The following is a 57671-nucleotide window of genomic DNA, read 5'->3' as shown; positions in this document are numbered from 1 at the left end:
CCCACCGGTCGACGGCGACCTCGTGGAGCGCATCGAGAAGGTGGACGGCGTCCGGGACGTCACCCCCGACCTCGCGTTCTCCGCGCAGGTGGTGGCGGACGGCGGGCGTCCGGTCACCCCCGAGCTCGGCGAGCGTTCGCTCGGGCACGCGTGGGAGAGCGCGCGCCTGACGCCCTACCGGTTGCGGGAGGGATCGCCGCCGAAGGACCCGCGCGACGTGGTGGTGGACGCCGCGGCGGCCGCGCGTGGCCGGATCCATGTCGGCGACCGGGTGCAGGTGTTCACGGCGGTGGAGGGGCACGGGACGTACCGCGTGAGCGGCATCGCGGGGCCGCCGGGCACCGGTCTGACCAAGGATCAGGTCGCGCTGTTCTTCACCGGCGCGACCGCGGCGCAGCTCGCCCCGCCGGGCGGTGACGTGCACGCCATCGCCGTGACCACCGCCCCCGGGGAGGACTTGGAGGCGGTGGCTTCGCGTGTCGGGGACACCGTCGGCCGCGGTCCCGGGGTGCGGGTCCTCACCGACACGGCGCGTGCGGAGGTCTCCGCGAGCGACGTGCTGTTCCTGGACACGCTGGTGTTCGTGGTGAGCATGGGCTCCCTGGCGGTGTTCGTGGCGCTGTTCGTGATGGCGAGCGGCTTCGCCTTCGCCGTGCTCCAGCGGCACCGGGAGATCGCGCTCCTCCGGGTGATCGGGGCGACGCCCCGGCAGGTGAAGCGGATGCTGGGCTGGGAGACGCTGTTCGTGGCGGTGCTCGGGGCGGCCGTCGCCGTACCGGTCGGCGCGGCCCTCGCGCGGCCGCTGGCCCGCGGTCTCGTCGACCTCGGCATCGCGCCCGACGAGCTGACGGTGCGGATCACCTGGCCGCCGCTCGCGGGGGCCGCGGCGGTCGGCGTCCTCATCACCAGGATCGCGGTGGTCTCCGCGGCGCGCCGGGCGGCCCGGGTGCGTCCGGACGAGGCGCTGCGCGAGGCCGAACTCGCCGACGGCGGGCTGCCGTTGTCGCGGCTGCTCACGGGGCTCGCGTTCCTGGTCTTCACCGGCTGCTTCCTGTTCTTCGGCATCGCGATGGGCGGGGTGCAGGGCGCCGGGCTCGCCTTCGGCGGTGTGCTGACGCTGCTGATCGCGGCGGCCGTCCTCGGGCCCGCCCTGGTGCGTCCCCTCGTGCCGCTCGCGGGCGCGCTGCTGCGTCTCGTGTTCCGGCGTACGGGACACCTCGCCCTCGCCAACAGCGCGACGGCGCCGCGCCGGGTGGCGGCCGCCGCCGTGCCGCTGATCCTGATGATCGGCTTTCCGGTGTCCGCGCTCTTCATGCAGACGTCGCAGCAGTCGACGGCCAAGGAGTGGGCGGCCGAACGGCTGGTCGCCGACCACGTCCTGGTGCCGAAGGACGCGACCGGGCTGCCGCCCGCCGTGGCGAAGGACGCCGCCCGGCTGCCCGGCGTCGCGTCCGTGTCGGCGACCAGCAGCGCCTGGGTGCGGATCTCGGTGCGCACGGACGAGGCGGAGAGCGTCAACGCCCGTGCGCTCGCGGCCGATCCGAAGCTGCCCGACGCGCTGAGACTGCACGTGCGCGAGGGCGGGCTCAAGGGCCTCCTGTCCGGGACCGCCGTCGCGGTGAGCCAGGAACAGGCCAAGGAGTACGGCTGGCGGGTGGGCGACCGGGTGCGGCTCCGGCTGCCCGACGGCACGCGCACGACGCTGCGGGTCGGTGCCCGCTACGACCGCTCGCTCGGCTTCGCCGACCTGATCGTGCCGAGCCGGGTGCTGCGCGCCCACACGCCGGACCCGCTGCTCGACGCGGTGTACGTGAAGCGCACGCCCGGCACGCGGCAGGCGGCGCTCGACAAGGAGTTGGCCGCTCTCACGCGCACCTGGCCGATGGCGGGCAGCGCCGACCGTGACGCGGTGCGGGACGCGGGCACCGAGGACGCGGCGTCGCAGACGTGGCCCGCGTACGTGTTCAGCGCGCTGATCGCCGTGTTCACGGCGCTCGCCCTGGCGAACACCCTGGTGATGGCGACGCTGGTGCGCACCGGCGAGTTCGCGGTGCTCCGGCTCGCGGGCGCGACGCGCAGGGACGTGCTCGCGCTCGTCGCCGGGGAGAGCTCGGTGGTGGCGGCCTGCGGGCTGCTGCTCGGCGGCGGCGTCGCGGCCGTCGTGCTCGCCGCGACGAGCGTGGCCCTGAGCGGCGGCGTGGACCTCGCCGGACCCCCGCTGTTCCTGGCGGGCGCCGGGGCGGGCGCCGTTCTCCTTACCCTGCTCGCCGCGCTGATACCGGCCTCGCGGCTGCTTCGTGACCGTACCCCGTGACCGTACCGACACCGGAGGAAAACCCCATGACCCTGCCCGATCAGGAGGCACGCCGGTCCGCGCCGCTGACGCGCTCCGCCCTGCGCCTGAACAACGTGACGCGGACCTACGGCCACGGCAACGGCGCGGTGCACGCGCTGCGCGCGGTGTCCGTGGCGCTGCCGGCCGGGTCCTTCACCTCGGTGATGGGCCCCTCCGGCTCCGGCAAGAGCACGCTCCTGCGGTGCGCGGCCGGACTCGACAGGCCGAGCTCCGGCGAGGTGTTCCTCGGGGATACCGACATCAGCAAGATGCGGGAGCGCAAGCTGACGATCCTGCGCAGGGAGCGGATCGGGTTCGTCTTCCAGTCCTTCAACCTGGTGCCCTCGCTGACCGCGCGGGAGAACATCCTGCTGCCGTTCCGGCTCGCGGGGCGGCGGCCCGACCGCGACTGGATGCGGGACGTGATCACGCGCACCGGCCTGACCGACCGGTTACGGCACCGGCCCGCCGAGCTCTCCGGCGGCCAGCAGCAGCGCGTCGCGGTGGCCCGCGCCCTGGTCACGAGGCCCGAGGTGATCTTCGCCGACGAGCCGACGGGGGCGCTCGACCTGAGCTCGGGGCAGGACGTCCTCCGCCTGCTGCGCGAGGTCGTCGACACGACGGGGCAGACCCTGGTGATGGTCACGCACGACCCGGGGGCGGCGTCCTACGCGGACCAGGTGCTCTTCCTCGCCGACGGCGTGATCGTCGACGCCATGGACCGGCCGAGCGCGCAGCGGGTCTCCGAGCGCATGTCCCGGCTGGGGGCCTGAGGTGCTCAGGCTCGCGGTGACGGGCATCCGCCAGCACCGGTACGGATTCGTCGGCGCGCTCTGTGCCGCCGCGATGGCCGCGATGCTCATCGCGGCCTGCGGGATCCTCGTCGAGTCGGGGCTGCGGGCGGTGCCGTCGGCGGACCGGTTCGGCGCCACCACCGCGGTGGTGCGGCTCGACCCCGACGTGGTGATCCGCACGGGCTCGGGGCAGAACGTCGACAACGAGAGCTATCCGCTCGACCAGCCGCCCCGGCTGACCGCCGCGCAGGTCGCCACGTTGCGCCAAGTCCCCGGCGTGGCACGGGTGGTGACGGACACGCCGTTCTACGCGCAGGCCATCGCGGCGGACGGCACCGCGCAGGCCGCCCCCGACGACGGCGTGACCGAGGGGCACGCGTGGCGGGCGGCCGCCCTGACACCGTTCGCGCTGGCGTCGGGCAAGGCGCCGGGGGCCGCCGACGAGGTGGTGCTCGACGCGGGCACGGCGGCGCGCGGGCACCACAAGGTCGGCGGGCAGGTGCGGGTGGTGACCGCCGGGGGCGCGGCCACCTACCGCGTCTCGGGCATCGCCAGGCCGGACGGCCGTGCCGAACTCCCCGACCAGTCCTCGCTGTTCTTCTCCTCAGCCACCGCCGAGCGGCTCTCGGGGGCCAAGGGCGCGGCCGCCTTCGCCGGTGTGTTCAGCAAGGGCGACGGCGCCGACGCGGTGGGGCAACGAGTGCGCGAGGCACTCGACGTACCGCATCTGGACGTCCTGAGCGGCGACGAGCGCGCCAAGGCCGGGGCGCCGGGAACCACCGAGCAACTCGCCTCGACGACGCTGCTGTTCGGCCCGATGGCGGGCATCGGCGGCTTCCTCGCGGTGTTCGTGCTCGGCGGCACCATCGCGCTCGGCGTGCTCCAGCGCACCCAGGAGATCGCCCTGCTCAGGGCGGTCGGCGCGACATCCTGGCAGGTCAGGCGGATGGTCGCGGCCGAGACGCTGCTCGCGTCCGCCGCCGGTCTGCTGCCCGGGTTCCTGCTCTCCGTGCCGCTGTCCGGGCTGATCCTGGACCGGCTGCGCGACCGGGGCACGGCACCCGACGCCTACGAACTGGTCCTCGGGCCGCTGCCGTTCCTCCTCGCCGGGGGCGCGACGCTGCTGCTCGCCCTGCTCGCCGCGCTCGCGGCGGCGGGCCGGATCTCCCGCATCAGGCCGGCCGACGCGCTCCAGGAAGCGGTGTCGCCGCGCCGTCCCGTGACCGTCACGCGGGTGCTGCTCGCGCTGCTTCCGCTGGGCGGCGGCATCGCGCTGTTCTTCGCCACGCAGCACATCGGCGGCGAGGTCGGGGTGGCCTTCCAGTATCTGATCGTGCTGCTCCTGATGGGGGCGGCCGCGCTCCTGGGACCGCTGCTCGCCCGGGTGCTCGAACCGCCGCTCGGCGCGCTCGTCTCGGCGGTCGGCGGCGTCACGGGCTGGCTGGCGCACGCCAACTCCCGCTTCTCGGTACGCCGGGTGGCGTCGATGGCGTCGGCCCTGATGCTGACCGTGGCGATGGCCTGCACGGTGCTGCTCGTCACCGGTTCGCTCAACCGCATCACCGCGGAGCAGACCGACCGGCGCACCCAGGCCGATCTGGTCCTGCTCCCGCAGGACTCGCCGGGGCTGCCCGCCGACGTCGCCGAGGCGGCGCGCGGTCTCGACGGGGTCGCGGCCGTCGCGGCGACCCGGTCCACCACGGTCATCTCGGACGTCCTCGGCACGCCCGACGTGCTCGGCGCGCAGGCGCTCGACCCCGCGGCGGCGGGCAAGGTGATGGATCTCGGGCTGCGCGAGGGCTCGTTGAAGAGCCTGGAGCGCGACGGCACCGCGGCCGTCAGCCGTACGTACGCCAAGCAGCGCGGCTTCGACGTCGGCGACCGGTTCGCGGCCTGGCTCGGCGACGGCACACAGGTGAAGCTGACCGTGGGCGCCGTCTTCGACCGGCCGCTCGGCCTCGGCGACATCCTGCTGTCCGAGCGCTATCTGGGCCCGCACCTGCACGAGAAGCTCAACGACTCGGTGCTCGTGCGCGCCGCGCCGGGCCAGGACGAGAAGCTGCGGGCCGCCGCGGCCGCGCTGGTGAAGGACCATCCCACGGTCGAGGTGACCGACGTCGACGCGTACGCGCACGGCCTGCGCACCTCGCTGGCGCAGAACACCACGGGCACCTATCTCGTGCTCTCCGTCCTGGTGCTCTTCACCGCGGTCTCGATGATCAACGGTCTGCTGATGGGCACGGCCGAACGGGCCAAGGAGGTATCGCTGTTGCGGCTGCTCGGCGCGGGTCGCAGGCACATCACAGGAATGCTCTATCTGGAGACGCTCATCGCGGTACTGATCGGGGCCGCGACGGGCACGGCCATCGCCGTCACGGGGCTCGCGGGGGCGAACGGCGCGTTGACCGGTTCCACCGATTTCAGCATTCCACCGCTCGGCTACTCGCTCATCATCGCGGGAGTTGCCGCATTGGCGCTGATTTCGACCGCTCTGCCTGCCGCGCTCGCGCTGCGCAATCGTCCCGACGGGGTGCTTCCTTCCGTCTGAATAGGGTGGTTGGGAACCGGTAGAACCGGTTCTCAACCAACTTCAAAGACGAACGTAAGTACGGGACTTCATACTCGAACCAGTTCCCCACGGAAGCGCAGGAACCAAAGCGCGGGAACGGAAGCCGCAGAACATGTCTACGGAGGGGGATTCCGGTGCACCTCATGGAGATCTTGCGATATCGCCCGGTGCCCGCGGCAGCGGTGTTCTTCGGGATCACCCGCAGGTGCCCTCTCCACTGCAAGCACTGCTCGACCAGTTCCCTGCTTGACAGCGAGGAGTATCCCGAGCAGCTCTTCCGGGGATTCGCCGAGACCTTCACCGCGGAGAACCGGCCTGAATTCGTCCTCATGTCGGGCGGCGAGGCGCTTCTGCGGCCGCGTCTCGTCCAGGACATCGCGGAACTCTCGCGCTCCGTCGGCGCCCGCACCCACGTCCTGTCGGGGCTCTACTTCGCGCAGCACGGCGGGCGCATTCCCCCGGCGGTCAAGCGGGCGATCGACGCCGTGGACCACTTCTCCGCGAGCCTGGACGTCTTCCACGAGGAGGAGGTCCCCCGGGCGGCCGTCTTCCGTGTCCTGAAAGAACTCATGGCCGAGGGCAAGAACGTCAGTCTCCAGCTGACGGGCACGGGCCCCGGCGACCCCTATCTGGCCGATCTGACCGCCGAGGTCCGCAGGGTCTTCGACGACCAGGTCCCCATGCTGGTGGCCCCGGTCAGCCCGCACGGCCGCGCGGACGCCTGGCTCAAGCAGGCACCGCTGCCGCAGGGCGAGATCTCCCCGGCACCCTGTGCCGTCTCCGCCTGGCCGGTCATCGGCTTCAACGGCCAGGTGACCGCGTGCGGCAACCAGGACGTGATGGACGGCAAGGTGCCGCTGCCCGCCCACCTCTACCTCGGCCACATCGCCAAGGACGACTGGCCCACCATCAGGGAGCGCGCGATCGGCAGCCCGATGGTGCGCGCCATCCGCGCCACCGGGCCCGAGTACCTCATGGAGCGGCACGGCTCGGCCGGCGGCTGCGGCACCGAGGGCTACTGCCAGACCTGCTGGGTGCTCTCCAAGGACCCGGCCGTGCCCGCGGGCGTACGCCGCCTCTCCGTCGAACCCACCACGCGCCTGGTGGAGGAGCGCACCGAGGAGCTGCTCGTCGAGGCGGGCGCGGTCTCCTTCGCCCAGCAGTACGGGATCACCGAGTACGCCGAGCTGATCACGCTCGGGCTCAGCGGAACCGAACCCGCGGGCGTCGGCAGCCGGTGGGGCGCGGGTGGCACGGCGCGGAGCGCCGTGGGAACCGCGGGAAGCACTGCGGGGAGCACGCCATGAAAGCGGCGGCCACGCACCAGGAGATCCTCGACATCCGCCGCGAACGCGGCTCCTCCGTCCTGCTGTTCCTCACCGACCGCTGTCCCGTGGGCTGCGCGCACTGCTCGGTGGACTCGCGCCCCGACAGCCCGCGCATCACCGACTTCGACCTCCTGGAGTCCCTGGTCGACCGGCTCGCCGCGATGCCGGAGCTCGCCATGGTGGGCATCTCCGGGGGCGAGCCGTTCGTGGAGCGGCGCGGACTGACGCTCGCCGTGCGGCGCCTGGCCGCCGCGGGCAAACAGGTGGTCATCTACACCAGCGGCTTCTGGGCGGCATCGCCGCGCGCCCCCGAGTGGATCGACCGGCTGCTGCCGCTGACCACCGCGATCTATCTGAGCACCGACGCCCACCACGTGGACGGGCAGGGCCCGGAGCGGTTCGTGAACGCGGCGCGGGTCGTCGCGGGGCACTCCGTGCCGATCGTCGTGCAGTGCGTCGACGAGGGGGACAGCCTGGCCGCCACCCGCGCCTCGCTCACCGAGGCGCTGGGACCCGACTGGCCCCGGCGGGCCGAGCTGATCCCCACCCACGGCCTGCCGCACGGCAGGGGCGCCGCGCTCTACGCCTGGCAACAGCGCACTCCCGGGCGTGACTTCGGCCCCTGCGACGTCGTGGACGCCACCGTCGTCCGCTACGACGGCCGGGTCACCGCCTGCTGCAACGAATCCGTGATCATGGGTGCGGGCCCCGCGGCGCTGCGCCGCGACGCCACCGACGGCGCGCAGGTCGAGGCGGCCGTCAGGGGATTCCACGACGACGACTTCCTCCGTGCCCTCGGCGCGGTCGGTCCCGGCGTCCTGACGGGACTCCCGCAGTACCGCGACCTGGCAGACCGTGAGTTCTCGTCCATCTGCGGCCTGTGCTGGACGATGACGAAGCGGCGCTCCGGCGGGGGCGACGCGGCCCAGCACGACGCGCTGCTCGCCGCCCTGGCCGGACTCACCGACTGAACCGGTTATCCCGCGCCCCGGAATTCCGCCCGGGACACTCCGTCCGGGCCGTTCCGTACGGACTCCGCGCACCGCGAGACAGGAGATCCCTCATGACCACCCGGCACAGCCGTGTGCTTCTCGCCAAAATCGATTTGTTGCTGCCGCGCCTTGCCGAAACGTCGCAGGAACTGTGGAATTCACAGCGGCTCCGCGAGCTCTATCCCGAGTATCTCTGCATGTTGCACACCGCGATCCGTTCGACGGTACCCCTCATGGAATGCGCGTTGGAGGAGGCGGAGAACCGCGCGGCGGACGATCCCGCCGCCGAGGTTCTCGTCACCTATCTCACCCGACACATTCGCGAGGAACAGGGCCACGACGAATGGCTGAGGCAGGACCTCGAAGCCCTTGGACACGATCCTCAGGAACCGCTGCGCCGGGTTCCCGCCGCATCCGTTGCCAATCTGGTCGGCGCGCAGTACTACTGGATCCGGCATTACCACCCGGCCTGTCTGCTCGGGCACATCGCGGTCCTCGAAGGAAATCCGCCGTCGCCGCATCTCGTCGACGAACTGATGCGCCGCACCGGATTTCCGCGCAGCGGATTCCGCACCCTCGAGCGCCATGCCGCGCTCGACGTCAAACACCGTGACGAAATCCTGCGCACCATCGACGGAATGCCGCTGACCCACGACCTGGCGACCGCCGTCGGGCTCAGCGCGCTGCACTCCGTGGATGCCGCCGACACCGCCCTGCGCGCGGTGCTGGCCTCTCGCCGGGCCCCTGCCCTGGCGACCACCCAAGCGTGAGGGGGCGCCCATCCCCCTCGCTCCGGTGATCCGCCGACCGACGGATCACCAGCCAACCAAGGAGAGAAACCATGTCGTACGACGCGCTCAAGGAACTCGCCGCCGCCGGTCACAACTTCAAGGGCGCCAACCCGCAGCAGCTCGACGCCATCTCCTCCCTCAGCCAGGAAGAGGTCGCGCTGCTCAACTCCATCAAGTCGCGCCTCGACGCGGCCGAGGACGTCGTCTCGCACAGCAACAGCCCGCTCAGCGGCGCGTTCGTCTGGTAGTGGCGCGCACCCCGCACCATCGGCCGCACGCCGGCTGATCACCACGAGGGCCCAGGTGATGTTCCGCCTGGGCCCTGCGGCGCGACCACGAGAGGCACCCACGGGGAAGGATTCGACGGTGTTGCAGTTCAACGTGCTCGGGCCGCTCGCAGCGGTCACGGAGTCCGATCAGCTCGCCCTGGGACCGTTCAAACAGCAGGTGCTCCTCGCGGTCCTGCTGTGCAGGCCGGACTCGGTGGTCCCGGTGGACCGCCTGGTCGACGCGCTGTGGAGCGAGGACCCGCCGCGCAGCGCGGGCAAGAACCTCCAGGTGTACGTCCACCACCTGCGCCGCGCCCTGGCGTTCGACGAGGCAGGTGCGGGCGCGCAGGTCCTGCACCAGCGGCCCGGCTACCGGCTCGCCGTCAATCCGCAGGCGATCGACATGGTCCGCTTCGAGCAGGGCATCGACCTGGCGAGGCGGGCCGCCGCGCAGAGCGACGCGCCCCGGGTGGACCGGCTGATCCGCGAGGCCATGTCGCTCTGGCGCGGCAGGCCCTTCGTCGGTCTCGAAGGCGTCGCGCCGCTGGACGCGGAGGCGGCGCGCCTCGAGGAGCGGCGGCTCTCGGGCCTCGAGGCGTGGTTCACCGCCCGGCTCCAGCTCGGCCAGCACCACGAGGTGCTCGACGAGGTGGAGCCGCTGGTCGTCGAGCACCCCTTCCGCGAGGTGTTCCGGGCCCAGCACATGCGGGCCCTGTGCGGGGTGGGGCGGCAGAACGACGCACTGATCGCCTATGACGAGACGCGCCGCCAGTTCTCCCAGGAGCTGGGCCTCGAACCGGGCGCCGTGCTGCGGCAGTTGCAGCAGGAGATCCTGGCGGGCGGGCCCGCGGCCGGGCCCCGCGTCCCGGCGCCGAGCGCGGCCGAGCCGCCCGCGCGGGTCGCCGGAGCGACACCGGCGTGCGATCCCGGGCCGGTCACCCGCACCGTACAACTGCCGCCGGGGCTCACCGACTTCACCGGCCGCGAGCAGGAGATGGACGCCCTGTTCCCCGAGGTGGTGGCGCACGGACAGGCCGCGCCCCAGTGGCGGGTCACGGTGGTGACGGGGCCGCCGGGGGTCGGCAAGTCCACCCTGGCCGTCGCGGCGGCCCACGCGGCGGCCGAGGACTATCCGGGCGGGGTCTTCCACGTCGACCTCAGCGACGCGCGGGGGCTGCCGAGACCCCCGGCCCGCGCCCTGGCCGAACTCCTGCAACAGCTCGGGGAGTCGCCCGCGACGCTGCCCGATGACCTGCCGGGCCTGGTGATGCGCTACCGGGCCCGGTTCACGCCACGGGTGCCCGCGCTCCTGGTCCTGGACAACGCCGCCCACGAGACGCAGGTGCGGCCGCTGCTGCCCAGCGCCCCGCCGGTCACCACGGTGGTCACCAGCTGCTCGCGCCTCGCGGGCCTGGACGGCTCGGACGCGCTCGAACTGCGGCCGCTGGACGACGACGCGGCGCTGCGGCTGCTCCGCCGCGTCGCCGGGCCCGAGGCCGTCGACGCCGAGCCCGACGCGGCGCGGCGCATCGCGCGGTGCTGCGGCGGCCTGCCGCTCGCGCTGCGCATCGCGGGGGCCAGGATCGCGCCGCGCAGGATCTGGCCGCTGGCCAAGTTCGCCGACCACGTGGAGTCGTCCGCGGGCCTCGACTGGTTCACGGTCGGCGACGTGGACCTGCGCAGGAGCCTGCGCCGCGGCTACCGCGTCCTCACCGACGCGGACTGGCGGCAGATCCACCTCCTGGACTTCGGCGCCGACTTCACCTTCATGGACGCCTGGCTGCGCCTCGGCGGTGAGCCCATGGACACCGCGCAGGCCCTCAACCGGCTGTGCGACACGCACGCGCTGACCGATGTGCCGTTGACCGACCCGGACGGCCCCGGCCTGTTCCGGCTCGGGGCCTTCGTGCACGACCTGGCCCGCGAGCACGCGCCGGCGCGCCTGTCGGTGCCGCCCGCGCACGGCGGCGACGACCGCGCGGTCAGTCCCGCCTGCGCAGCACCTCGGCCAGGTCGCTGACGATTCGCCGTGCGGCGGCCCCGCGGCCGTCGTCCAGCGCGCCGATCTCCTCGGCGAGCGCGCGGACGGCGGCCGCGTCGCCGTGCTCGACCGCCGGTCCCCCGGTGAGCCGCTCGCGTCTGCCGCGCTGCACCAGGGCCAGGGCCACCGACGCCTGGTCGGCGAAGAGCGCGAGCAGTTCCATCGCGGCGAGCGGGGCCCGCAACTCCTGGCTGCGGTCGAGGACTTCGAGGACGCCGAGCGGCTCGTCCCCGGCGAAGAGGGGCGCCGCCATCAGGGCCTTGGGCACGTAGTCGGTGGACTCCGCGATGTCGCGCGCGAAGTGCGCGTCGCGGTCGACGTCCTGGACCTCGACGGGCTGGCGCGATTGCAGGACCCAGCCCGCGATGCCGCGTTCGGCGGGGAAGCGGCGGCCCACCAGGCCGTCCTCGCCCTTGCCCGCCACCGCCTCGAAGACGAGCTCCCCGTCGGCCTGGTCGAGCAGCGCGATGGAGCTGGCCTGCGCGTCGAAGATCGCCACGGCGGTGCGCACCACGGAGCGCAGCAGCCTGCGGTGGTCGTCCTCCGCCGTACCGCCGTGTCCCGTCTGTGGCCCGGTGTCCTTCATCTAGTGGCTCCTCACGTTGGCCGAGGCGAGAAACAGCGCCTGTTTGACCTGGAACGCCGTCATGCCGCGGTGCTTGCCCACGATCCGCGCGCACAGGCCCGCCACGTGCGGCGTCGCGAAGCTGTTGCCCGTGCACCGCCGGGTCGCGCCGCCCGGCCAGGCCGCGGGCACCCGCACCCCGCGCGCGAAGAACTCCACCGGCGGGCTCGGGTTGTACAGGAGCAGCCCCGGGTCGTCCTCGTCGTGGCTGCCCACCGAGATCACCGAGGAGAACCGCCAGGGGTAGCTCTCCACCGGCATGTTGTGCGCCGAGGCGACCAGCAGGGTGCGTCCGAAGTACGCCTGGTCGGCCAGCTCGTGCAGGACGGGGGCGAACTGTCTGCGGGTGGTGGACAGGCTCATGTTGATGACGTCGTAGCCCCGCTCGACCGCCCAGCGCACGCCCGCGATCAGCGCGTCGCCCGAGCCCCGGAAGCCCGAGCCGAGCACCTGCACGCTGTCCACGTCGCACTGCGGCGCGAGCCCCCTGATGATCGAGGCGCAGGCGGTCCCGTGCCCCGACGAGTCGCCCCCTGAGACCCGCACCACCTCCCACCCGGCGGTCCCGCCGCGCCCTTCGCTCCCTTCGCTCCCTTCGCTCCCGCTGTCCTCCCCTGCCGCTTCCCTGACGAGGTACGAGGCGTTGACCGGCCCCACGAGGGGGTGCTCGGTGTCCACGCCGCTGTCGATCACGCAGACCCGGACACCGCGCCCCGTCGCGCCGCCCCACGCCCAGTCGGCGCCGTCCTGGGCGCCGTCGCCCGAGCCCGCGCCCGCCCAGTCGGTGCGGACCTCGATGGCGGCGCGGTCGCGGCCCAGGAGGTGCCAGGTGAGTCCTTCGGGCGCCGTGGTCATCGCCCACCGTCCCGTACCGCCTCGGCCCTGCGCACTCCCACGAGGTGTCCTTTCGCCAGGAAGAGCCGCGCCGCCTCCGCCGCCGCTTCCCCGGCCTCCGTGGTGCGGCCGAGGGCGCGGGCCACGTGCGCGCGGTCGAGTTCGGCCCCGGCCAGGCAGGCGGGCGAGTCCGTGCCCGCGGCCGCGCGCAGGGCGGTGGCGATGTGTGCGGCGGCGGCCTCGCGGTCGCCGTCGGCGGCGGCGATGCGGGCCCGCATGCCGTGCACCTCGCAGGCCGCGGCGGGCATCGCGGCCACGCCGTCGGCGATGAGCCGGTCGAGCAGCGCGCGCACCTCGTCGTGCGGGTCGCCTCGGGAGAGCAGGACGCGGGCCAGCTCGCGCAGGGCGGTGGAGTGCAACTGGCCGTCGCCGAGGCGTTCCATGGCGTCCGCGGCGCCGCGCAGCAGGAGTTCGGCGGCGTCCCAGCGGTCCGCGAGCTGTTCCACGGTCGCCGTGAACAGGTGCACGGCGGGCACCGCGAAGTGGTGGCCGAGGTCGGTCAGGGTGCGCAGCGCGTCGTCGAGGAGGCCGCGTGCCTCCTCGAACTCGCCGCGCATGGCGAGCAGGACGGCCATCGGGCAGGCGACGGTGGCCCGTCCGACCAGGCGCCCCGCCAGGTGGTCGCCGCGGAACCCGCGGCAACTACGCAGCGCGGAGCCGACCGGTTCGGGACCCAGCCAGAGCGAGACGGCGAGGGCTCCGAGGATGCCCGCGCGCTCCAGTTCGGCACCGGCCCGCACCGATTCGTGCAGGGCGCGCTCCAGGTGGGCCGCGGCCTCCCGGTGGCGGCTGCGGCTCTGGCTCTCCTGGCCCATGGCGAGGAAGGCGCGGGCGAGGCCGAGCGCGTCGTCGGCCTCGGTGAAGACAGGGACGGCGTCGCGCGCGGCGTCGCGGAGCGTCCCGAAACCGTCCTCCCCCGGTTCCAGGTAGCCCAGTTGGAGCCGGACCCTGGCCCCGGTGCGCGCGTCACCGGCGTCGGCCGCGTCGCCGAGCAGTCTGCGCATCTCGGCGACGGCCTCCTCCGCGTCCCCCGCGGCGAGCCTGGCCTCGGCGAGCGCGGTGCGCAGCGCGAGGGCGTCCCGCGAGCGGTCCCCGGTCAGCGCGAGGGCGCGGCGCAGGAGGCCGACCGCCCAGTTGATGTCGCCGTGCGCCAGCGCGTCGGTGCCCGCTCTGCCGAGGTGGTCGGCGGCCGCGCGGGCGGTGCGGCGCACCTCGGGGTCGCCGGGGTCGAGTTCGGCGCGCAGGCGCGAGGACTGTTCGAGGTGGGTGCCGATGGTGTGGTGGTCGTCGGGGCCCGCGCGGCGCACGTGCTCGGCGTAGCTCTCGTGGCCGCGGGCGCGCAGGAGTTTGGACATGCCGGTGTAGACCTCGTCGCGGATGAGCTGGCTGACCAGGCGCCAGCGGGGTTCGCCCGCCGTGCCGGGGTCGGCGGCCTCCAGGAAGCGGCGCCTGGCCAGGTCGCGTACGACGGGGTCGGCGGCGGGGTCGTCGGGTTCGGCGAGCGCCGCGAGGTCGGCCGAGGCGAATTCGGCGCCGATCACGGACGCCCTTTCCAGGACGGCCCGTTCCTCGGGGGCGAGGCGGTCGAGGCGGGCCGCGACGATGGCGCGCACCGACAGGGGTACGTCGTCGGGGTCGGCGCCCTCGGCGACCATCTCCATGATCTGCTCGACGAAGAGGGGATTGCCCTCGGAGCGGCTGATGAGTCGCCCCACGGCGCGCTCGGGCAGCGGCGAAGGCGCAGGTGAAGGCGGTGACGACGGCGACGGCGCGAAGTGCGCGACCACGTCCGCCTGTTCGGCCGCCGTGGGCCCGGTGCTCGCGCCGCTGAGCCGCATGACCAGTTCCCGGCAGTCGTCCCCGCCGAGCGGCGGCACCACGAGCGCGGTCGCGTTGAGCTTCCCGCTGCCCCAACTGCCGTGCTGTTCCAGGAGTTCCGGCCTGGCGAGACAGAGGACGAGCAGGGGCGCGCCCTGCACCCAGTCGGCGATGTGGTCGAGCGCGCCGAGCAGGTCCTCGTGCGCCCACTGGAGGTCGTCGATGACCAGGACCAGCGGCCGCTCGGCCGCCAGCGCGGTGCACAGCCGCTGCAGCGCCCAGCACGTCTCGTCGAAGGAGGTCCCCGAGCGGCCCGAACCCGCCAGGCGCGCCAGGGCGGTGGCGGCCGCCGCCGCGGGGCCCGTGGTGCCGAGGAGCTCGGCGAGGCGCTCGCGCGGCGCGTCGCCGAGCAGGCGCTTCAGGAGCTGGGCGAGCGGCGCGAGGGAGCCCTCGCTGCCGTAGGGCGGGCAGGCGGCGCAGGACACGGTGGCGCCCGCCTCGGCGGCGACGGCGGCGAAGGTCCTCGCCAGCCTGCTCTTGCCGACGCCCGGATCGCCGTACAGCGTGACCAGATGGCAGGTGCGGTCCCTGCCGACGCGGCCGAACGCCAGCTCCAGCTGGGCGAGTTCGTCCTGCCGGTCGACGAGGGCGACGCCCCTGCCGCGGGCGGCTCCGTGCCGGGGCGAGCCGACCGAGACGAGCCGCCAGGCGGGCACCGGGTCCCGTTTGCCCTTGACGGTCAGCGGCGGCACGGGGACGGTTTCGGCTGCCGGGGCGATCAGGCGGTGGGTGTCGGCGCCGACGAGGATCTGCCCGGTGGGCGCGTGCTGTTCCAGGCGCGCCGCCACGTTGACGACCTCGCCGGAGACGAGGGCGTGCCCGGCGTCCGAGTCGCCCGACGTGACCACCTCGCCGGTGTGGACGCCGATGCGTACGGCCACCGGCACGCCGTGGGCGCCGAGCGCGTCCTTCGCGAACGTCCGCACGGCGGCGAGGATGTCGAGGGCCGCGCGCGCGGCGCGCAGCGCGTCGTCCTCGCGGACCACGGGGATGCCGAACACGGCCATCACGGCGTCGCCGATGTACTTCTCCACGGTCCCGCCGTGCCGTTCCAGACAGTCGCTGAGTACGGCGTAGTAGCGCAGCATGACGTGGCGCAGCGCCTCGGCGTCCAGGCGTTCGCTGAGCGCGGTCGAACCGACCATGTCGCAGAAGACGATGGTGACGGTCTTGCGGCTCTGGGCGGTACGGTCGCGTGCCATGCGGCACCCCCTCGGACGGTCTCAGGACTCTTCGGCACCCCCTGTCCCGCTGCTCAGAACAGCACGCCGCCGATGATCGGCTCCATGCTGTGCGCCTCCACCTCGGGGGCGCGCGCCTGGATCCGGGACTGCACGTCGATCAGGGTCGCCACCTCCTCGTCGCTGAGGCAGGACAGTGCCTCGCGCTGTCCGTCGGGCAGTTGGTCGACGGGGAAGCCCGCGCCGCGCAGCAGGTCCAGGTTCCGTCCGCCCCGGTCGCTCTCCCCTCCCCGCTCGTGCCCCGGCTCCCCGGTGCTCCCGGCGTCGCCGTGCGCCCCTTCGAGGTCCTTGCTCACGTCACCGGCCACCTTCTCGCCCCTCCCGTAGATCCACACCACCACGCCGACGGCGCAGAGCACCGCTCCCGCCGTCCGGAAGACGAAGCCGACGCTGAACCATCCCGCGAGCAGCGCGCCCAGCGGCGGCGCCGCGAGCTGGAGCAGCACGGGGAAGGCGTTCGCGGTCGACGTCACGCGGCCGATGAGCTCCTGCGGCGTCTCCCTGTGCAGCACGTAGGGGAAGACGACCATGATCCCGGCCGCGGCGAAGCCCACGCCGAACGCGACGGCCGTCCAGAGCAGCGCGTGTCCGCCCGCCCCCACCGCGAGACCGATCCCGATGACTCCGACGAGCGCGCCGACCACGAGCTGCGCCGCCCCGAGCAGGACGAAGGGCCGCACCCGCGTGCCCCACTGGCTGATGGCCAGCGTGCCGAGCACGGCGCCGAGTCCGACGGCCGCCACCACGTACCCCAGGTCCTGTTCGCCCACGGCGAGTTCACGCATGGCGAGCGGCGACAGCGTGTCGAAGGCGAGGACCAGGAAGAGGGTGGCCGCCATGCTGCCGATCACGGCGATCAGCGCGGGCGTGCGCGCGATGAAGGCGACGCCCTCGACGGTCTCGGCCCACAGCTTGCCCCTGGCCGCGGGGGCCTCCGCCTCGTGCCCGGCGCCCGGCTCGCCGTCCGCCGCCGCTTCCTCGCGTGCGGAGCGCTTGGGCAGGCGTACCGCGCAGAGCAGCAGTCCGGACACCACGAAGGTCGCCGCGTCGGCCACGAACGCGGCGCGTACGCCCCACAGGGCGACGACGAGTCCGCTGAGCGCGGGGCCCGCGACCTTCGCCGCCTGGTTGGCGAAGACGGTCAGGGACATCGCGGAGAGCATGTCCCGCTCGGGCACCACCGAGCGCAGCGTGCTCTGGTACGCCGGGTTGAACAGGGCCGAGAAGGAGACCTTGAGCACCACGAGGGCGAGCAGCACGGGCAGCCCCGGCGCGGCGAGGAAGCCGAGCACGAGGGCGGCGCGCGCCACGTCGCAGCCGATCAGGACGGCCTTGCGGTCCCGCGTGCGGTCGGCGACCGCGCCCGCGACGGGGGCGAGCAGCACCAGCGGCACCGCGGTGGCCACGCTGACCGCGGCGAGCGCGCCCGCGCCCTGGTCCCAGACGTAGGTGACGAGCACGATCAGCGCGAGGTAGTCCAGCCAGTCGCCGACGCTGGAGACCACCTGGCTGGCGAAGAGCACGCGGAAGCGCCGGTGCCGCAGCGCCGCCGCCATCGCGGGCGGCCCGGTCACCACGGGGCTCCTTCGCTGCGGGTGTTCATCACCGGGCTCCTTCGCTGCCGAGGGGCGTCGCGGGGGCGTACGGCTGGACGAGCTCCTCGAAGACGCGCACCACCGACCTCACCGTGTGCAGCGCGGAGCGGACCACGGCCGTCGAGAGGCGCTCCCCCAGGGGGAGTTCGTCGAGGAGGCCGAGCAGTTCGGCGCCGTGCCCGACGTCGGCCGCCGCGTGCCGTGCCAGGGTGCGGAAGGCCGCGCGCGGGTGGCCCGTGCGGGCGCCGAGCACCTCGGCGACGTCGGGCCGTGGCGGGCTGCCCTCCAGGACCGCCTGGTAGCCGAGGAGGCAGACGGGGTGCTGCCGTCCGATCCAGAGGTAGGGGACCCCGCAGAGCCTGGCCACCGCGCCGGACGGGATCCGCCGCCAGACCCGGCCCGGGTCGTGGCCGAGGGCGGCGAGGTCCTCGCACACCCAGGTGTCGTGGCCCCTCTCCTCGGCGATGTGGTGCTCCCAGTAGGGGATCAGCGCCTCGGCCACCGGGTCGGCCCCGTGCCGGGCGAGCTCGGCGCAGCGGGCCCGCGCGACGGTCATCAGCGGGACGGAGGCGCGGATGATGTGGTGGGTCGTGACGAGGAACTCCGGGTAGATCCGATCGGGTTCGGGCACCTCCCAGACCCGGTCGAGGGTGGCGTGCAGTGACGGCATGAGCAGCCCGAGCGCGGCGTCGACCCGGGCGCCCGCGCCGCTCACGCGCGACCTGCCGGGGCGCCCAGGACGGCGAGGTCCCGGTAGGCGGCGACCGCGTGCCGGGCGAGGAAGCCGTCGGCGCCGCGTTCCTGGACGAGCCGGTTGATCTCACCCTCCAGCACGCGGGTGCCCGCGCGCGCCATGAAGGCGTCGGCGGCGGCCGAAGCGCCCGGCGCGGCCAGGGCGGACACGCACGTTCCGCAGTAACCGGCGCACCCGCGGCCGGAGTCGGCGCCGGGTGCGAGCGCGTCGGCGAGGTACTGCGGGCCGAACGCCCTGATGCCGCGCAGCAGCGGACGCTCGACGAGCGCCCGGCGCACCGCGGGCCAGCCGTCGTCGGCGACGTGCCCGAGACGGAGGTGGCCGGGGAAGCCGCCCGTGCCGCCCTGGGCGCTTCCCGCCCGGCCGTCGACGACGTTCTGGTTGCAGCAGGCGACCACGGTCCCGTCGAAGGCGACCACGGGCCAGGCGGCCATCGCGCACGGTGCGGCGGCGATTCGTCCCCGCCCCGCCGCCGGGGGCGCGTCGGCGACGCGGCTCGCGGACAGCCACTGCGCGGCCCGGCCCGCCGCCCGCACCCCGGCCACCAGGACCGGCACCCGGTCGTCGAAGGTACGGCGGACGTCGTCGGTGACGTCGGCGAGATACGGGTCGTCCGGGCCGAGGCCGGTGACCTGCACGCTCACGTCCTTGCCCGCGTCGAGCAGGTCGCGCAGCACGCCGAGGATCCGGGCGCGCGGCACCTGGGCCTCGTGGAAGACGTCGAGGCTCGCCGCCACGTGGTCGACGGCGGCGAGAGCGGCCGCGATGCCGGGCGCGATGCCACCGCGCCGGGCATCGCGGGCGAAGAACATGCCGGTCAGGAGCTGGGTGCGGGTGCCCGCGGCGCGGGCCAGGCGCGCGAGGTCCTGGACCAGGCGCGGCCTGAGCAGCGGCTCGCCGCCGGTCAGGAGCAGGAAGTCCGGCCGGTCATCGGGGGTGAAGGTCGCGGCGAAGCCGGTGAGGAGCGCCGCGTCGAGCTGTTCGGCGTCCGCCGTGGACGCGGTGGAGCAGTGCGCGCAGGAGAGCGGGCACCGCCGGGTGAGCGTCATCAGGAGGGCGGCCGCGGGCCTAGACCGCGCCGCGAGCAGCTCGACCAGATGCATGGGACCGCCTCCTCGCAGCGCCGGGGCCGTCCGCTCCGCGAACCGGCCGGACCTGACGTCCTGGCTCCCGAGCCTCGCCGAGTCGGCTTGTCCGCCGGTATGTACGTGGTTGTGGAACCCTTGTTCCGAGGCGTGTCAGAGCACCCCATCGGCATCGATAAGGGGACCAATTCGGGCAGCGGTACGAGGCGTTGACAGGTACGCACCCGTGCGCCGCGGGGAACCGCGCGGCGCGTTGAGGCACTCTTCTCCGTGTGTCGTACGCATCATCGCTTCCCCCACAGCGCCAGCCGTCCCCCGCCACCGGTCACATGATCGTGTGCGGCGGGGACAACGCCCTCGCCCACCGGCTCGCCGCCGAACTGCGCGGTGTCTACGGCGAGCAGGTGACGCTCGTCGTACCGCCCGCGGGGCGGGGCGAGCGGGCCCAGGCCACGGGGCGGGCCACCGCGCTGCTCGGGCGCATCACCGCTGCGGTCTCGCGCACCACGGGGAACGGCAACGGCAGCGCGCCGGGCGCAGGCGGCCAGGGGAACGGGGACGGCGAGGGTGGCGTGCCCCGGACCGTCGAAGCGGTCGAACTCACCGACGACGTCCTGGTCGACGCGGGCGTTCCGGGCGCCGCCGCGCTCGCGCTCATGCATGACGACGACGAGACCAACATCCGTACGGCGCTCGCCGCGCGGCGGCTCAACCCCTGTCTGCGCCTGGTGATCCGGCTCTACAACCGCAAGCTCGGGCAGCACCTGGAGGACCTGCTCGACCAGGCGGCCGCCGTCGCCGGTCTGGCCTCCGCCGCCTCCGGCGTCACCGTCCTGTCCGACGCCGACACCGCGGCGCCCGCGCTCGCGGCCACCGCCGTCGCGGGGACCAGCAAGGTCGTGTACGCCGACGGGCTGCTCCTTCGCGCCGTGGAACGCACGCCGCCCGCGATCGGCGCGGTGGCGCCGCGCGGCCTCGCGACCCTCGCCCTGCTCTCCTCGACCGCCAACGACCCGGCGGGCTCCGAGGGTTCGGACCGCGCGGGCGGCGAAGCGGGGCCGGTGCTGCTGCCCGACGACGACGCCGTGGCCGCGGCGCCGGGCCGTGGCGCGCTGGTCCTGGAGGCCGTGTCGTACTCCGGGAGCACGCCGCCGCCGGGGTTCCTCGCGGGACGCGGCGTACCGCTGCGCCAACTCTTCTCACGGCGCCTTCGCTGGTCGCTGGCCGGATTCGCCGCGGCGGTCCTCGGCATGGCGATCGCCTCGATCGTCACCACCGCGAACACCAGCCCGCTGCACGCGACGTACCTGACGCTCCTGGACCTCTTCTCGATCAACGACCCGGCGACCGAGGGGCCCGCCAGTCGGCAGATCCTCCAGCTCCTGGCCGGACTCGTCGGTCTGCTGCTCCTGCCGATCCTGTTCGCCGCCGTCCTCGAGACGCTCGGCACCTTCCGCACCGCCTCCTCGCTGCGCCGTCCGCCGCGCGGCCTCTCCGGACACGTCGTCCTGCTCGGGCTCGGCAAGATCGGCACCCGCGTCCTCGCCCGGCTGCGCGAGCTGGACATCCCCGTGGTGTGCGTGGAGGCCGATCCGGAAGCGCGCGGCGTCTCGCTGGCGCGGCGGCTGCGCGTGCCCACGGTGATCGGTGACGTGACGGAGGAGGGCGTCCTGGAGGCGGCCAAGATCCATCGCGCGCACGCCCTGCTCGCGCTCACCAGCGCGGACACCATCAACCTCGAGGCGGCCCTGTACGCGCGGGCGGTCAAGCCCGATCTGCGGGTGGCGCTGCGGCTGTACGACGACGAGTTCGCCACCGCCGTCTACCGCACCCTGCGGGCCGCGCACCCGGGCGCCCTCACCCGCAGCCGCAGCGTGTCCGCGCTCGCCGCGCCCGCGTTCGCCGGGGCGATGATGGGCCGCCAGATCCTCGGTGCGCTGCCCGTGGAGCGCTCGGTGCTGCTCTTCGCCGTGCTCGACGTCGAGCAGCAGCCGCGGCTCGCGGGCCGGACCGTCGCGGGGGTGTTCCGGCCCGGGGCGTGGCGGGTGGTCGCCCTGGAGCGCTCGTCGGGCCTGGAGTGGGAGCTCGATCCGGAGTACGAGCTGCGGCCGACCGACCGCGTCGTCCTGGCCGCCACCCGGCAGGGCCTGGCCGAACTCCTCGCCCGCAGGCCGCTGCCGACACCCTCCTGATCAGCTCTTCTCTTCCGGCGCCGGCAGGATCTGCCGCAGGTGCGGGTCGGGGTGGAAGTCCCTGCGCCACTCGCGCGGATAGCCGACGGACGCCTCGACGTGGCGCACGCCGTCGTGCCAGGTGGTGCGCGGGATGTGCAGATGGCCGTAGACGACGGCCTCGGCGTCGTACTTCAGGTGCCAGTCGGCGGTCAGTTCGGTGCCGCACCACAGGGCGAACTCGGGGTAGCGCAGGATCCGGGTGGGCTCGCGAAGGAGCGGCCAGTGGTTGATGAGGATGGTGGGCAGGCCGGGGGTGCGTCCGGCGAGCCGCTTCTCGGTGAGTTCGACGCGGGCCCGTGACCAGTCGTCCCGGGTCGCGAACGGGTCGGGGTGCAGGAAGTACTCGTCGGTGCAGACGACGCCCGCCTCGTGGGCGGCCTTGAGCGCCTGCTCCTTGGTGTGCGTGCCCTCGGGCCGGAAGGAGTAGTCGTAGAGCAGGAACAGCGGCGCCACCGTGACCGGTCCCCCGGCGCCGCGCCACACGGGATACGGGTCCTCGGGGGTGACCGCCCCCAACGACCGGCAGAGCTGGACGAGATGCTGGTAGCGCGCCTCGCCGCGCAACTGGACCGGATCGTCCTTGGGGGTCCACAGCTCGTGGTTGCCCGGCGACCACACCACCTTGGCGAACCGCTCGGTGAGCGTGCGCAGCGCCCATTCGATGTCGGCCATGCGCTCGGCCACGTCACCGGCGACTATCAGCCAGTCCTCGTCGGTTTCGGGCCGCAGGGACTCGACGTAGTCCCTGTTGTCCTGATAGGCCACGTGCAGGTCACTGATCGCGAGCAGCTTCGGGGTCTTGTCGGATGCCATCACTCCGTGAGGCTAACCGAGTTGATCCCGAAACCGGCGGCCGGACCCCGCCGCGCACCACCCGCCGCGACTCCGCGGCCCCGGCCGCCCGCCGGGACTCCGCCGCCCCGGCTCAGTGGTGCTCGCCCTCCCCCCGCTGGATCGCGAGGTACTCCTCCGGCGTCGCCTTCGGCACCTGCGCCTTGGGCCCGTACATGGCGCGGGCCAGACGGGCCCGCAGCCGGTCGGAGCGGCCGACCTTGCGGGCGACGCCGTTTGCGTCGACCAGGGGCCCTATCTCGTAGGGCCGGGGCTGCTCATGGGCGGTCAGCGTGTACAACTCGGCCTGCGAGAGCGCCTCGTGGACCTCGATGTACTCGCCGTGCGGCAGCCGTTTGATGGTGCCCGTCTCGCGGCCGTGCAGCACCTTGTCCCGGTCCCTGCGCTGGAGTCCGAGGCAGATCCGGTGGGTCACGAAGAACGCGATGACCGGGACGACGAAGAAGCCGATCCGTACGAACCAGGTGATGGCGTTGATGGAGAGGTGGAAGTGGGTCGCCCACAGGTCGTTGCCGCCGCCGACCATCAGCACGGCGAACACCCCGAGCCAGGCGACGCCGAGCCCGGTGCGCACCGGTGCGTTGCGCGGCCGGTCCGCGATGTGGTGCTCCCGCTTGTCGCCCTTGACCCAGGACTCGATGAAGGGATAGACGCCGATCGCGAGCAGGATCAGCGGGAAGAGGGTGAAGGGGATGAAGACGCCCAGTTCGAGGGTGTGGCCCCAGGCGTTGATCTCCCAGCTCGGCATCACCCGGATCAGCCCCTCGGAGAAGCCGAGGTACCAGTCGGGTTGAGCGCCGGTGGAGACCAGGTCGGGCCGGTAGGGGCCGATCGCCCAGACCGGGTTGATGGAGGCGACCGCGCCCATGATCGCGAGCACGCCGAAGACGAGGAAGAAGAAGCCGCCCGCCTTGGCGATGTAGATGGGCAGGAACGGCGCACCGACCACGTTCTTCTCGGTTCTGCCGGGCCCGGCGAACTGGGTGTGCTTGTGGTAGAAGACCAGGATCAGGTGCGCGACGACGAGCCCGAGCATGATGCCGGGCAGCAGCAGGATGTGGATCGGATAGAGCCGCGCGATGATGTCGTTCCCCGGGAACTCCCCGCCGAACAGGAAGAAGGAGAGGTACGTCCCGATGACGGGGACGGAGAGGATGGCGCCCTGCGCGAAGCGGATGCCGGTGCCGGAGAGCATGTCGTCGGGGAGCGAGTAGCCGGTGAGGCCGGTGATGATGCCGAGGAACAGCAGCGTCCAGCCGAAGAGCCAGTTGATCTCGCGCGGCTTGCGGAAGGCCCCGGTGAAGAACACCCGCATCATGTGCACGAGCATCGCGGCGACGAAGACGACCGCGGCCCAGTGGTGGATCTGCCGGATGAGCAGCCCGCCGCGCACCTCCATGCTGATGTCGACGGTGGACTCGTACGCCCGGGAGACGAGCAGGCCCTTGAGCGGCACATAGGGCCCGTCGTACGTCACTTCGGCCATGCTCGGCTCGAAGAAGAGAGTCAGATAGGTCCCGGTGAGGATGAGGATCAGGAAGCTGTAGAGGCAGATCTCCCCGAACATGAACGACCAGTGGTCGGGGAAGATCTTGCGCATCTGGCTCTTGGCGAGGGCGTTGATGCCGAGCCGCCCGTCCGCCCAGTCGGCGACCCGCTCGCCTCTGCCGGGCTCGACCGGCCGCGCGGGTGGTCCAGGTGCCCCGGTGCGCTCGATGCGTCCGCTCATGCGACTCCCTTTCAGGCGGCTACCAGCGTAGGTCGCATGTATGACGTATCCAACAGGCCCGGATGTGACAACTGGCCATGCGGTGAACCGAGTTCAGGTCAGGGAGACCTTTCGGCCGTACGTGAGGAGCAGCAGGTCCTGCGCGGAGCCGTGCAGGGGCGTGCCGGTGCCGTAGGACCAGTCGAGGTCGTCGGCGTGCAGGGCGACGCCCGTGACGTCGGCGCCGAAGAACTTGAGGGTCTTGGGCGTGACCTGGTCCAGGAGGACGCGGACGCGGTCGAGGGGGACCTTGCGGTCCAGGCCGAGCGCGGCGGTCACGTCGAGCCCGTGCACCACGTCGTGGCCGAGCGCGTTCACGTAGCCGCCGACCGGGGGCGTCCAGGGGTGGTGGGCGTTGTCCCTGATCAGGGCGGCGAGTTCGGCGGTCGTGAACGCCGCGGCGTCCGCGCGGGCGCGGCGGTCGGTCATGCGGTGCAGGCTGCCGCGCGCCTTGACGAGCTCGGCGAGGACGCCGGGCAGGGAGTAACGGAAGCCCAGGGACATGTGGGCCACGACCTCGCGCACGCGCCAGCCCGCGCAGAGCGAGGGCGCCTCCCACTGATCGGCGCGCAGTCCGTCGAAGAGATCGGCGAGTTCCTTGCGTTCGGCGGCGATCGCGGCCCTGACTTCGGTGTCGTCGTTACCCATGCGTCCAGGCTGATCAAGGTCCGGCGATAAGTCCAAGAGTCTTCTGTGCTCGCCACTAGCATCATCGGTTATGGAACTTCGGCAGTTGCGGTACTTCGTCGCCGTGGTGGAGGAGGCCAACTTCACCCGTGCCGCCGCCCGGCTGCATCTGGCGCAGCCCGGAGTGAGCGCGCAGGTACGGCAGTTGGAACGGGAGCTGGGCCACCGCCTCCTCGACCGCTCGGGCCGCGAGGTGACGCCCACCGAGGTGGGCAGGGCGCTGCTGCCGTACGCGCGGGCCGCGCTCGCCGCCGTCGAGGGGGCGCGGCGGACGGCCGAGGAGTTCACGGGGCTGCTGCGCGGCCAGGTCACGCTCGGTCTCGTGTCGGGCGCCGCCATCCACGAGTTCGACGTGGTGTCGGTGCTCGCCGACTTCCACGACGCGCATCCCCAGGTCGAGATCTCCCTCACCGAGGACTCCTCCGAGCGGATGCTGACCGCGCTGCGCGGGGGCGAGCTGGACATGGCGCTCCTCGGCGTCGGCGCGGAGGAGCCGCCGCCCGGCATCTGTCTGCACATCGTGATCGACGAGCCGCTGGTCGCCGTCATGGCGCCCGACGATCCGCTCCTCGCGCCCGCCGACCGTACGGACGTGCCCCTGGCCGAGCTGGCGGAGCGCCCGCTGATCAGCCTGCCGCGCGGCACCGGTGTGCGCGGCGTCCTCGACCGGGCCTGCGCGGAAGCCGGGTTCAGGCCCCGGATCGCCTTCGAGGCGGCGGCTCCCGAGGTCCTGGTGCGGCTCGCGGAGCGTGGTCTCGGCGTGGCCGTGCTGCCCGGGATCTCCGACGCGGAGGCCGCGGCGTTCGGCCTGCGGTCGCTGGAGATCACGGATCCTCGTTCGCGCGGCAGGATCGCGCTGGCCCGGCGGACGGACGGGCCCGCGACCCCGGCGGCCCGCGCCCTGCTCGACAGGCTGCGCGAGAAGCTCACCCCGGCGGCGTCAACCGGTGGAGCCTGAGCGCGAGTTGGATCTCCAGGGTGCGGGCAGGGGTGTTCCAGTCGTCGCCGAGGAGCCGCGCGACCCGCTCCAGGCGCTGCACCACCGTGTTCACGTGGACGTGCAGCGCGGTCTTGGCCTTGGTCAGGCTGCGGTCCTTGCCGAAGTACGCCTCCAGGGTGCGGACGAGGTCGGTGCCGCGTTCGGCGTCGTAGTCGATGAGGGGGCCGAGGGTCGCCCTGACGTAGCCGCCCAGATCGGCCTGTTCGCCGATGAGCAGGCCGACGAAGCCGAGGTCGGCGAGGGCCGCGCCGCGCCCGGTGTGGCCGAGGGCACGCAGCGCGGACAGGCAGCGCAGGGCCTCTGCGTGCGCGGCGGGCAGCCCTTCGGGGCCCGTGACCGGTCCCGCCGCGCCGACGGTGACCGGGGCACCGACGGCCTGGCCGAGGTCGGCGGCGAGCGGGTGGACGGCCGCGCCCGGGCTCTGCGCGGGCGTCACGAGCACCACGTCGTCGTGGTGCGCCCCGGCGAGCCCGCTGTGCGCGCGGGCCGTGCGGTGCGCGGCGGCGAGCAGCCGCCGCCGTGGCACGCTCTCGCTGTGCGCGACGAACACCGCGAGCGGCCCCTCCAGGCGTACGCCGAGTCGGCGGGCCCGGCCCGCGAAGCCCGAGGGGTCGCCGGTGGTGGACAGCAGGTCGCCGAGGAGTTCGCCGCGCACCCGGTCCTCGGTCTCGGCCACCGACCGGCGCAGCAGGAGCAGGAGCGCGGTCACGACGCTCGCGCGCTCGAAGAGCCGCCGGTCGGACTCGGCGAGTTCGGCCCGCCCCGTCAGGGCGATGCTGCCGAGGAGTTCGGGGCCCGCGAGCACCGCGCACACCCAGGTGCCGTCCTGCGGGACCGCGCGGCCGCTGGCCCGTGACGCGGCGACGGCCTGGGCGGGCGGGGCGAGCGGACCGGACGCGGTGCGGGCCAGCTCCACGCCGTCCGCGTCGTGGATGAGGGCGCCGCCGTCGAGCAGGGCGGCGATGCCGTCGGCCACGTCGCCCGCGCCGCCGCCGCGCAGCACGAGGTCGGTGAGCTGGTCGTGGGCCTGCTCGGCGCGGCGCATGGCGCTGCTGTGCGCGCGGATCGTCTCGTTGGCGGCGTTGAGGTCGACGAGCGCGGCGCGGGTCTCTTCGAGCAGCCTGGCCCCGTCGATGGCGATGGCGGCGTGGTCGGCGAGCGAGGAGAGCAGCACGATCTCCTCCGTCGCGAACTCGCGGGCCGCGCGGTCGGCGGCGTAGAGCACCCCGATGACGCGCGCGCCGAGCCGCAGCGGCACGCCGAGGATCGCCCGCAGCCCCTCCTGGAGGACGGCGCCGTCGATGGCGTCGGTGTGGTGGAAGCGGGGGTCCTGCTGGTAGTCGCCGGTGACGTAGGGGCGGGCGGTCTGCGCGACGAGACCGCCGAGCCCCTCCCCCATGCCGAGCCGCAGCTGCTGGAAGGCGGCGGCGACACTGCCGTCGGTCACCCGCATGTAGGTGTCGCCCGCGCTCTCGTCGTTGAGCGAGAGGTACGTGACGTCGGTGCCGAGCAGCAGTTTCGCGCGGCGCACGATGGCGCGGAGCACGGCGTCCGGGTCGCGCAGCGCCGCCAGGTCGCTCGCGGTGTCGAAGAGCGCGGTGAGTTCGGCCTCACGGCGGCGGTGCGCGCCCAGGGTGCGGTGGACGCGCAGCGCCACGTCGGTGGCCTCGCCGAGCGCGGCGAGCTCTGAGGGGGTGGCACCGGCCTCGCGGGCGCGGGCCGCGGGGCGCGCGAACTCCTCGGCGGGCGCGCCCCGGTCCAGCAGGTCGAGCAGCGCGCGCAGGCCGGCCGGGGGTTCGGCGTGGTCCGTGCCTCGGGTGGTGGGGAGCATGGAGCGATCGTCTCCCGGCCGGGTGGCCTCGGTCGATGGGGCGGTGCCGGTCAGCCGCCGAGCGGCACGGAACCCTGCCGTTCGACCGAGGAGCCGGTGTCGGCTCCCCTCGCACCGGCTCCGTCCACGGCCTCGTCCCTGGACAGGTCGCGGCCCCTGGTCTCCCTGGCGAACCGCACGGTCACGGCGGTGACGAGGGCCGCGCAGGACATGTAGAGGGCGACGGGCAGCGCCGACTCGTAGTCCTTGAGCAGTTCCACGGCGATGATCGGCGCGAGGGCGCCGCCGACGATGGACGCCAGCTGGGAGCCCATCGAGGCGCCGGAGTAGCGCACCTTGGTGTCGAAGAGCTCGGAGATGAACGCGGCCTGCGGCCCGTACATCGCGCCGTGGAAGAGCAGTCCGACGGTGACCGCCAGCGTGATGACGGGGAAGGAACGGGAGTCGAGCAGCGCGAAGAAGGCGAAGGCCCAGCCCGCCATGCCGAGCGCGCCGATCAGCATCACCGGGCGGCGCCCGACGCGGTCGGAGAGGGCGCCCCACAGCGGGATGGTGACGAAGTGGAACGCGGAGCCGATGAGCACCGCGTTCAGGGCGTCGCTCTTGGGGAGTTCGAGGTGGACGGTGACGTAGACCAGGACGAAGGCCGTGAGGATGTAGTACGAGATGTTCTCGCCGAAGCGGGTGCCGATCGCGGTGAGCACCTCGCGCCAGCTCCTGCGGAACACCTCGACCACGGGCGGCTTCTCCTCGGCGCCCTCGGCGGCGGCCGCCTCGGCCTTGCGCTGCGCCGCCAGGAAGACCGGTGACTCGGTGACCGAGACGCGGATCCACAGGCCGATCATCACGAGCACCCCGGACAGCAGGAACGGCACGCGCCACCCCCAGGCGAGGAACGCCTCGTCCGACTGGACGGCGGCGAGCAGCGCCAGCACGCCGGTGGCGAGCAGGTTCCCGCCCGGTGCGCCCGCCTGCGGCCAGGAGGCCCAGAACCCCCGGCTCTTGTCGCCGCCGTGCTCGGAGACGAGCAGCACGGCGCCGCCCCACTCCCCGCCGAGCGCGAAGCCCTGTACGAGCCGCAACACGGTGAGCAGGACGGGAGCGCCGACGCCGATGCTCGCGTGGGTGGGGAGGAGTCCCATCGCGAACGTGGCGCCACCCATCATCAGGAGGCTGATGACGAGCAGCCTCTTGCGCCCCACGCGGTCGCCGAAGTGCCCGAAGACGACTCCGCCGAGCGGCCGGGCCGCGAAGCCCACGGCGTAGGTGAGGAAGGACAGGAGGGTGCCGACGAGGGGGTCGCTCGACGGGAAGAACAGCGTGTTGAAGACGAGTGCGGCGGCCGAGCCGTAGAGGAAGAAGTCGTACCACTCGATGGTGGTGCCGACGAGGCTCGCGGCGACGATCCTGACGAGGGCGCGCGGCGGTTGGGCGGTGGTGGCCATGTGCACCACTTCCGGATGGTGGTGGGCGGGGACGTTCCGATGTCGCCACACGGTAGGAAGCCGCAGGTCGACGTCACATGTGCCGGTGCACCACAGTTGCCGCTCGGGGCATGGTGGCCGCGCCCATGCCGATGGTTCCGGGGCGGGGTTCGCGAGCGTTCAACTCTTTGTCCAAGTACGCGTAGAGGCACGCACCTGGCGCAACTTGTGACACGGCGTTATCACTTGATCCACATTCGTCTGACATCTTCAAGATCAAGAGGGCCGCATGACCTGCGGCCCTGCCGTAGAGGGGAACGTGAACAAGTCACCCATGAGGACAACACCCAAGAGACCCAAGGGACTTCGCACAGCGGGCATACCCAGCGCGGCCGGTGGTGTCGCCCTGCTCGGCGTCTCCGCGCTGCTCGCCCTCGCCGTGCCGGTCGCCCACGCCGCCGACCCCGGCGGCCCTGACCCCGTGCCCGAGCTGATACCCGGCCTGCACACCGCGACGCCCGCCCTGGTGGACGGGATCGAGGAGCCCGCGCAGGACTCGGGCCCCGCGGCCGCCGCCGCGAAGAAGCACCTCGAGGAGAAGAAGAGCCGCTACCGCATAGCCGACCCCCGGCGGGACCTGACCGCGGGGAAGACGGTGCGCGGGCGGACCGGCGAGGCCGTGCGCTTCCAGCAGAAGCACAAGGGCATACCGGTGCTCGGCGGCCAGTACCTGGTGCGCCTTGCGGAGAAGGGCGGCGACCGGGTCGTCACCGGCACCTCCGGCAAGTACTTCACGGGGCTCACGGTGGGGGCCGGGGCCGAGGTCTCCGAGAGGACCGCCGTCGAGCGGGCCACCGCGGCCGCCCTCTCGGGCCTCTCCGAGGGCGGGGCGGGTCAGTGGTCCAAGCTGAGCGGCCCCGCCGCGAAGAAGCCCGCGGAAGGCGCCAAGAAGCAGCGGGGCAAGAAGAGTTCACTCAGCGGGAAGTCCCACGGCCTCGTCGTCCTACCGCAGGGCAAGGGCGTCCTGACGTACCACGTCACGGTGACCGGCGAGGACCCCACGACCGGGGCGCCGGTCAAGCAGGAGATCTACGTCGACGCGAACGCCGGTTTCCCGGTGCTCAGTTACTCCGGGATCCAGGCCCTCGACGACGCCCCGGCCGGACACCCCGGCACCAAGGGCTCGGGCGTGAAGCTCGACGGGAGCAAGGTCGCCCTCGACGTCACCAAGGACGCGCGGACCGGGGCGTACGGCCTGATCGACCAGCGCCGCCAGTGGGGCGGCAGCAAGAACCCCATCACCACATACGACGCGCGCGACGTGGACGCCAACGACGCCTCGGGCAAGTGGCCTTCGGGCCTCAAGGACGTCACGTCGCCGACGCCCGAGTTCGGCAAGGACGCCACCGAGGCGGGCGCGGTCGACGCGCACTGGGCGGCCGGGCAGGTCTACGACTACTACAAGGCCAAGCACGGCAGGGACAGCCTGGACGACAAGGGCATGGCCATCAACTCCCTGGTGGGCGTGACGGATCAGGGACAGCCGTTCGTCAACGCCTTCTGGGACGGCCAGAAGATGGTCTACGGAGGCGGCGACGAGGAGAACAAGGTCTTCTCCGCCGACCTGGACGTGGTCGGCCACGAGATGACCCACGGCGTCGTCGAGCACACCGCGGGCCTGGTCTACACCGGCCAGTCGGGCGCCCTGAACGAGGCCGTCGCCGACTACTTCGGCAACGCGATCGACGTCACCGCCACCGGCAACGAGGACTCCCCCGAGGCATCCCTGATCGGCGAGGACCTGTGCCGTACCCAGGGGCCGAAGGACTGCGCGATGCGCGACCTCAACGACGGCCGCACCACCGCCAAGGACTTCCTCGGCGTCACCTACGCCACCGACAGCGGCGGCGTGCACCTCAACTCCACCATCTTCTCGGGGGCGTTGTGGGACATCCGTGAGGACCTCGGCGGCAAGCGCGCCGACCGGATCGTCTACAAGGCGCTCACCGAGTACCTCACCCCGCTCGACGGCTTCACCGAGGCCCGCAACGCGGTCGTCGCCGCCGCCAAGGACCTCGGCGTCAAGGGCGCCGACCTGCGCTCGGTCACCCGGGCCTTCGACGCGCACGGCATCGTGAAGGGCTGGGAGAAGGCGATCGGCGCCGACTCCGACAAGCTCCTGGGCGACCTCAACATCAAGCGGACGGGCGCGGGCGCGGGCGGTGGCTGGTGGGCCACCTCCAAGTCCGACGAGGAGGGCGGCGAGCCGTACTCCGTCTACGCGGGCCGCACCGACGGCAAGGGCACCCCGAAGCTGCTCAGCCCCAACGACGGGCGCTTCCACGTCTATCCGGACACCGACGGCAAGACGGTGGCCTGGGTCGCGTACGGCGCGGACAGCGTGGACGTCCTCTCACGCCCGCTCAAGGGCGGTCCCGTCAAGAAGCTCTGGTCGGCGGGGACGACGGTCGGCAACGTCAAGGTCTCCGGTGACACCGTCGCCTGGCAGGAGTCGAGCCCCTTCGGGCAGCAGCGCGTCGCCTACATCAAGCCCGGCGAGCGCGAGCCGCACTTCGTGGACGGCGGCCGCTACGAGGTGGCCACCGCGCTGCCGACACTGAGCGGCGCCAAGCTCGGGTACGCCAAGGTGTACACCGACAAGGACGGCATCCAGCAGGTCTCGACCGAGATCACGGACGTGCGCACCGGCAAGCAGACGCTGGTCCCCGCCAAGGAGAGCCGCCTCGGCATCTCCACGCCGACGATCAACGGGAAGTACCTGTACTGGCTGGTCGACGACATCGCCGACGACAACCGGCAGGGCCTTCGCCGCGCGAAGTTGGACGGCACGGGCCTGACCGACGTCATCCCCGAGGACGGCGACGACTCCTACTTCTGGGGCGTGGACGCCTCCGACAGTGCGCTGACGCTGACCCAGTGGAAGCCCGAGCAGGGCTGGAGCAACAGCAACCTCACCAAGCTCGTCCAGACCGACCTGGACGGCAAGGGCCGGGGGCGCGTGTCCTGCAACCGCGGTGAGCAGAGCTACGGCGCCGCCGACACCGGCACGCGCGTGGTGTGGATCGACGGCACGACGGGCCACACCGACCTGGTGACCCGGGCCCGCCCCGCGGGCACCTGCTGAACCGACGCGTGAGCGTCAGGGCCTGGGCAGCACGCACACGCTGTCCAGGCCCAACACGTGGTTGAGCCTGCCGAACGCCAGCCACGAGCCGACGCACATGCTCAGCTCCACGATCTCGCGCTGGCTGTAGCGCGCGGTCATCCGCTGCCAGAACTCCTCGTCGAGGCCGTGGTGGTCCAGGGTGTAGCGCTCCGCGTACTCCGCGGCGAGCCGGGTGCGCTCGTCGAAGGCGTCGGTGGTGCGCCACCCGGTCACCGCGTCCGCGAACTCCTCCTCGACCTTCTCGCCGTCGCGTTCGGTGCGCCAGTCCAGGCAGAAGGCGCAGCCGTTGAGCTGCGCGACCCGCAGCCGGGCCGCCTCGAACTCGCGCAGGCCGAGCGTGGTGTGCTCGTACACCGCGAGCGAGAAGTTGGACGCGGCGATCCCGATGCCGGGGACCATCTCGCCCCACACGTATCCGATGGGTTCCTTGCCGTCGGGGATGTCGATGTGCATGGCCGCGTTCATGGCTGCTTCCTTCCGAGTCGGCCCGCCGCGGGGCGCAGCGGGACGTCGAGCGCGTCATAGAGGCCGGGTTCGTGCTCCACGAGCCAGTCGATGGCGTTGACGAGGCGTCCCGCCGCGGTGGCGTTGCCGCCCGCCGAGCGGTTCTCGCCCTCGTCGGTGGCCTCGACGGTGACCTCGATGCGCGGGCGGCCCTCGACGATCACGCGGTGCGCGCCGTCTCCGCCGTCGGGCGGGGCGGGCCAGTCGGGGGCGCAGGACGGGTGGATGCGGGTGATGTGCTCGATGACGATGCGGGGTTCGCCCCCGACGATGCCCCGCACCTCGAACCGCACCGCGCCCTGCGTCCCCGCGGCGAACTCGCCCATGGTCCTGGTCGCCACGGTGGCGTCGAGGGCACGGCGCTCCAACGTCTCGCGGATCTCGTCGAGTTCGGCGCCGAGCGCCCTGGCCATCAGCCGGATCTGCCCGCCCCACACCATGGTCGGCACGCTCGGGGCGAGCATCAGCGGTTCGTACTCCATCGGGTGGCCCATGCCGATCAGATGGCGGACCGAGTCCTCCTGGTCGTACGTGGAGTAGTCGAAGATCTCCTGGCAGCGGATGGCGTCGACGGTGGAGCCGAGCCCACTGACCAGGAGCGGCAGCACGTCGTTGCCCCAGCCGGGGTCCACGCCGGAGACGAACAGCGACCCGCCGCCGGACGCGACGGCGGCGAGCACCGGATCCCTGAACTCGGCGGGCGCGCCCCGCCGTTCGTAGAGCGGGTACAGCGCGGGCGTCACCACCACCGCCCCCGCCCCGACCGCCCTGACGACATCGGCGAGCGCCTCGTCCGGGCGGATGTCACCGGACGCCGCGTACACCACGGCGCCCGGCCCCGCCGCGAGCACCGCGTCGACATCATCGGTCGCCGCGACGCCCAACTGACTCTCCAGACCGGCGAGTTCACCCGCGTCACGGCCGACCTTTCCGGGGCTGTGCACCAGGACCGCCGCGAGTTCGAGCGACGGATGCGCCTCGACGGCACGAATGGCCGCACGGCCCACGTTGCCCGTTCCCCACACCACCGTGGAAATCATGCGCGGAGGGTAGCGGGGGGATCTTCGGGTTGACAGAGCCGGTGCGCGAGCGGATCGACGGAGTTCCCGCGATGCCGTGAGCGTGCCAACTCATGGCCGGATACGTACCGTTCGACCGCTCTCCCAAGTCCTGCCCCGCCGGTACGCTGAAGTCATGCTCCTGGGGCGCTCCGCGGAATGCGCACGTCTTCTTGCCCTCATCGACAAGGCACGCGGGGGCGAGAGCGGCGCGCTGGTCATCCGCGGTGAGGCGGGCATCGGCAAGACCAGTCTCGTCTCGTACGTCGCGGACACCGCCGACGACCTGCTGCGGATCGGCACCCGCGGCGTCGAGGTCGAGTCGGACCTGCCCTACGTGGGCCTCGCCGATCTGCTCAGGCCCGTACTGCACTTCCTCGACCGGATACCGGAGCGTCAGGTCGCCGCGCTCACCGGCGCCCTCGCGCTCGGGCCCGCGGAGGCGCAGGACCGGTTCGCGGTGGCCGCGGGCACCCTCAGTCTGCTCGGGGTCCTCGCCGACGAGGGACCCGTGCTCGTCACCGTCGACGACGCGCACTGGCTCGACCCGTACTCACTGGACGCGCTCGCCTTCGCCACCCGCAGGCTCAGCCGCGAAGGTGTCGTCGTCCTGTTCACCACCCGCGACGCCCCGGAGGAGACGGCCTCGCGGCTCGCCTCGATCGAGACGCTGACGCTCGGCGGCCTCGACCCGGACTCGGCGCACCGGCTGATCGCGGAGGAGGGCACCGCCGAGCTGACCGAGCGGGAGACGGCCCGGCTGCTCGCCGAGGCGCGGGGCAACCCCCTGGCGCTCATCGAACTGCCGGCGCTGCTGGCGGGCAGCGACTCCGAGGGCGAGGGAGAGGACTCCGGGGCACCGCTGCCCATCGGCGAGCTGCTCGCCCACACCTTCGGCAGCGCGGTCGCCCGGCTGCCGTCGGAGGCGCAGGACGCGATGCTGCTGCTCGCGGTCCTCGGCACCCGGCCGCTCGCGGGCACCGAGGCGGCGCTGCGGGCGCACGGGCTCAGCTACGAATCGCTCGAGGCGGCGGAGGCGGCGGGCCTGGTCGTCGAGGAGCGGGACGGGTACGCCTTCCGGCACCCCCTTGTCCGCTCCGCCGTCTACCACGGGGCGACGCCGGTGCGCAGGCGGCGGGCCCACCACGCCGTGGCCCGCTCGCTCCAGGGCGCGACCGCACCCGCTCTCGAGCAGTACGCCTGGCACCTGGCCGCATCGGGCGCCGAGCCGGACGAACACGTCGCCTCGCTCCTGGAGAACGCGGCGTCCGGCGCCCCGGAGACCCTCACCTACCCCCTCGCGTCCCGGTTGTACGAGCGGGCCGCGCGGTTCACCCCCGCGGGCCAGCGCAAGGCGGAGCGGCTCCTCGACGCCGCGCGCGCCTCGCAGGCCGCGGGCTCCCTCAACGAGGCGGCGGCGATCCTGGACCGCGCCCTGGAACACGCCGAGCAGCTCGGCACCCGGCTCGACATCCGCCAGCTCCGCTGCTACCTGGACGTCCAGCGGGGCCAGCCGACGCGTTCGCGAGAACTGCTCAGGTCGGCGGTCGACGAGGCCGAGAAGGTCGACCCCGCGCTCGCCGCGGTCATGCTCGGCGGCATCGCCCTGACCGAACTCGCCGTCGGCGACCTCACCGCGGCCCGCCGCTCGTCGGCGGCGGCGATGGACATGGCGGGCTCCGCCCAGGCGGCGATGCTGCCGGTGCGGCTCCTGCACACCCTGGTGCTGCTGCTCGGCGGTGACGCGGACGCGGGCAGGGAGCTCCTGCGCGAGTTGGCCGAGCCGCTCGCCTCGCCCGATCCCGCGTTCCCCTACCCGCTCTCCGGGGTGGGCGGCCTGTGCCATCTGGCGGCGGAGGAACTCGACGAGGCACACGGCCTCCTCGACCGCGCCGCGTACACGGCGCGCGGTTCCAGCGCGGTGGGGCTGCTCTCCCATCTGCTGTGCACCCTGGCCGTGGTGGAGTTCTGGCGGGGCCGCTGGACGCCGTCGCTCGCCCACGCCGACGAGGCGGTCCGCCTCGCCGAGGCCACCGGGCGCCTCATCGAGGTGCCGCGCGGGCTCGCCGCGCTCGCCAGGACCGAGGCCGCGCTCAACCGCGAGGAGGACTGCAGGCGGCATGCCGCGCAGGCCGAGGAGTGGGCGCTCTCCACCGAGCTGCCCATGGACGCGGCCCGCGCGCGCGGCGCCCTCGGCCTGCTCGAACTGGGCCTCGGCCGCTTCGAGGAGGCCGTGCACTGCCTGGAGGACGTGCGCGCCTTCTCACGGGAGCACGGGCGCGGCGACGGCCTCTATCTGACCTGGGCGGCCGACCTGGCCGACGCGTACGTCCATCTGCACATGACCGCCGAGGCCCGCGAGGTCCTCGACGTCCTGGAGTACGAGGCGGGCCGGGGCCACCGCCCGGTGACCGCGGGCGCGGCGGCGCGCTGCCGAGGGCTGCTCGAACCGGGGGACCCGGAAGCCGCCTCGCGCCACATGGAGCGCTCCCTCGCGCTGCTCTCCGAGCGCCCTGTGCCCTTCGAGCGGGGCAGGACCGAGTTCGCGTGGGGCGAGCAGCTGCGCAGGCAGGGCAGGCGCAGCGAGGCGCGGCGCCTGCTCGAACGGGCGCTCGCCACCTTCGAGCGGCTCGGCGCGACCGGATGGGCGGCGCGGGTGGCCGCCGAACTGCACGCGGCGGGCGGCACCGAAGTGCGCCCGGAGCGGGCGCCGTTGGAGCGGCTGACCCCGCAGGAGCTCCAGGTGGCGTTGGTGGTCGGCCGGGGTCTGACCAATCACGAGGTCGCGGAGCGGCTCTTCCTCAGCGTGAAGACGGTGGAGTTCCACCTGAGCAACATCTATCGCAAGCTCGACGGGGTGCACCGCAGGGCGCAGCTCGTACGCCTGCTCGCCCAGGCCGCCGAGGTCCCGGTCTAGGCCCCCGACTGCCGACGCGGCCGCTCCTGCGGGGCACCCCCGCGCACGTCGGCAAGCAGCCCCGCCGCGCCGAACGCCTCGGCCGCGCCCGGCAGTTCGAGCACTCCGGCGTCCCGGAAGAGGCGGACGGAGTGGCGTGCGCTGGTGCGCAGCGCTGCCGTGCTCGCCGGGGAGCGGTAGCTGTCGGCGATGACGTCGCGCACCGCGTCGGGCCCGAGCCCCGCGACGGTCAGGGCGGCACCCACCGGCCGCAGGTCGGGCGAGAGGCTGGAGACGATCAGCTCGGGGAGGCAGCGGGCGGCGCGCCGTTGGAGCGAGGTCGGCAGGTCGTGCCAGAGCCGCTCGAAGAACCGGGAGAAGTACACGTGGTGGTGGCCCTCGTCCCTGGCGTGGTCGCGGACGATCTCCCGCACCACGGGCAGCACGTCCCGGTCCTTGGGCACCTCGTCGAGCACGGAGGTCACGAGCGTCTCGAAGACGACGACCTGGAGCAGCTGGGCGAGGACCGGCTCCCCGGCGAGGAGTTCGGCGCCGATGCCGTCGAGCTGGCGCAGGAACGGGTCGAAGGCGTACGGCAGCGGCGGGATGCCGGTGCCCGCGGCGATCTGCTCGACGACGTCGAGGCTGAACAGCGCGTGATAGCCCTCGTCGCAGTAGATGCGGTAGGCGTCGAGCCTGACCTGCGCGGGCAGGTCCAGGCCGGTGCGGCCGTCGGCGATGCGCTCGGTGGCGCGGTTGACCACGCGCGTCTCGAAGTGGGCGGTGAAGTTCAGGTAGTGGTAGAGGTGGCGGGCCAGGAGTTCCTGGCGGCGCCGCTCGGGCAGGGCGCGGACCAAGGGGTGGTCCCAGTAGGGCACCAGGTGGTGCGGGAAGAACCGGGCCGCTGGGTCCAGGGGCCCGGCGACGGTCCGGTGCGGGCCGCTGCGCACCCCCGACCGCTCGTACCAGTCGTGGTTGTCGTGGGACTCGTGGTGGGTCATCTCGTTCTCTGCACTCTCTGCGCTCTCTGCACTGGACTCTCTGCACTGGACTCTCTGCGGGGTCAGCGGGGCAGCGCCGTGCCGAGGCCCCGGTGGCGCGCGACGCGGAAGACCCGGTGGGCCAGCGCGATGTCCTCGACGGCGAGCCCGAAGGGGTTGACCACGATCAGCTCGTCGTCGCCGGTGCGCCCGGGGCGTGCCCCGGTGAGCACCTCGCCGAGGGTCGCGGCCTCGTCCTGCCGGACGCGGCCCGCGCGCAGCAACGTGCCGAGCAGGCGGTACGGGTCGTCGCGGATCAGGTCCCAGTCGTCGACGTAGAGGCGGTCCGCGCCGGTCAGCACGGACTCGGTGAAGTCGTCGAGCGAGACGTTCACCGCGAGCGCGCCGGGGGCCAGCCAGGAGCGCTCGACGTAGCCGCGCCGGGTGTGGGTGCAGGCGATCACCACGTCGGAGCCGAGCGCGGCCGTCCGCGCGTCGACGGCCGCGGTGACCTTGACGTCGTGCGCACCGAGGGCGGCGCCCATGTCCCGCTCGAACTGCGCGACGCGGCCGGGGACCGCGTCGTACACCCTGATCTCCTCGATGCCGGGCAGCCTGCGGGCCAGCATCAGCGCGTGCTCACGGGCGATGACGCCCGCGCCGTAGAGGGCCGCGGTGCGGGCGCCGGGACGGACCAGGTGACGGGCGGCGAGCACGGAGACGGCGGCGGTGCGCAGCGCGCTGATGTGGGCGCCCTCCATGACGCACAGCGGGCGTGCGGTCCTCGGGTCGAAGAGCACGGTCAGTCCGCTGGCGCGCGGCAGCCCCTGGGCCACGTTGGCCGGGTTGGCGTTGGTGATCTTCGTGCCCACGGCGGTGAGACCGCCGTACACCAGACCCGGCACGCCGGTGCTGCGGGCCTCGCCGCCGTCCGGCGGTGTCCAGTCGAGGCGGGCCTCGGGCGGCAGCACGGTCCGTTCACCGGCGTGCGCGACGAGCGTCTCGTGCATGCAGGCCAGCGGGTCGATCTCGGCGCAGGCCGCGCGCACTTCGGCGCCGGAGAGGTAGGTCAGGGTGTCGGCTGCGGGCAGGTGAACGGTGTGGTCGTCGTGAGCGGGCATGGTGGTCGGGTCCCCCGTTGTGGTGCGCGCCGCGCGAGTGCGGCGGCGTGGTGTGACATACGTGTGATCAGTGGTGTGAGGCGTGCTGGTCGGAGTGCTGGGCGGCGCCGACCGGCAGCCCGGTCCGGTGCCGAGCGGCCCGCCCCGTCAGACGAGTGCCACCGCGTCGAAGGCGAGCCCGGCCGCCTCGGCACGGGCGGCCGCCGCCCCCGTCGTGCCGGTGGCGAGGCCGTGCTCGCGGAGCCAGGCCCCGCTGTACAAGGTGTCCTCGTAGCGGTCGGCGCCGTCCGCGCAGAGGCAGACGACCCGTTCCGCTTCCGGCCGCTCGGTCAGATAACGGGCCGCCGCGGCGAGCACGGCGCCGGACGAGCCGCCGACGCCCACGCCGGTCTCCTCGCGCAGGAGCTGGCAGGCGGCCACCACCTCGGCGTCCGGCCCGTGGCCGCCGAGCGCCACGTAGCCGCGGACGTCCACGGCGACGACCCGGCACTCGGGGGCCGCCCTGCGCAGGTACTGGGCGACGCCCGCCAGGGTGCCGCCCGTGGAGACGGCCACGAAGACGGCGTCGGGCCGGCCGCTGCCGTGGCGCAGGATCTCGGGGCCCGTCTGTTCGCGGTGGACGCGCGGGTTGGCGGGGTTGCGGTACTGGTCGGGCCAGACGCAGCTGGGATCCGACGCGAGCAGCTCACGGACCCGGCGGAGCCTGGCCCGCAGGTATCCGCCGTGTGCGTCGGGCACGTCGACCCGTTCCACCGTCGCGGCCAGGGCCGCCATCTCGTCGAGGTTGCGCCGACTCGTCATCGGGTCGACGACGGCGACGAAAGGGTAGCCACGGCTCCGGCACACGTAGGCGAGCGCGGCGCCGAGGTTCCCCGAAGTGGATTCGACCACCGTACGGCCGGGGCCGAGCAGCCCGCGGTCCTCCATGTCCGCCACGAGCGCGTAGGCGGTCCGGTCCTTGACCGAGCCGCCGGGGTTGAACTGTTCGAGTTTCAGGCCCACTTCGCGCCACCGTCCGGCCACCCGCAGCCGTACGGGCACCAGCGGAGTGCGCCCGATCCTCGCGACGTCCCGCGCCCGAGCGGGGGTGCCTCCGGGCACCCCCGTCCCCCGCCCCAGCGACGGTCGTTCCCCCGTTACCGGGCGGCCCGTCCGTGCGTACACCCCCGTAGTACGTCCGGTCACCGGTGCTCTTCTCCCCCGTCATCGGTGTTTTCAGGTCCGCCGCGGCTCCGCGACCGTGGCTCCACCTTGGCCCCCTGCGGGCGCGGGGGCGACCGTGAAAACCCTGGGGTATCGGCCCGGGGTACCGCAGGGGCGCCGGGGAGGGCTAAGCCTCCTGTGGCGTGCGGGACGTGGCGTAGCGCACGGGGGCCCGCAGAGCCGGTGGTTCCGCCCTTCAACCACCGGGCCGGGGTGATCAACCCAGGGTTTTCCTCGGGCGGTCGGCCCCGCCCGTGCCGCAGGGCTCAGGCCGCCGTCCAGCCGCCGTCGACCGGCAGCGAGGCTCCGGTGAGGTAGCCGGTGTGCGGCCCGCAGAGCCAGACGGCGACGGCGGCGACCTCGTCGGGTTCGATGAGCCGTTTGACCGCCGAGCGGTCGAGGAGCACATCGGCGACGACGTCGGCCGGGTCGACGCCGTGCACGGCGGCCTGCGCGGCGATCTGCCCCTCGACCAACGGCGTACGCACATAGCCGGGGTTGACGCAGTTGCAGGTCACACCGTGCGGGGCGGCTTCGAGTGCGGCGACCTTGCTGAGCCCTTCCAGACCGTGCTTGGCGGCGACGTACGCGGACTTGAAGGGGCTGGCCCGCAGCCCGTGGACGCTGGAGATGTTCACCACCCGACCCCAGCCCTGCCGGTACATGTGCGGCAGACAGTGCCGCAGCAGCAGGAAGGGGGCGGTCACCATGAGGCGTTGGAGTTCCTCGAAGCGGGCGACGGGGAAGTCCTCGATGGGCGCGACGTGTTGGGCGCCCGCGCTGTTGACCAGGATGTCGACGTCGGCGGGCAGCCCGGGGACCGCTGCGGCGTCGGTGAGGTCCACGACGTGCGGCTCGCCGCCCACGGAGGCGGCCACCGCCTTGGCGGTCTCGGCGTCGACGTCGGCCACGTGGACCAGCGCGCCCGCGGCGGCGAACGCCTCGGCACAGGCCCGCCCGATGCCGCTGCCGCCACCGGTCACCAGCGCGGTACGCCCGGTGAGGTCCACGCCGTCCACCCGTGTGTGCCCGGCGGGTGCGGACGCGAGGCGGTCGGCGCGGGGTCCGTCTGCTCCGGTGTGTTCGCTCGTCATGGGCGGAACGCTAGAGAGGTCGTGGCGGGTCCTCCCATGGTCGCGGACACCACAGTGCGGGGCGTTCACATGTGGGTCGGACACGTGGGGGGCGGGCCTCGCCGGACTTCCTCACCTTGACTGTCAACCCAAGGTTGACAGTCACTCAACTGTCAACCTACGGTTGCCACATGACGGACTCCGAACGCACGACTCCGCAGCCTCCGATCCGCCTCGACGACCTCATCGACGCCATCAAGAAGGTCCACGTCGACGCCCTCGACCAGCTCTCCGACGCGGTCATCGCCGCCGACCACCTCGGTGACGTGGCCGACCACCTCATCGGCCACTTCGTGGACCAGGCCCGCCGCTCCGGCGCCTCCTGGACCGACATCGGCAAGAGCATGGGCGTCACCCGGCAGGCGGCCCAGAAGCGCTTCGTCCCCAAGAACCCGGGCGAGGCCCCCGACCTCGACCCCAGCCAGGGCTTCGGCCGCTTCACGCCGCGGGCCAGGTACGTCGTGATGGCCGCGCACAACGAGGCCAAGACCGCACACCACGACGAGATCCACACCGCGCATCTGGTCCTGGGCCTCCTCGGCGACCCGGAGAGCCTCGCCGCCAAGGCGATCGTCGCGCAGGGCGTCTCCCTCGACGACGTCCGCGGCGCGGCCCTGGAAGCGCTGCCCGCCACGGCCCACACGGTGCCCGAACTCGTTCCGTACGACGCGGGGGCGCGCAAGGTCCTGGAGCTCACGTTCCGCGAGGCCCTGCGCCTCGGCCACAACTACATCGGCACCGAGCATCTCCTGCTGGCCCTGGTCGAGTTCGAGGACGGCGCGGGCCCGCTCACCGGCCTCGGCCTCACCAAGGACGGCATCACGGCCTGGGTCACCGAGGCACTCGACGCGCTCGCCCCTGGCGGCGCTTCCGGCCCCGCCTCGGCCTAGAACCCGTCGGTCTCCATCCGCCACCCGGCCCCAGGGCCGGGTGGCACTGTCACATCCCGTCGCACTCGACGGGTTTCCGCCTCTTGACGGGCAACGGTATGACGCGCGACGGGCGTTCACCGCTTACACCGCGCACGGCCCCCCACCGGCCCGGAGCCCGCTCCCGCTCCCCTCCACGGCCAACGGCCGATGGAGCCGACTACCACGTCGGACGCCCCTTCGGGCAGAGCGGCGGCTCTAATTCCGCCATCAACCACCGTATTGTCTAGACCCATTGACAGCCCTGTGGGGCCTCCCTAATGTCGCCAACAAGCTCGAACAACATATACGCACATCGATCTTGTGTGGGGGGTTCGTGAACAGCACACCCAGTTCCGGCGACATCCAAATGGCCTTCCCCCAAAATCGCGACGGCCTGCCCATCGTGAGCCTCGATCAGGCTCACTCACCACAGAAGGTGCTTGCCCACGGCGAATTGCTGCGGCGGTTCGTGGCCGGGGAAGAGATCAAGCCGGTCCATATGCGGATCGGCATCATGGGCGCCTGCAATATGCGCTGCAATTTCTGCAACTTCCACTCCCCCAACGAGGAGCAGTTCTACGACCTGTTCTCGTTCAAGGACTCGATCGCCACCGACAAGGCGGTCACCCTGCTGCGCGAGTTCGCCGAGAACGAGGGGCGGGCCGTGACCTTCTGCGGCAGCGGTGAGTGCACCATCCACCCCGGCTACACCGACATCTGCCGCGCCGGGCACGCCGCGGGGCTGCGGATCGGCCTGATCACCAACGGCTCCCGGCTCGGCCGCCCCAAGGTCGCCTCCTGCGTCGCCGAGACCCACACCTGGGTCCGCATCGGCCTCAACGCGGGCACCGAGGCCACCTTCGACGACATCACCCGGGACCGCGAACAGACGTTCTCGAAGTTCATCGGCTCGGTCGGCAAGCTCCGCGAGAGCGCCGTCGACCCGGACTTCCGCATCGGCTTCAACTACGTGATCACCCTGCAGAATTACCGGGAGATCATGGACGCGGCCCGTATCGCCCACGAATCCGGGGCGCATTATGTGCGCTTCGAACCGGAGTTCTACAGTGCGATGGGCCACGAGACCATCGAATCCGTGATGCCGGAGATCGCGGAATCCCTCACACGCGCCGCCGAACTCTCCACGGACGCCTTCGAGGTATCGGTGCCGAAGCTGGACCGTGGCCCGATGGACCAGGTCGAAGAGGTCGAGGGCGACTTCGAACACTGCCACTACAGCCGCTTCGTGACCGCGGTCGGCGCCGACGGCAATCTCTATCCCTGCCCGCAGGTGCATCTCAACAGCCGCTATCTGATCGGCAATGTCGTCGAGCAGAGTTACTCCGAAGTGCTCGACGGCGGCCCGCGAGCCGAGTGGGAAGCCTCCAACCCGCGCAGGACCGACCTGTGCAAATCGTGTTTCTACCGGCCGCAGAACGAACTGCTCGAACTCCTCAAGCGCGGCCAGATCAAACTGGACGAGGCGCTGGACGCCTACGCGCTGGAAGTGCCGAGCACCCTGCACGGCGACTTCGTCTGAGCCGCGGATGCAGCTACGTCACGTCCGTCGGCTGCTCGCCGCCGAGCCCGCCCTGCGGTTCACCGCGGGGCCCTCGGCGGCACCGCCGGCCCACCGCGCCTGGTCCCGTCACCTCCGTTCCGTCCTCACCCGGCTGGCCCGCGTCGAGCACGCGACACCGACCGTCACGCAGAGCACCGTCTCGGACGAGGGAGAGCTGCGCCGTGAGCACCTCGTCCTCGACTCCCCGCAACGCGGCACCTTCCACGGCACGCTGCTCGCGCCGAGGGACGTCGCGCACGGGCCCGCCGTCCTCGTACTCGGCGGCAAGAACGCCCGGCTCGACCAGCTCACCGGCGACGTGCCGCCCGACCACCCCGACCGCAACGTCGCCGAGCAGCTGGCGCTCGCGGGCTTCGTGACCCTCTCCCTCGACCACGGCATCGGCGGCGGTCTCGACGAGGAGCGCAGAGCGGGAAGGGACGAAGGCACCCTGCTCGCCCACGCGTTCGCGCTGACCGGCAGGTCACTGCTCGGCGCGCTCGTCGGCGACGCCCTGGGCGCGCTCGACGTCCTGCGCGCCCATCCGCTCGTCGACCCCGACCGCGTCGGCCTGTTCGGCCACAGCCTCGGCGCCGCGGTCGCCCTGCACACCGCGCTGCTCGGCGACGACCGTCGGCTGCCGCTGTGCGCGGCCAGCCACCTCGGCAGCTACCAGGCGCTCTACGAACGGCTGTTGACCGGGCACGAGGGCGCGGTCCTGCCCGGCGTCCTGGAGTACGCCGACCTGCCCGACCTCTACGCCGCGCACGCGCCCGCCCCGCTGCAACTCCAGTACGGCACGGCCGACTCCTACTTGGAACCGGCCGACGCGCGCGCCGCCGCACGCCGGGTCGAAGAGGCGTACGCGGTCGCCGAGGCGGACGTGGAAGTGCACGAACTCGCCATGGGGCACGGCACCCACGTCGGCCACGCCACGGACTTCTTCACCCGCGCCCTGGCCAAGCCGCACGAGGCGGGCCCGCACGCGCAGCAGGCCGAGGTCCCCGCCCAGCGCATCCACTTCGAGGTGTCGCAGCGGCGCACGGTCCTCGACCGCGTGGACGCCGCGCTCGCCTCCGGCATGCTCACCCAGGGCCCGCAGGTGGCCCGCTTCGAGGAGCTCTCGCGCGCCTGGACCGGCACGGACACCGCTGCCGTGGCCTCCGGTGCGGCCGCCCTGGAGATCGCCCTGCGCATCATCGGCGTGAGCGGCCGCACCGTGCTCGTGCCGGTCAACACGTTCTTCGCGACGGCGGCGGCAGCGGTGCGCGCGGGCGCCACCGTGGGCTTCGTCGACATCGAGCCGGACGGGCTCGGCCTGGCCCCCGAGGCGCTGCGCACCGCACTCGACCTGCACCCCGACACGGCAGCCGTCCTGCCGGTGCACATCGGCGGCATCGTCTCGCCCGCTCTCGACGCGGTCCTGCCGCTTTGCGAGGAGCGCGGCATCCCGGTGGTCGAGGACGCCGCGCACGCCTTCGGCGCCACCCTCGAAGGGCGCCCGGCCGGCAGTCTCGGCAGGTTCGGGGCCTTCTCCTTCTACCCGACGAAGGTCGCGATCAGCGGCGAGGGCGGACTGCTCAGCGCGGGCAGCGCCGACGACCTGGAACAGGTGCGGCGCTGGCGCGACCACGGCAAGAGCGCCCAGGGCTCCACGCTGCACGACCGTCCCGGCAGCAACTGGCGCCTGAGTGAACTGCACGCCGCCGTCGGCACGGTCGACCTGGAGCGCTTCGCCGCCACCCTGACGGCACGGCGTGAACTCGCCGCCCGCTACGACGTGTTGCTCGCCGACGTGCCCGGCATCCGCCCGCACCCCGTGCCCGATGCGGCGGGCAGCAACTACTACAAGTACCTCGCCTACCCGGATCCCGAAGGGCCTCTCGACCGCGCGCTCCTGAAGAGGCGGCTGCGGGAGCGCCACGGCGTGGCCCTCGCCGGTGAGGTCTACGACCATCTGCTCTGCGACCACCCCTACTTCGTCACCGAGGGGCGGGCCGCCGCGCAAGGACCGTTCGAACGGGCCCGCTGGTTCGCCCGCCACCACATAGCGCTTCCGCTGTACCCGTCACTCACGGAGGCCGAGCAGATCCGGGTGGTCGCCGCGCTCCGCAGCGAGCTGTCGTGACGGGCCATCAGGTCCTGGCGTTCCGCAGGGGTGAGTGGCGGACGTCGTTGGACACCGTGGAACTGCCCGGCGCGAGCGGCGCACGGCTCGCGCTGGTCCCGGAGATCGTCGCCCATGCGGACCGGCGGTGGTGGGACGGCACCCGGCCTTCCCTTCCGCCCCTCACCGGACGGCGTGAACTGCTGCTCACCGCGCTGGAGTTGTTCGACCGAGCCACCCTCACCGTGGGCGGCGTCGGCGAACAGAGCGCCGGGGACTTCCGCGCCGCGCTCCAGGAGAGCGCGGGGCTGCCGGGGCCGCTGGTCGACCGGTGGTGCGAGATGCTCCGCACGGACGTCCTCAAGAGGGGCGAAGCCCCCGAGCCCGACGAGCGGTTGGCCCTGGTCGCGCTGCCGGGCAACACGTTCACCTGCCTGGTGTCCGTGTGCGACGAGGCCGAGCGTTCGGCGGGCGTGTGGGTGCGCCCGAGCCGACGCGAGCCGCTGTCCGCCGCCCGGCTCGTCGCCGCCCTGCTCGCGGCGGGCTGGCCCCCGGCCCGCATCGGCCTGTACCCGGCCGAACAACGGGCGCTGCACGGCCTGTTGAGGCTCACCGACCGGCACGTCGTCTACGGCGGCGCCGGGCTGGCCGCCGCGGTCCGCGACGCGCCCTCGCTCACCCTGCACGGGCCCGGCAGGGGCTGCGCGCTCGTGCCGTCCGACATGTCGACCGACGACGCCGTGGAGTGGCTGCTGCCGCTGGTCGCGGCGGACTCGGGGCGGTTCTGCAGCAACGTACGCACCATCCTGTGCACGGGCCCCGAAGCGGCACGGTCCCTGGCGCTCGCGCTGGCCGCCGCCCTCGACGCGCTCCCGCCGGACGGGGCGTGGCCGCTGGCCGCCTTCCGGGAGCCGGGGGCCGCGCGGAGCGCCGCACGATCCGTACGCGACCGGCTGCGCCCCGCCGACCGCCTGCTCACCCGACGCGAAGCGACCGACTCCCTCGTCCTGCCACAACTGGCCCTGCTCGAAGGCCACTTCGCCGCGCCCGATCCGCATCCCCTGATCGGCCACGAGGTGCCCTTCCCCTTCGCCGCCGTGCTCAGCGCCGAGCCCGCCGCGGTGGCGGCCATCACCGCCGAGTCCCTTTTCGTGTACCGCCCCGCGAAGCGAGGTTCCGCATGACGACCGCGTTCGGCACTCTGCACGACACCCTGCGCGAACGAGTGCCCGAGCTCGCCGTGGACCTCGACGCGTGGACGCGCCGCATGATGCGCTGGCACTTCGACCCGGCCACCGGCAGCCCCTTCTGGGTGGCGCGCAGGGAGCGGCTCGGCTTCGACCCCGTCGAGGACGTCAACGGCTTCGCCGCGCTCGACCTGTTCGGCCTCTTCGACAAGGACGAGCTGCGCGCGGCGAGCGCCCGGGACCTGCGCCCGCGCGGCTACGCGGACCGCCCCTTCCGGGTCTTCGAGACCGGCGGCACCACCGGGACGCCCTGCCGGATCGTCAACGTCACGCGCCTCGCGTACGACGTGGAGATCTACCGCACGGTCCTGGAGGCGCGCGGCGTGGCGGGCGGCGACGTGCTCGCGATGACGCCGAGCGGCCCGCACGCCTACGGGCACTTCGTGGAGGGGCTCGCCGACAGCTGGCGCGGCGCCGTGCACGCCATCGACTTCGACCCGCGCTGGGTGAAGGCCGCACTGCGCGCGGGCGGCGAGGCCGACGCGTACACCGCGCACCTCATCGACCAGACCCTCGCCCTGCTCGCCGCCGAGCGGCCCTCGCTGCTCTTCACCACATCGCGCCTGCTCCTGGAGCTCGCCATGCGGCTGCCGCGCCCCCTGCACACGTACGGCATCCGTGCCGTGTGCACGGGCGGCACCTCGTGCACCGCCGCGGAGGCGGAGTTCCTGCGCGAGGAGCACCTGGTGGGCGTGCAGTGGATCGACACGTACGGCAACACGCTGGTCGGCCACGCCCTCCAGGCCGACGCGGTGCCCGGCGCGCCCGAACCGCCGGGCGGCACCGGGCACTCCTATCACTTGCCGCCGCCCTTCGCGGTCCTCAAGGTGGTCGACCCCCTGGACCCGTGGCGCGAGGTGGCCGTCGGGGAGCGGGGCCGTGTACGGGCCACCACGCTGCTCGAGGACCTCTTCCTGCCCAATCTCCTGGAGCGGGACAGCGCGATCAGGACGGGTCCGCATCCGTGGTTCCCCTGGGACGGAGTGGCCGCCGTGCGGCCCTTCCAGGAGGACACGGCGGGCGCGCAGGAGGCGGTGGAAGGCGTCTATTGACGCGTCGGGTTCCCCAGCTTCGAAGGATGCATCGTGGACTTGTCGTCGAACGGCGTACCCATACCCTTCACCCCGGAACTCTTCGGGCCGCTGCGCTCCAGCGCGGACCTGCTCCCGCCGAGGGACCCGGTCGCCCTGCGCGAGCGGCTGCACGCCGACGGGTATCTGTTTCTGCCCGGGTTCCTGGACCGCGCGGAGGTGCTTGGACTGCGCGCCCGGTACTTCTCCCTCTTTCCGCCGGGCTTCCTCGCGCCGGGCACCACCCCCGAGGAAGGGGTGTATTCCGGCCGCACCCCGAAGGACCTCCCCGAGTACGGCGTGGCGGGCCATCCCGCGTACGACTTCGTGCGCTCGGCGCCCTTCGACCGGTTCGTCGGCAATCCCGTGCTCGGCGAACTCGCCGCACAGCTCCTGGACTTCAAGGCGGAGATGCTGCCGCGCCGCATCCTGCGCCACTTCCACCGCGGCGCCCGGCGCGCCTCGCGCGCCCACGTCGACCTGGACTACATGGACGAGGGCTCGCCACGGGTCGTCACGCTGTGGACCCCGGTCGGCGACTGCCCGCCGCCCACCGGGGGTCTCGTCTACCTGGAGGGCTCCCACCGCCTGCCGCCCGAGGAGTACGCGCCGCTGCGCGACACCACGGACCGCCCCGACGACCGCCGCCAGATCTGCCACGACCTGGAGCTGACCGCCCGCACGCTCGGCCGCCGCTGGCTGTGCGCCGACTTCGCCGCGGGCGATGTGATGGTGCATCTGCCGCGCATCATCCACGCGTCCCTCGACACCACGACGGACGCGATGCGCCTCTCCGTCGACACCCGGTTCGTCCGCTCCGACGACACTCCCGACCCGCGCTGGCTCAAGCCGTGGTCGGCGGACGACGGGGCCTGAACACCCGCCCCCTGATGGCTTGTTCAGTCGTTCCAGGGCCGTACGGGGCACCCGCCCGCGGCGGCCGAGCGCCCGGCGGCCACGAGCACGTCGTCGACCAGCCGGGCCTCGGCCACCGGGCACACGGGCACCCCGCCCGACGTGACGGCCCGCACGAAGTCGGCGAGCAGCGGCTGGTGCGGATTGGCCGCGGGCGGCAACGACAGGGGCACCGCGCCGAGGCCCTCGACCCGCCCCGAGTCGAGCGGGTCGAGCGTCACGGTGCGTCCCCCTCCGCTGAGCTCGAAGCGGTCCACCGGTGGTTCGTCGGACCACTCCGCCACCAGGTGCGCGCACAGGCCCGAGCGCCAGCGCAGGCCGAGCTCGGCCCGCCGCTCCGCACCGCCCGGGAAGCGGCGGCCGAGCGCGGCCGCCACCTCGCGGGGCCGCCCGAAGAGATGGAGCAGCAGGTCGATCCGGTGGCTTCCGGCGTCCGCGAGGACTCCCCCGCCCGAGACGGCCGGGTCGGTGCGCCAGCGCATCGGATCGTCCGGCCCCGGCGCGAACGCGCACCGGAAACGGACCTCCACCCGCTCGGGCACCCAGTCGCGCAGCTCCTCGCGCAGCCGCCGCACGGCGGGCGCGAGCCTGCGGTAGTACGCGACACCGGCGCAACGCCCCGCCGCGTCGAGCGCGGCACCCGTGCCGAGCGCACCGGCGAGCGGTTTCTCGACGAGGACGGGCAGCCCCGCGGCCAACACGGCGCGGGCGAGCGGTACATGGCGTACGACGGGGGTGGCCACGTACACGGCGTCCACGCCGCGGAGCAGGATCTCCTGGTCGCTGCCGGAGGCCCCGACGGCGTTCCGCTCGGCGACCTGGGCCGCGCGCCGGGCGTCGCGGCCCCACAGCGCCACGGGCTCCTCGCCGAGCGCCCGCAGCGCGGGCAGCACGCGGCGGGTCACGATGTCGCCGTATCCGGCGATGCCCCATCTCACGCGGTCGGCGTGGTCACGGGACGATCGCCACCTTCAGCGTCTCGGGCGGCGGCCCCTCGTACGGCGCGCGCTCGGCGTCCGGGTACAGCGCGCGGCTCGCGGAGAGCTGCTCCATGGCCTTCGGCAGGTCGTCCAGGGGGTAGGTGTGGGTGAGCAGCTCGGGCAGCCGCAGGACCTCGGGGCGGCGGTGGGCGATCCGCTCGGCGACCGCGAGCGCCTCGGCGCGCGCGGTGTCCAGGGGCTCCGCGGAGCTGTGCACCCGCAGCCCCTTGCGCTCCCAGGTGACCAGATCGAGGGTGACGTGGGTGTCGACGTGGTGCGTGCCGAGGAGGACGACGAGGCCGTTCTGGCGGACCAGAGCGACACAGGCGTTGACCGTGGTGGGCGTGCCCACGGCGTCCACGGCAACGTCGAAGTCGTTGCCGACCGAAGCGAGTTGCTCGGCGCTGCCGTCCACGCGGTGCACGGCGTCGGCGCCCGCCCGCGTCGAGCGCGCCAGGCGCCAGTCGTCGAGGTCGACGGCGACGACCTCGGCCGCGCCGCGAAGGACCGCGATCCGCAGCGCCATCTGCCCGACGGGCCCCTGCCCGACGATCGCGACGCGGTCGCCGAGCCGGACGCCGCGCGTGGCGTGCACGGCCAGCGGCAGGAGCTGGAGGATCGCACCCTGCTCGAAGGGCACGGAGTCGGGCAGGGCGCCGACGGCTATCTCGCGGGCCAGGGCGAATTCGGCGTACCCGGTGGTGAGCGGGGTACGGACGAAGACGCGCTGGCCGGGGACCACCCGGCGCACGCCCTCGCCGATCGCCTCGACCTCCCCGGCGATCTCGTGGCCGAAACACCCCTGGGAGGCGTGCGCGCGCAGTCCGTAGTAGTGGAAGTAGGCCAGATCGCTGCGGTTGCAGACGGTGCAGGCCCGCACCCTGACGAGCACTTCGAGCGGCCCCGGTGTCGGCACGGGGGCGTCGGCGACCGGTCTGATGTCGCGCCGCCCCACCAGTTCGTACCTGCGCATGACCCTCTCCCCTCGATGGCGGTGGATCCGTATGTCGGTGGCGGTGGATCCGTATGCGTCCCAAGGATTCCCCAAGTCCCCCCAGATGATGTTGAATTCGCCCGTCTCGACCGGTTCGGGCTTCTTGACAGCCGTGTTTGGCACGGGCGAATATCCACTATCTGATTGGCCTGGACCAATCAGCAGGAGTCACAGGAACCACGCGGCAAGAACACGAACCCACGCACCACCACCCGCATCCTCGGAGGTCGCGCCATGGCATCGAGCAGTGACCCGACTCTGGAGCGGCTCGCCAACTCCGTGCTGCAGCCCGGGTTCGAGGGCACCACCGCCCCCGACTGGCTGCGCCGCAGGATCGCCGAGGGCCTCGGCTCCGTTGTCCTGTTCGCGCGCAACATCGAGACGCCCGAACAGGTGGCGGCGCTCACCGCGTCGCTGCGCGCCGAGAACCCCGACCTGATCGTCGGCATCGACGAGGAGGCGGGCGACGTGACCCGCCTGGAGGCGTGGACCGGCTCGTCGCGGCCCGGCAACCTCGCCCTCGGCGCCGTCGACGACATCGACCTCACCGAGCGGGTCGCCCACGACATCGGCCGCGATCTGCACGCCGCGGGCGTCTCCCTCAACTTCGCGCCCAGCGCCGACGTCAACTCCAACCCGCTCAACCCCGTGATCGGCGTCCGGTCCTTCGGCGCCCGCACCGACCTCGTGTCGCGCCACACGGCCGCCTGGATCCGGGGCCTTCAGGAGGCGGGCGTCGCCGCCTGCGCCAAGCACTTCCCCGGCCACGGCGACACGGTCGTCGACTCGCACTACGGGCTGCCCCAGGTCACCGGTTCCGCCGAGGAGATCGCGCTCACCGCGCTGCCGCCGTTCATCGCGGCGATGGAGGCGGGCGTCCGCGCGGTGATGACCGCGCACCTGGTCGCCCCCGCCTACGACCCCGACCTGCCCGCGACGCTCAGCCACCGCATCCTGGTGGAACTCCTGCGGGGCGACCTCGACTTCCAGGGCCTCCTGGTCACGGACGGCATCGAGATGGGCGCCGTCACCGACCGCTACGGCATCGACGGGGCGACGGTCAAGGCGGTCGCCGGTGGCGTGGACGCGGTCTGCGTGGGCGGCGAGAGCGCCGAGGAGGCCACGGTCGACCTGCTCTCCACGGCCCTGGTCAAGGCCGTCCTGAACGGCACGCTCCCCGAGGAACGCCTGGTCGAGGCGAGCGGACGCGTCACGGAGTTCGCGCGCTGGTCCGGCGAGCGCTCACGGGCGGTGGCACGCGCCATGGAACGCTCCGACATCGGCCTGGTCGCGGCCCGCCGCGCGGTCCGCGTCCGGCACCGCCCGGGCACGGCCCCGGTGACGCTCCCGCTCACGGGCGCCCCGCACGTGGTGGAGCTGTCCCCCACGATGAACCTCGCGGTGGACGGCCACACCCCGTGGGGCGTCGCCGACCCGCTGCGCGACCTGCGCCCCGGCACCACGTCCGTACGCCTGACCGAACCCGAACTCACCCACACCACCGACGTCCTGACCGACGCGGCCCTGACCCCCGCGACCGGCCGCGACCTGGTGGTCGTGGTCAGGGACGCGGCCCGCCACCGCTGGATGACCGACACCCTCACCCGCCTCCTGCGCAGCCGCCCCGACGCCCTGGTCGTCGAAATGGGCGTCCCCGCGGGCGACGCACTGGGCGCCGCCCACCTGATCACGCACGGCGCGACGCGGGTGTCGGGGATCGCGGCGGCGGAGCTGTTGGCGGGCGCGGGGGCCTGACCCCCGCCCCTGCCGCTTCCGACGCGAGACCCCCTCAGCGCGTCGGAAGCAGCAGCTCCCGCAACGCTGGTGGACAGCGTGGCGGGGATGGCGGCCGTGGTGTTCGCGGCGTCGCGATCGGCGCGGCGGTCACGGGGGTCACGGGGGTCGTGTACGACGCGACCCCGGCCGCCGCGGGCATGACGCCCCCGGAGACCGAGGCCGAGCGCGCTCAGCCCTTCAGCGGGCCCTCGCAGGTGTAGTTCGACGTACCCGCACGACCGTTGGACCAGATGTCCACCGGGCCGAACGAGCAGTTCATGTCGGCGAGATTGTTGTCACCGGCCGCGGCCCGCTCCAGCAGGAAGTAGTCCACCGTCTCGGACATGTCCTTGAAGACGGCGTCGGGGTCGCCCGCGGCACCGAGGTTCGCGGTGATCCGTCCGGTGCAGGTGTACCGCGGCCGCTCCGGCGCCCCGTTCGACGCGCAGTCGGGCGTGCTGCTGGTCGTCGCGGTGAAGGAGGCGCGCACCTGGTCGGCCGTGGTGTCGCGCAACTCGCCCAGCGGCACGTACTTCGTGTCGGGCACGAACAGGTCGTCGACCCGGGCGATCTGCGCGTCGAGGAAGGCGTCGTACGCGCGCTGCAGCCCCGCGTCCTTGCCGAGCCGGTCGCGCCAGGCGTCGAAGCCGGACGGGTTGTCGGCGCGCAGGTATCCGTACATCTCCTTGAGCAGCGTGGGGCGTTCGCTCCACAGGAACTCGAAGAACGTGCCCGCGTAGTTGTAGAAGCGGAAGCCGTCCCCCGCGTAGGTGGCGTGCAGGAGCTGATTCACGCTCATCCGGGGACCGCCGTTGGCGGTGTCCGCCATGATGCCCTTGACCAGCGACTTGCGGACCTTGATGCCGTCGTCACGGGTGGCGCCGTCGAAGAACTCGGCGGTGCCCTCGTCCATCGCGGTGGTCCTGTCACCCTGGTACCAGGGCCCCTCGCCGAACGAACCGGGCACCGCCCAGCGGCCGTTGAGGTAGTGCGTGTACTCGTGCCGGAAGAGCTCTTCGAGGGTGAGCGAGGAGTCCTGCGGGACCCGGCGCTGGTAGGTGTAGAAGGTCGCGCCGCGCTCGATGTAGACGCCGCCGTTGTTCGTGTCCATCCCGGTCAGGAGCGGGTGGTAGTTCTCGTAGTCGGCGCGCGAGGCGTAGAGCACGGTGGTCAGGGTGGCGTTGGGGTCGCCCGCGAGCGGCTCATCGGTGCCGACCACGCGGTGGAACTGCGCCTTGACCTGCTTGCTCGCGTAGTAGAGCTGGTCGACCGTCGCCCGGTCGAGCGCCGTGCGGACCTTCATCCCGCCCTTGTCGTACGTATAGGTCTGCGGGAACAGGCGCCGCTCGATGTCGGCCCTGCACACCTTGTACGGCGCGCAGGCGTCGTACTCGTTCAGCCAGGTGACGACCTTCGCCCAAGGGGCGCTGCCCTCACCGAAGTTGCGGACGACGACGTCCACGAGACCGCCGAGCCCCGCGGATATCTCGGCGGTCAGCCCGTCGATCTGGCCGAACCTGCCGTACTCCAGGAGCGCGTCGCGCACCACCCAGGCATTGGCCGTGCCCTTGAGGTGGGTGTACTGGGCGAAAGCCTTGAAGGCGGCGCGGTAGGCGGGGTCGGCCTTCACCGCCGCGTGGAACGCGGCGTCCCGGTTCCCCGGGTACACGCCGAGGTAGCTCAGGGAGAGCCCGGCGAGCGCGGCACCGGCCCAGGACGCGTCCTTCGCCGTACCGGGGTGATCGGCGTCCATGGTCGCGAGCACCCGCTTGATCAGCGGGAGTTGGTGCTGCCGGAGGCCGGGCGCACTGGCCGCGTAGAGCGCCTCGCGCAGCGATTCGGCATTGGCCTTGGTCACGTCGAAGGTGCGCGGCGCCGAGCCGAAGGCGTCGACGGCACGGCGCATCGCGTCCACGGTCGGCGCGTCGGTGACGTCGATCTCGTCGTGCGAGAAGTCCTGGTAGGCGACGGCGTGGAGATAGGTGAACATCTCCAGGAGGTGACTGCCGTTCTTGCCGTCGTGGGCGGCTGCGACGCGAGCGATGCGCCCGGACACGGCCTGGACGTGGGCGTCCGACATGACGGGCGCGAGGCGCGGGTCCCAGTTCCAGACCAGGGTGCGCAGACAGCCGTCGGCGGTGACGGCCGGATCGGCGAGGAAGTCGGCGAACCGCTCGGGGGCGAGGCCGGTCACGGCGTCGAGGGTGCAGGGGACGGCGGCGGATTTCGCCTCGACCTGCCCGGTCCGCCGGGGTGTGCGCGCCCCCGGTATCCGGCCGTCCTTGAGCCCGCCGGGCGCGGGGAGCGCCTGGTCGGCGGGGATCGGGGCCTTGGCCCGGTGCTCGACGGCGTCGAGGGGGTTCGGGGTGGTGGACGCTGCGGCACGGGCCCGAGCCGGTGCGGGGTCGGCCGCGTGACCCAACTGGGCGGCCGAGACGCAGAGGGTCGCCGCGAGCGCGCCGGCGAGCACGGATCTTCGCAGGGTACGTAACTGGGACACAGGTGACTCCTCAAGGGGAGGTGGGGGTGACACATCAGTCAACTCACTGACGCGCAGCGTCAGTTGCCGAGACGCCGCTGCACCATGTGATGCGTAACGTAGTAATGTGAAATTGCACTGACAACCCCCGTGCACCCACTGGACTTCCTCGCTACACCTCGCTACACCCCCGGCTCGCGCAGCGTGCGCAGGAGCAGCCAGCCGAGCGCGGGCAGGGCGATCAGCGGCGCGAGGGCCGTCCGCAGGTCCGTCGCGTCGGCGAGGGCGCCGATCAGCGGGCTGGCGAGGCCGCCGATGCTGACGGTGAGCCCGAGGGTGACGCCGCTCGCCGTGCCCATCCGGCGCGGCAAGTAGTCCTGACCCAGGGTGATGTGCAGGGAGAAGGGCACGTACAGACCGGCCGACGCGAGCGCCACGCATCCGTAGACCGGCGGGCCGGGGACGAACACGACTCCGGCGACGGCGAGGACGGTCAGGGCGTACGACCACTGGACGACCGGCACCCTGCCGTACCGCGTGGCGAGCCGCCCGCCCGCGACGGTGCCGACGGCGCCGCCGAGGTAGAGCACGAACAGCGCGGCCGTGCCCGCCACGTCACCGCCGCCGGTGCGTTCGCGCACGTACAACGAGACGAACGTGCTGAGCCCGATGAAGACGATCGAGCGGCAGACGATGGCGCCCGAGAGCTTGGCGAAGGAGGCCCAGTCGTCACGGCCTTCGACCTCGGCGCGGAGTGAACTGTGCATCTCCGTGCCGGACTTGAGACCTCGCAGCGCGGCCACGCACAGGGCCGCACCGATGAGGGCGGGCACCACCAGGAGCGGCGACGCGCGCAGTCCGCCCGTGGCGATGACGGCCGAGACCAGCAGGGGCGCGGCCGCGAACCCGAGGTTGCCGCCGAGGGAGAACCAGCTCATGCCGGTGTGGCTGCCACCGCTCGCCCCGCGTGCCACGCGGGCGGCCTCCGGGTGGTAGGCGGCGACACCGACGCCGGAGAGCGCGACGACCACGAGGGTGACGACATAGTCGTCGCTCACCCCGGCGAACGCCACCCCGATCCCACCGATCAAGGTGCTGACCGGCAGCAGCCAGGGCATCCGCCACTTGTCGGTCAGCGCACCGAACAGCGGCTGCACCACGGAGGACAACAACGACGCGGCGAGCACGATGCCGGACGCGGCGGCATAGGTATAGGCGCGCTCGGCCACGAAGAAGGGCACGAGGGCGGCGACGGCTCCCTGGTAGATGTCTACGCAGGCGTGGCCCAGGGAGAGGAGGGTGAGGGGGCGCGGGCGCGGGCGCGCGGGGCGCGGAGGGGCGGGCGAGGGGGCGGTCGGATCCGGGGGCGAGGTGCTGTCCGAGTGGGCGGCGCCGTCCATGGGCATGGCGCTGCCCGGGGACGCTGCGCCGTCCATGGGCGGGGCGCTACCCGGAGGCACCGCGCCGCCCAAGGGTGCGGCGCTACCCGGAGGCACCGCGCCACCCGAAGGCGCGGCATTACCCAAGGGCGCGGCACTACCCGGAGGCACCACGCCACCCAAGGGTGCGGCACCACCCGAAGACAGCGCCCCACCCAAGGGCACCGCGCCACCCGAAGACACCGCCCCGCCCGAAGGCGCGGCACCACCCAAGGGCACCGCCCCACCCGAAGGCGCGGCACCACCCAAGGGCACCGCCCCACCCAAGGGCGCGGCGCCACCTGAAGGCACGGCACCACCCGAAGGCACCGCCCCACCCCCCGAGAGCCCTGCCCCGTCCGGCCGCCCGGCCCCGTCCGATGCTGAAGTCCGATTCTCTGGCACCGCCCCATCGTCACCACGCCCCACCCTGGCGCGCTTCCGATAAAGTGCCAACTCATGCCGGACATCCGCCACACCCCCGAAGCACCCACCCGCACCCAGGCACTGGCGCCCGGGGAGCGGATCGATCCGCACCGGCACGACGACCACCAGATCGTCTACGCGGGCTCCGGCGTCCTTGCCGTCACCACCGACGCGGGCACCTGGTTCGCCCCCGGCAACCGTGCCATCTGGGTCCCCGCGGGCTGCGTCCACGCGCACCGCGCCCACGGCCACCTCGCCCTGCACCTGCTCGGTCTGCCCGCCGACACCAACCCGCTCGGCCTCGCGGCCCCCACCGTCCTCGCCGTCGGACCGCTCCTGCGCGAGCTGATCCTCGCCTGCACCCGAGGTCCGCACGACGACACCCCGGAACGTCTGCGCCTGCGCGCGGTCCTCCTCGACCAGTTGCGCGCCTCGCCGCAGCAGCCGGTCCAGCTGCCCACCCCGACCGACCCCCGCCTCGCGGCCGTCTGCGAGCTGCTGCACCGCGACCCCGCCGAACCGCGCGGCCTCGCCGCCCTCTCGGCCGAGGCAGGGGCGGGCGAGCGCACCCTCAGCCGGCTCTTCCGGCGCGAACTGGGCATGACCTTCCCGCAGTGGCGCACCCAACTGCGCCTGTACCATGCCCTGCGCATGCTGGCCGACGGCATGTCGGTGACCGCCGTCGCACACCGCTGCGGCTGGTCGTCCACCAGCGCGT

Annotated in this window: 41 protein-coding genes (2 of these 41 only partly in view); 20 read left to right on the top strand and 21 right to left on the bottom strand. The window is 73.1% G+C overall.

All coding sequences use genetic code 11. From position 1 onward, the window contains the following. The 8 genes from KY5_RS35450 to KY5_RS35415 form a co-directional block, all read left to right on the top strand. A protein-coding gene (locus tag KY5_RS35450) for an FtsX-like permease family protein (RefSeq protein WP_098246038.1) crosses the window boundary here: on the top strand, positions 1–2314 show its 3' portion. Its footprint begins 251 nt before the window's first position; 2314 of the gene's 2565 nt are visible here — the last part of the coding sequence; the start codon falls outside the window, past its left edge; the stop codon is at positions 2312–2314. Between the two features lie 26 nt (positions 2315–2340). Continuing rightward, entirely contained in the window at positions 2341–3108 is a 768-nt protein-coding gene (locus KY5_RS35445) for an ABC transporter ATP-binding protein (protein ID WP_098246037.1), read from the top strand. Between the two features lies 1 nt (position 3109). Next, entirely contained in the window at positions 3110–5677 is a 2568-nt protein-coding gene (locus KY5_RS35440) for an FtsX-like permease family protein (RefSeq protein ID WP_098246036.1), read from the top strand. Between the two features lie 164 nt (positions 5678–5841). Next, positions 5842–7005, top strand: a complete 1164-nt coding sequence (locus KY5_RS35435; protein WP_159072675.1) for a radical SAM protein — start codon at positions 5842–5844, stop codon at positions 7003–7005. After that, the gene (locus KY5_RS35430; RefSeq protein WP_098246034.1) at positions 7002–7997 is read left to right on the top strand and encodes a radical SAM protein; all 996 of its coding nucleotides are present in this window, start codon (positions 7002–7004) and stop codon (positions 7995–7997) included. The genes KY5_RS35435 and KY5_RS35430 overlap by 4 nt, the downstream gene beginning before the upstream one ends. A gap of 92 nt (positions 7998–8089) precedes the next feature. After that, positions 8090–8788 (top strand): iron-containing redox enzyme family protein, encoded by a 699-nt coding sequence (locus KY5_RS35425; protein ID WP_098246033.1) that lies wholly within the window; start codon positions 8090–8092, stop codon positions 8786–8788. 71 nt (positions 8789–8859) lie between these two features. Beyond that, positions 8860–9057 (top strand): aroma-sacti cluster domain-containing protein, encoded by a 198-nt coding sequence (locus KY5_RS35420; protein WP_055555016.1) that lies wholly within the window; start codon positions 8860–8862, stop codon positions 9055–9057. A gap of 118 nt (positions 9058–9175) precedes the next feature. Beyond that, positions 9176–11098 carry an AfsR/SARP family transcriptional regulator gene (locus KY5_RS35415; RefSeq protein WP_159072674.1) on the top strand — a complete coding sequence of 641 codons (1923 nt, stop codon included), beginning with the start codon at positions 9176–9178 and terminating at the stop codon, positions 11096–11098. Here the strand turns inward: KY5_RS35415 and KY5_RS35410 are convergent. From KY5_RS35410 to KY5_RS35385, 6 genes are read right to left on the bottom strand one after another with little or no spacing between them, the layout of a single operon-like run. Further along, positions 11061–11705, bottom strand: a complete 645-nt coding sequence (locus KY5_RS35410; RefSeq protein ID WP_098246031.1) for a GAF domain-containing protein — start codon at positions 11703–11705, stop codon at positions 11061–11063. The genes KY5_RS35415 and KY5_RS35410 overlap by 38 nt on opposite strands. Then, on the bottom strand, positions 11706–12599 hold the full coding sequence (locus tag KY5_RS35405) for a S8 family peptidase (protein WP_098246030.1): 894 nt from the start codon (positions 12597–12599) through the stop codon (positions 11706–11708). After that, positions 12596–15718, bottom strand: a complete 3123-nt coding sequence (locus tag KY5_RS35400; RefSeq protein ID WP_098246029.1) for an adenylate/guanylate cyclase domain-containing protein — start codon at positions 15716–15718, stop codon at positions 12596–12598. Before KY5_RS35400 ends, KY5_RS35405 begins: the two co-directional genes overlap by 4 nt. Before the next feature lie 53 nt (positions 15719–15771). After that, positions 15772–17331: an MFS transporter gene (locus KY5_RS35395; RefSeq protein WP_098246028.1), complete on the bottom strand. Its 1560-nt coding sequence runs from the start codon at positions 17329–17331 to the stop codon at positions 15772–15774. 28 nt (positions 17332–17359) lie between these two features. Continuing rightward, entirely contained in the window at positions 17360–18067 is a 708-nt protein-coding gene (locus KY5_RS35390) for an iron-containing redox enzyme family protein (protein WP_234363020.1), read from the bottom strand. Next, on the bottom strand, positions 18064–19209 hold the full coding sequence (locus KY5_RS35385; protein WP_098246027.1) for a radical SAM protein: 1146 nt from the start codon (positions 19207–19209) through the stop codon (positions 18064–18066). Before KY5_RS35385 ends, KY5_RS35390 begins: the two co-directional genes overlap by 4 nt. A 311-nt stretch (positions 19210–19520) precedes the next feature. Between KY5_RS35385 and KY5_RS35380 the strand changes: the two genes are divergently transcribed. Then, positions 19521–21383, top strand: a complete 1863-nt coding sequence (locus KY5_RS35380) for a potassium channel family protein (RefSeq protein ID WP_098246026.1) — start codon at positions 19521–19523, stop codon at positions 21381–21383. Here the strand turns inward: KY5_RS35380 and KY5_RS35375 are convergent, their stop codons facing one another. From KY5_RS35375 to KY5_RS35365, 3 genes are all read right to left on the bottom strand, one after another. Next, a complete protein-coding gene (locus tag KY5_RS35375; RefSeq protein WP_098246025.1) occupies positions 21384–22238 on the bottom strand; it encodes a metallophosphoesterase family protein in 855 nt (284 codons plus the stop codon). Between the two features lie 112 nt (positions 22239–22350). Continuing rightward, on the bottom strand, positions 22351–24006 hold the full coding sequence (locus KY5_RS35370) for a cytochrome b (protein ID WP_098246024.1): 1656 nt from the start codon (positions 24004–24006) through the stop codon (positions 22351–22353). Between the two features lie 93 nt (positions 24007–24099). Beyond that, positions 24100–24693: a maleylpyruvate isomerase family mycothiol-dependent enzyme gene (locus KY5_RS35365; RefSeq protein WP_098246023.1), complete on the bottom strand. Its 594-nt coding sequence runs from the start codon at positions 24691–24693 to the stop codon at positions 24100–24102. Positions 24694–24763: 70 nt separating this feature from the next. Between KY5_RS35365 and KY5_RS35360 the strand changes: the two genes are divergently transcribed. Next, a complete protein-coding gene (locus KY5_RS35360) occupies positions 24764–25690 on the top strand; it encodes a LysR family transcriptional regulator (RefSeq protein WP_098246022.1) in 927 nt (308 codons plus the stop codon). On the opposite strand, the gene KY5_RS35355 is transcribed toward KY5_RS35360, so the two are convergent. Both KY5_RS35355 and KY5_RS35350 read right to left on the bottom strand, forming a co-directional pair. Beyond that, positions 25659–27563 (bottom strand): helix-turn-helix domain-containing protein, encoded by a 1905-nt coding sequence (locus tag KY5_RS35355; RefSeq protein ID WP_098246021.1) that lies wholly within the window; start codon positions 27561–27563, stop codon positions 25659–25661. The genes KY5_RS35360 and KY5_RS35355 overlap by 32 nt on opposite strands. A gap of 50 nt (positions 27564–27613) precedes the next feature. After that, on the bottom strand, positions 27614–29008 hold the full coding sequence (locus KY5_RS35350; RefSeq protein WP_199843377.1) for an MFS transporter: 1395 nt from the start codon (positions 29006–29008) through the stop codon (positions 27614–27616). Between the two features lie 313 nt (positions 29009–29321). Between KY5_RS35350 and KY5_RS35345 the strand changes: the two genes are divergently transcribed. Next, the gene (locus KY5_RS35345) at positions 29322–32132 is read left to right on the top strand and encodes a M4 family metallopeptidase (RefSeq protein WP_098246020.1); all 2811 of its coding nucleotides are present in this window, start codon (positions 29322–29324) and stop codon (positions 32130–32132) included. Positions 32133–32147: 15 nt separating this feature from the next. Here the strand turns inward: KY5_RS35345 and KY5_RS35340 are convergent, their stop codons facing one another. Both KY5_RS35340 and KY5_RS35335 read right to left on the bottom strand, forming a co-directional pair. After that, on the bottom strand, positions 32148–32627 hold the full coding sequence (locus KY5_RS35340; RefSeq protein ID WP_098247691.1) for a carboxymuconolactone decarboxylase family protein: 480 nt from the start codon (positions 32625–32627) through the stop codon (positions 32148–32150). A gap of 8 nt (positions 32628–32635) precedes the next feature. Then, positions 32636–33718 carry a dihydrodipicolinate reductase gene (locus tag KY5_RS35335; RefSeq protein ID WP_098246019.1) on the bottom strand — a complete coding sequence of 361 codons (1083 nt, stop codon included), beginning with the start codon at positions 33716–33718 and terminating at the stop codon, positions 32636–32638. Positions 33719–33872: 154 nt separating this feature from the next. Between KY5_RS35335 and KY5_RS35330 the strand changes: the two genes are divergently transcribed. After that, entirely contained in the window at positions 33873–36653 is a 2781-nt protein-coding gene (locus KY5_RS35330; RefSeq protein WP_098246018.1) for a helix-turn-helix transcriptional regulator, read from the top strand. Here KY5_RS35330 and KY5_RS35325 read toward each other — a convergent pair. The 4 genes from KY5_RS35325 to KY5_RS35310 form a co-directional block, all read right to left on the bottom strand. Continuing rightward, entirely contained in the window at positions 36650–37633 is a 984-nt protein-coding gene (locus tag KY5_RS35325) for a diiron oxygenase (protein WP_098246017.1), read from the bottom strand. The two genes, KY5_RS35330 and KY5_RS35325, sit on opposite strands and share 4 nt — an antisense overlap. A 62-nt stretch (positions 37634–37695) precedes the next feature. Next, a complete protein-coding gene (locus KY5_RS35320) occupies positions 37696–38733 on the bottom strand; it encodes an ornithine cyclodeaminase family protein (protein ID WP_098246016.1) in 1038 nt (345 codons plus the stop codon). Positions 38734–38880: 147 nt separating this feature from the next. Continuing rightward, a complete protein-coding gene (locus KY5_RS35315) occupies positions 38881–39834 on the bottom strand; it encodes a pyridoxal-phosphate dependent enzyme (RefSeq protein ID WP_159072673.1) in 954 nt (317 codons plus the stop codon). A 368-nt stretch (positions 39835–40202) separates the two neighbouring features. Beyond that, positions 40203–40946: a 3-hydroxybutyrate dehydrogenase gene (locus tag KY5_RS35310; protein ID WP_234363262.1), complete on the bottom strand. Its 744-nt coding sequence runs from the start codon at positions 40944–40946 to the stop codon at positions 40203–40205. A gap of 254 nt (positions 40947–41200) precedes the next feature. Between KY5_RS35310 and KY5_RS35305 the strand changes: the two genes are divergently transcribed. The 6 genes from KY5_RS35305 to KY5_RS35280 all read left to right on the top strand — a co-directional run bounded on the left by KY5_RS35305 (position 41201) and on the right by KY5_RS35280 (position 48841). Then, positions 41201–41959, top strand: a complete 759-nt coding sequence (locus KY5_RS35305) for a Clp protease N-terminal domain-containing protein (protein ID WP_098246013.1) — start codon at positions 41201–41203, stop codon at positions 41957–41959. Positions 41960–42314: 355 nt separating this feature from the next. Continuing rightward, positions 42315–43520 carry a radical SAM protein gene (locus tag KY5_RS35300; RefSeq protein ID WP_234363019.1) on the top strand — a complete coding sequence of 402 codons (1206 nt, stop codon included), beginning with the start codon at positions 42315–42317 and terminating at the stop codon, positions 43518–43520. Positions 43521–43527: 7 nt separating this feature from the next. After that, the gene (locus KY5_RS35295; protein ID WP_098246011.1) at positions 43528–45669 is read left to right on the top strand and encodes a DegT/DnrJ/EryC1/StrS family aminotransferase; all 2142 of its coding nucleotides are present in this window, start codon (positions 43528–43530) and stop codon (positions 45667–45669) included. Continuing rightward, entirely contained in the window at positions 45666–46832 is a 1167-nt protein-coding gene (locus KY5_RS35290) for a hypothetical protein (RefSeq protein ID WP_098246010.1), read from the top strand. Before KY5_RS35295 ends, KY5_RS35290 begins: the two co-directional genes overlap by 4 nt. Continuing rightward, positions 46829–47947 (top strand): hypothetical protein, encoded by a 1119-nt coding sequence (locus tag KY5_RS35285; protein ID WP_098246009.1) that lies wholly within the window; start codon positions 46829–46831, stop codon positions 47945–47947. Before KY5_RS35290 ends, KY5_RS35285 begins: the two co-directional genes overlap by 4 nt. A 33-nt stretch (positions 47948–47980) precedes the next feature. Beyond that, complete coding sequence (locus tag KY5_RS35280) at positions 47981–48841, top strand: phytanoyl-CoA dioxygenase family protein (RefSeq protein ID WP_098246008.1); 861 nt, start codon at positions 47981–47983, stop codon at positions 48839–48841. A 23-nt stretch (positions 48842–48864) separates the two neighbouring features. Here the strand turns inward: KY5_RS35280 and KY5_RS35275 are convergent, their stop codons facing one another. Both KY5_RS35275 and KY5_RS35270 read right to left on the bottom strand, forming a co-directional pair. Continuing rightward, complete coding sequence (locus KY5_RS35275; RefSeq protein ID WP_098246007.1) at positions 48865–49818, bottom strand: Gfo/Idh/MocA family protein; 954 nt, start codon at positions 49816–49818, stop codon at positions 48865–48867. Positions 49819–49831: 13 nt separating this feature from the next. After that, positions 49832–50833 carry a zinc-dependent alcohol dehydrogenase gene (locus KY5_RS35270; RefSeq protein WP_098246006.1) on the bottom strand — a complete coding sequence of 334 codons (1002 nt, stop codon included), beginning with the start codon at positions 50831–50833 and terminating at the stop codon, positions 49832–49834. 255 nt (positions 50834–51088) lie between these two features. Here KY5_RS35270 and KY5_RS35265 point away from each other — a divergent pair, with 255 nt between their 5' ends. Next, on the top strand, positions 51089–52609 hold the full coding sequence (locus KY5_RS35265) for a glycoside hydrolase family 3 protein (protein WP_098246005.1): 1521 nt from the start codon (positions 51089–51091) through the stop codon (positions 52607–52609). Between the two features lie 211 nt (positions 52610–52820). Here KY5_RS35265 and KY5_RS35260 read toward each other — a convergent pair whose 3' ends face one another. Both KY5_RS35260 and KY5_RS35255 read right to left on the bottom strand, forming a co-directional pair. After that, positions 52821–55130, bottom strand: coding sequence for a collagenase (locus tag KY5_RS35260; protein WP_098246004.1), 2310 nt, complete (start codon positions 55128–55130; stop codon positions 52821–52823). Between the two features lie 161 nt (positions 55131–55291). Continuing rightward, positions 55292–56545 (bottom strand): MFS transporter, encoded by a 1254-nt coding sequence (locus tag KY5_RS35255; protein WP_234363018.1) that lies wholly within the window; start codon positions 56543–56545, stop codon positions 55292–55294. Between the two features lie 441 nt (positions 56546–56986). On the opposite strand from KY5_RS35255, the gene KY5_RS35250 reads away from it, so the two are divergent. After that, positions 56987–57671: the 5' portion of a helix-turn-helix transcriptional regulator gene (locus KY5_RS35250; RefSeq protein ID WP_098246002.1), read on the top strand. It continues 62 nt past the right edge of the window; 685 of the gene's 747 nt are visible here — the first part of the coding sequence; its start codon is at positions 56987–56989; the stop codon falls past the right edge of the window.

This window comes from Streptomyces formicae (genome assembly GCF_002556545.1).
Lineage (GTDB): Bacteria > Actinomycetota > Actinomycetes > Streptomycetales > Streptomycetaceae > Streptomyces > Streptomyces formicae_A.
Note: the sequence above shows the minus strand (reverse complement) of the source record. Positions and strands in the feature narration are given on the sequence as shown.

Bases quoted from the DNA above. Each gene is read 5' to 3' on its own strand.
- KY5_RS35445 (WP_098246037.1), top strand. From the start codon at position 2,341: ATGACCCTGCCCGATCAGGAGGCACGCCGGTCCGCGCCGCTGACGCGC.
- KY5_RS35435 (WP_159072675.1), top strand. From the start codon at position 5,842: ATGGAGATCTTGCGATATCGCCCGGTGCCCGCGGCAGCGGTGTTCTTC.
- KY5_RS35430 (WP_098246034.1), top strand. From the start codon at position 7,002: ATGAAAGCGGCGGCCACGCACCAGGAGATCCTCGACATCCGCCGCGAA.
- KY5_RS35425 (WP_098246033.1), top strand. From the start codon at position 8,090: ATGACCACCCGGCACAGCCGTGTGCTTCTCGCCAAAATCGATTTGTTG.
- KY5_RS35420 (WP_055555016.1), top strand. From the start codon at position 8,860: ATGTCGTACGACGCGCTCAAGGAACTCGCCGCCGCCGGTCACAACTTC.
- KY5_RS35410 (WP_098246031.1), bottom strand. From the start codon at position 11,705: ATGAAGGACACCGGGCCACAGACGGGACACGGCGGTACGGCGGAGGAC.
- KY5_RS35405 (WP_098246030.1), bottom strand. From the start codon at position 12,599: ATGACCACGGCGCCCGAAGGACTCACCTGGCACCTCCTGGGCCGCGAC.
- KY5_RS35400 (WP_098246029.1), bottom strand. From the start codon at position 15,718: ATGGCACGCGACCGTACCGCCCAGAGCCGCAAGACCGTCACCATCGTC.
- KY5_RS35385 (WP_098246027.1), bottom strand. From the start codon at position 19,209: ATGCATCTGGTCGAGCTGCTCGCGGCGCGGTCTAGGCCCGCGGCCGCC.
- KY5_RS35380 (WP_098246026.1), top strand. From the start codon at position 19,521: ATGATCGTGTGCGGCGGGGACAACGCCCTCGCCCACCGGCTCGCCGCC.
- KY5_RS35375 (WP_098246025.1), bottom strand. From the start codon at position 22,238: ATGGCATCCGACAAGACCCCGAAGCTGCTCGCGATCAGTGACCTGCAC.
- KY5_RS35370 (WP_098246024.1), bottom strand. From the start codon at position 24,006: ATGAGCGGACGCATCGAGCGCACCGGGGCACCTGGACCACCCGCGCGG.
- KY5_RS35365 (WP_098246023.1), bottom strand. From the start codon at position 24,693: ATGGGTAACGACGACACCGAAGTCAGGGCCGCGATCGCCGCCGAACGC.
- KY5_RS35360 (WP_098246022.1), top strand. From the start codon at position 24,764: ATGGAACTTCGGCAGTTGCGGTACTTCGTCGCCGTGGTGGAGGAGGCC.
- KY5_RS35355 (WP_098246021.1), bottom strand. From the start codon at position 27,563: ATGCTCCCCACCACCCGAGGCACGGACCACGCCGAACCCCCGGCCGGC.
- KY5_RS35350 (WP_199843377.1), bottom strand. From the start codon at position 29,008: ATGGCCACCACCGCCCAACCGCCGCGCGCCCTCGTCAGGATCGTCGCC.
- KY5_RS35345 (WP_098246020.1), top strand. From the start codon at position 29,322: ATGAGGACAACACCCAAGAGACCCAAGGGACTTCGCACAGCGGGCATA.
- KY5_RS35340 (WP_098247691.1), bottom strand. From the start codon at position 32,627: ATGCACATCGACATCCCCGACGGCAAGGAACCCATCGGATACGTGTGG.
- KY5_RS35335 (WP_098246019.1), bottom strand. From the start codon at position 33,718: ATGATTTCCACGGTGGTGTGGGGAACGGGCAACGTGGGCCGTGCGGCC.
- KY5_RS35330 (WP_098246018.1), top strand. From the start codon at position 33,873: ATGCTCCTGGGGCGCTCCGCGGAATGCGCACGTCTTCTTGCCCTCATC.
- KY5_RS35325 (WP_098246017.1), bottom strand. From the start codon at position 37,633: ATGACCCACCACGAGTCCCACGACAACCACGACTGGTACGAGCGGTCG.
- KY5_RS35320 (WP_098246016.1), bottom strand. From the start codon at position 38,733: ATGCCCGCTCACGACGACCACACCGTTCACCTGCCCGCAGCCGACACC.
- KY5_RS35305 (WP_098246013.1), top strand. From the start codon at position 41,201: ATGACGGACTCCGAACGCACGACTCCGCAGCCTCCGATCCGCCTCGAC.
- KY5_RS35295 (WP_098246011.1), top strand. From the start codon at position 43,528: ATGCAGCTACGTCACGTCCGTCGGCTGCTCGCCGCCGAGCCCGCCCTG.
- KY5_RS35285 (WP_098246009.1), top strand. From the start codon at position 46,829: ATGACGACCGCGTTCGGCACTCTGCACGACACCCTGCGCGAACGAGTG.
- KY5_RS35270 (WP_098246006.1), bottom strand. From the start codon at position 50,833: ATGCGCAGGTACGAACTGGTGGGGCGGCGCGACATCAGACCGGTCGCC.
- KY5_RS35265 (WP_098246005.1), top strand. From the start codon at position 51,089: ATGGCATCGAGCAGTGACCCGACTCTGGAGCGGCTCGCCAACTCCGTG.
- KY5_RS35255 (WP_234363018.1), bottom strand. From the start codon at position 56,545: ATGGACGGCGCAGCGTCCCCGGGCAGCGCCATGCCCATGGACGGCGCC.